Source organism: Mesorhizobium sp. WSM4808, from assembly GCF_055811675.1.
On sequence record NZ_JBVVQX010000016.1, the window covers coordinates 1 to 54,166 of the forward strand.

Here is a 54,166-nt window from a genome sequence, read left to right on the forward strand (position 1 = left end):
CGCCCCGCCCGCCCGAAAGGCCGATGCCGCCGATCACGGCGACCAGCACGATGTCGTAGAGCAGCGTCGAATTGACGACGCGGGTGTTGATCGAATGCAGGCTCGCCGCCGTCAGCAGGCCGGCGACCAGTGCGACGAAAGCGGAAAGCACATAGCGCAGCACCAGCATCGGCCGCACCGGAATCCCGATGTTGCGGGCGGCAACCGGATTGTCGCCGGCGAAGTAGATGTAGCGGCCCCATTTGGTGTAGCGCAGGAACAGGAAGAAGAGGAAGGCGAGGCCGGCAAAGACGAACACCTCGACCGGAATATCGAGGAAGCGCAGGCCGCCGAGCAGCTCGACCCAATGGCCCTGCGGCACCGGCACCGCATCCTGCGTGATCAGCTGCGAGCGCACATAGCCGAAGACGAAGGAGCCTGTCGCCAGCGTCACGAAGATCGCGGGCACATCGGCATAGGCGACGAGAAAGCCGTTGAGCAGGCCGATGGCCAGCACACCGGCCAGCACATAGGCGAAGGCCAGCCCGTCCGGCGTTCCCGAATTCAGAAGTTGCAGATACCAGGCGACAGACATCGCCATGATCGCCACGGCGGAGAGGTCGATGCCGCGTCCGATGATGACGACGGCCATGCCGAGCGCAAGGATGCCCAGCACCGACACGGAGCGGACGATGGCGACGAGATTGTTGGGATCGATGAAACCCGGCAGGCCTATGGCCGCTGTAACGAACAGCACCACCGCTATGGCAAAGACAATGCCTTCCTGATTCAGGCTCCTGAAATTCGGCCAGCCGATCGTGTTCATGTCTGCGTTTGCCCCGATGGCAGCGCTGCCATCCCTGGGAAAGAACGCTAATCGGCCCAACGCCGGTTCGTCAAATGAATCCGCGCTCGGAACCCCGGCCGGCAGCGATATTTACCAAATGGACGCGTCGATTGCCGAAGCTGGCGCAATGCTCGGAAAACTCTGCACTTTTGGCAATTGCTTGCGCCATAGCCGCCACTCGCGAAAAGGCTGCACCAAGGCGAAAGGACAAGACGGAATTTATCTCCGCATCAGGCGGAAAAATCGATCTCAATTTCCCGGCGAGTGGCCGGAAACCTCCGCGCCCGCACCTGGCGGCAGCACGAGAAAACGCAACGCCGCCACCAGCCCGATGGCGCCGATCGCCAGGAAGGCTACTCGAAAATCCACAAGATCGAGGGCCGGCCGGTCCCTGGCGATCTGCGACAAATTGAGGATCGCCGCCGCCACCGCGACGCCGAACAACATCGCCACCTGCTGCAGCATCGAGGACAGCGTCGCCGCCGAGCTTCGTTGCGCCGCATCGATGTCGGCGAAGGCCAGTGTGTTGAGCGCGGTGAACTGCATCGAGCGCGACAGGCCGGCGATCAGCATCAGCGCCACCACCAGCACCTGTGGCGTCTGCGGCGAGATCGCAGCACATGCCATGATCGCCGCCGAAGCGATCAGGCCGTTGACGACCAGCACCGACCGGAAGCCGAAACGGCGCAGCGTTGGTGTCGTCACCGTCTTCATGCCGAGATTGCCGAGGAAATAGGCCAGGATCATCAAGCCGGCATCGACGGACGAGAGGCCAAAGCCGACCTGGAACAGCAGCGGCAACAGGAATGGCGTGGCGTTGATCGCCACCCGGAAAATGGTGCCGGCGGCGAGCGTCGAGATGGCGAAGGTCAGCACCTTGAACGAGGAGAGATCGAGCAGCGGATGCGGCGCGCGCCTGAGATGCCGCACCGCCAGCCAGCCGATGACGATGCCGGCTACGACCAGCAGCACCGTCGGAAGAACGCCGTCCTCCGGGTGCGCGATGCGTTCAAGGCCATAGAGAAGCAAGGCAAGCCCCGCCGATGTCAGGAAAAAACCCGGCCAGTCGAGCGGCTTGGGGTCGGCTTCGCGATCGCCCGGAATGAAGCGGGCGACCAGCACCAACCCGACCACGCCAAGCGGGATGTTGATGAAGAAATTCCAGTGCCAGGACAGATAGGTGGTGATGAAGCCGCCGAGCACCGGCCCGATCACCGGCGCAAACAGCGCCGGCCAGGTGATCAGTGCCGTGGCGTTCAGCAGCTCCGACTTCGACGCATTACGCAGTACCAGGATGCGCCCGACCGGCGTCATCAGCGCGCTGCCGAGCCCTTGCACGACACGTGCGGCGACGAACTGGGTCAGGTTTTGCGAGACGCCGCAGGCAAGCGAGGCCAGGGTGAACAGGACGATCGCCAGCAGGAAGATGTTACGTGCGCCGAACCGGTCGGCGAGCCAGCCCGACAGCGGCACGAATACGGCCATGGTCAGCATGTAGACCGTGATGCCGATGCTGATCGCCACCGCCGACACGCCGAAGGAAGCCCCCATCTGCGGCAGCGAGGTCGAGATGATCGTCGAATCCAGAAACTGCATGAAGAAAGCGATGGCGACAATCAGCGCCACGCGCCGCGCATTGGTGGCCGTTTCGGATAAGGTTGCGGTCTCGGGAACGGCTGTCATGACGGAACCGGTTTGAACAGCATCTCACCGGCGGCGTCCAGAGACCTCGCAACAAACTTTCGTGTCCCGCCTTGGCCTGCTATGGGATGAACGGGGTGGTCGAGGAAAGTGTCCGCGTAACATGAAGCCCATCTACATCGACTACCTCAATGCCCTCGACATCGACGCCCTTGCCATGACCGATGGCGAAATCATTGCCGCCGTCGAGGCTGGCCTGGTGGCGCAAGGCAAGGGCCAGACGGTGGTCGAACCGCGCGTCCATCTTGAGCCGGACCCGTCCTTCCACGGCCATTTCAACGTCTTGCGCGGCTACGTCGCGCCGCTCGACACGGCCGGCGTCAAGATCGTCGGCGACTATGTCGACAATTACCTGCATGGCCTGCCTTCCGAATTCGGCATCCTCAACCTGTTCGACCCGCGCACCGGCGCGCCGCGCGCCATCCTCGACGCCACCGTCATCACCGACATGCGCACAGGCGCCGTCACCGCCATCGGCGCCAGGCATCTGGCGCGAAAGAATTCCAAAGTGCTGGCCCATATCGGCGCGCGCGGCACCGCCTACTGGAATGTCCGCCTGCTCGACTATCTCTTCGATTTCGACGAGATCCGCGTCCATTCGCGCCGCCCGGAAAGCCGCGACGGTTTTGCCGCCAGACTGTCCGCCGATCTCGGCAAGACGGTGACGGCGGTCGCCGACTGGAAAAGCTGCATCGAGGGCGCCGACATTGTCGTCGAGGCCTCGCGGTTGCCGGAGCCGCAGCCATTGCTCAAGACCGAATGGATCAAGCCCGGCGCGTTGGTCGTGCCCTACGGCACGATGAGCGCGGTGGAACTGTCGTTGACCGATATTATGCAGAAGATCGTCGTCGACGATTGGGGCCAGTGCAAGGGCGGCAAGTTCGGCTCGCTGCGCGCCCATGTCGAGACCGGGCGGCTGAGCGAGAAGACGCTGCATGCCGAGCTTGGCCAGATCGCCGCCGGTCTGAAAGCCGGGCGCGAAAGCGACGCCGAAACGATCCTGTTCTGGCATCGCGGCCTGTCGCTGTCCGACATTGCGCTGGGTAAGGCGATGCTGGCCAAGGCCCCAGTGCAAGGCATCGGCCAGCGGCTGCGCTTCGCATGAGCGCGCTCGTCCTCACCGGAACCGGTGTCGGTATTGACGATGTCGCTGCGGTCGCCCGCGATGGGCGCAAGGTGGAGATTGGACCCGATGTCATCGGCAGGCTGGAAAAGGCACGAAAAGTGCTCGACCAAGCCGCCGCATCCGGCCAGAAGATCTATGGCCTGAACACCGGGCTCGGCGCCAATCTCGGCACCGCGGTCGACGGCGACGCCGGCGCCTTCCAGCGCCAGTTGCTTGAAGGACGCAGCGGCGCCGTCGGCGAGGTGCTGCCGGTCGAAGCCGTGCGGGCAACCATGGCCGCCCGCGCCGCGATGCTCTCGGTCGGCGGCTCCGGCCTGTCGCCTTCCGTCTTCGTCGCTTTGGTCGACGCGCTCAATGCCGGCGTCCATCCCGTCATGCCGTCGCTCGGCTCGATCGGCGCCGGCGACCTGGTGTTGATGACGGCACTCGCCCGCATGCTCACCGGCGAAGGCGAAGCCGACTATCAGGGCCGTCGCATGCCGGCAGCCAAGGCGCTGATGATGGCGCGCCTCGCCCCCATCAGCCTGGCGCCCAAGGACGGCCTGTCGCTGATCAACGCCTCGGCGGTATCCGCCGGCAGCGGCGCGCTTGCGGTGACGGATGCGCTGTCCGCCCTTGCCCAGCAGCAGCAGGCCGGCGCGCTGACCATGGAAGGTTTTGGCGCCAACCGCACCATCCTCGATCCGCGCCTGCATATGGCGCGTCCGGCGGCAGGCCAGCAGCAAGCAGCCAAGGTGCTGCACGATCTGCTCGTCCGCGACGAGGCGCCGGCGCCGACCACCTTGCAGGACCCGCTGTCGATCCGCTGCATGCCGTCGATCCATGGCGCGCTGATCGAGGCGGTCGGCCAGGCGAGACAGGCTGTCGAGATCGAACTGAACGCCGCCGCCGACAATCCGCTGGTGCTGGGCGATGATGAGCTGGTGCTGTCGACCGGCAATTTCCACACAGCCTCGCTGGCGCTCGCCTTCGAGACGCTCGGCCTGGCGATCGCCCAATGTGCCGCGGCCAGTGCAGCCCGCTTCATCCAGCTCACCGGTTCGGGCCGCAATGGCGTGCCGAAATATCTGTCGCCGGTCGGCGGCGCCTCGGCCGGCCTCGTACCGCTGCAGAAGACGGTGACGTCGATCCTGGCCGCCATCCGCCACAAGGCCAATCCGGTGATGCTCGACTTCCTGGCCGTGTCGGAAGGAGTCGAGGATCACGCCACGCAGACGCCTCTGGCGGTGGCAAAATGCGCCGGGATGATTGCGCTGTGGCGCCGCCTGATCGCCTTCGAATTGATGGCCGCCGCACAGGCCATCGACCTGCGCGACGGCTTCACATTGGCGCCACGCACCGCCGCAATTCACACGGCGATACGCTCGCTCGTCCCCATGCTGAAAGAGGACCGGCCGCTCGGTATCGACGCCGAGACGCTTTACGCCGCGCTCGCCGGCGGCAGTTGGCCGGCCTGACGTGGCTTCTCAGAAGACGATGGTCTTGTGGCCGTTGAGCATGACGCGGGCTTCGAGATGCAGCTTGACCGCGCGCGCCAGCACCCAGCTTTCGATGTCGCGCCCGACTGCAACGAAATCCTCGGCGCTCATCGCGTGGGTGACGCGTTCGGTCTCCTGGTCGATGATCGGGCCCTCGTCGAGGTCGGAGGTGACGTAATGCGCCGTCGCACCGATCAGCTTGACGCCGCGGTCGAAGGCCTGGTGATAAGGCTTGGCGCCCTTGAAGCTCGGCAGGAAGGAATGGTGGATGTTGATCGCCCGTCCGAACAGCCGGTCCGACAGGCCTTTCGAGAAGACCTGCATGTAGCGCGCCAGGATGACCAGTTCGGCCCCTGTCCGCTGCACCAGGTCCAGCAGCTTCTGTTCCTGTTCGGCCTTGTTCTCCCTGGTGGTCGGCCAATGGTGATAGGGAATGCCTTCCAACTCGGCGAAGCGGCGGGCATCCTCGTGGTTGGAGACGACGGCGGCAACCTCCGCGTTCAGCCAGCCGACCCTGATCTGGTACAGCAGATGGAGAAGCGCATGGTCGAACTTGGAGACCATGACGATGATCTTCGGGCGGCGCCCCTGATCGACGAGCGCGGTCTTCATGCCGAAGCGGTCGACGCTTGATTTCAAGGCCCGCTCCAGGCTGTCCCTGGTCGAGCCTGGCGGGCTGATGAAGGCGATCCGCATGAAAAAGCGATTGGTCTGCCGGTCCCAGAACTGGCTGCTTTCGGCGATGTTGGCGCCGGTCGCGGCAAGCTCCGCCGTGACGGCGGCGACGATCCCCGGCCGGTCCTCGCAGGAAAGCGTAAGAATATGAACCGGCGCGGCGTCGTCCGTCGCATTATTGTCTTGAGATTTCACGCCCTGTCGACCCTTTTCATGAACAGGCTGAGCTCAGCCGGATCCATATGCACCACATGCTTGTCTTCGGGATAGGCGAGACTGTTGACATCGGTAACATACTCCGAGAACGCGGCGATGCGCTCGGCCTGCAAACGATCATATTCGGCGGCGAAATTGCGATAGACCTTGGAATGGCGAGGCATGTGGCCCCGGTTCTGGCCGAGGATGTCGTCGGCGAACAGATATTGCGCATCGCAACCGGTGCCCGCCCCCATCGACAGCATGATCAGCGATGTGCGTTCCGAGATCGCCTTGGCGACCTCGACCGGCACCACTTCGATCTCGGCGCCGATGGCGCCGGCGGCCTCCAGCTGCTTGACCGCCGCGAAGATATCCATGGCGGTGTCGGCGGTCTTGCCGACGGCTTTGAAGCCGCCGGTCCAGGTTGCGCGGGAAGGAATGAGGCCGACATGGCCGATCACCGGGATATTGTCGTCCGCCATCCGCTTGATGGTGGCGTAGCCGGCGCTGCAATAGACCGCGTCGGCGCCGGCCTTGTAGAGCCGGAAAGCCCAGCGCACGAAATCGTCCGCCGTTCCGATCTCGTAGAAATTGTCTCCCGGCATGGTGAACAGGCTGGGGGCGGCGTCCCGGTATTGCGGGTTGAGCACCAGTTCGGGCGGCACCGAGACGATGTCGACCCCTGCGCGCTCCGCGGCCTCTGCCTCGTCCATCGTCAGCACGCGCAACATGGTCAGCTGGCGCTTGCCTTTCATGGCGCGCAAATCCGCCACCGTCGGTCTTTTTCGGCTCATCAACAGGGTTCCCTCAGTTGCATTCGGCGGCAGGTCAGCCGATCTGGATCATCACTTTGCCAGCCTCGACCTTCACTGGATAGGTGGCGAGATTGACGCACACCGGTGCGCCTCGGGCCACACCCGTCTTGTAGTTGAAGCGGCCATTGTGCTTGGGGCATTCGATGATGTCGTCCATCACCAGCCCATCGGCCAGATGCGCCTTCTCATGCGTGCAGTACCCGTCGGTTGCGAAGTACTCGTCATCGGGACTGCGATAGATGGCGAAGGTACGGCCGCCATGATCGAAGCGGATGACATCCTCTTCCTCGACATCGTCGACGCCGCACGCTTCAACCCAGTCGGCCATCTCTCGTCTCCTGCAACTCTATTCCGCCGCCGCCGGAACGGTCAGCGCATGGAACTCGTCCCGGTATGGCTTGGCCGTCGGCGGCAATTCACGCTTGAGAAAATAGTCCTCGTACTGAAGCTGCTTCAGCAGCACCGGCCAGACCTCGCGATAGGCATGCCACATCGAAGGGTTCGGCTCGGGCAGATCGTGCTTGATTAATTCATGCAGCCTCGGCAGCGCGTGATACGGCACCATCGGGAACATGTGGTGTTCGACATGATAGTTCATGTTCCAGTAGATGAAGCGGCTGATCGGGTTCATGTAGACGGTGCGCGTGTTCAGCCGGTGGTCGGTGACATTATCGGCCAGGCCAATATGCTGCAGCAGGCCGGTCAGCACCATGTGCCAGCTGCCGTAGAGGCGCGGCAGACCGATCAGCACCAGCGGCAGGAACGACCACAGATAGAGCGCCAGCACGATCGCCGCGGCATAGATGGCGACATGCCAGCGCGCGGCTGTGACCACCTTGTGAAGTTCCATCTCGGGGATAAAGCTTTTCTCGTCGGGCGAGATGCTGCCGAACGCATTGCGCACCAGCGTCGGCAGCGAATAGCGGAAATCGAGAATGCCGGTGAAGGCGAGTGCGGCGCGTAGCAGGTCCGGCGGACGCATCACCGCGATCTCGGCGTCGCGGCCGACGATGATCGTGTCGGTGTGATGGCGGGCATGGCTCCAGCGCCAGGTCACCGGGTTGCGCATCAGCATGAAGCTGGCGATCTGGTAGACGGCATCGTTCATCCAGCGCGTGCGGAAGGCGGTGCCGTGGCCGCACTCGTGCCAGCGCGAGTCGCTGGACGAGCCGTAGAGCACGCCATAGACGAGCAAGAACGGCACCACCCACCACGTGCCCCAGAACCAGACGATCCCGGCGGCAGAGCCCAATATGGCAACGATCCAGATGATCGTGTCGCGGATCGCCGGCCCGTCCGAGCGTTGCATCAGCTCTTTCATCGCCTTGCGCGGCACATCGGTGTGATACCACTCGGCCGAGGCCAGACCAGTCTCGATCGCGATGCGCGTGCTTTCCCCGACCAGGCTGTAGTCACGCTTTTTCTCCATCACATCGACCTCCGATTTCCGGCCCGCCAGCCGGAGCATTCGTTTCGCATCATGCCCTGTCCGCCAATCCCGGAAAATTGCCCGACGGCACAGGATAATCCTGTTGCGGCTGCCTGGCGATCGACGCGATCTTTGCTTCGGCCGCGGCGATCGCGCCGGCGCCGTCGAGCACCCGGAACACCGCGTCGTAAGAACGGCCTTCGCCATGCTCCAGCCAAATCATCTCGCCTCGCTCGCGCGCCGCGAGATTGCCCAAGACATGGTGTGTCGAGGGCTCTATGCCCAGCGCATACTGCCCTGCCTGGAAATTCTGCCATTGGTAGGCGCAAGGCAGCTGATCCTTGCGCGTGATCACTTCCAGGCCAAGCCCTATGCCGTCATTGACCACCGCCACCGGCACCTCGCCATTGGCGTCGGCCGCCATCTCATGCTGCCAGACCTGCTCGCTGAAGCCCAGTCGCGGCGCCGGCACGGTGCGGTAGCCGACCTTCTGCGCCTCGTAGCGTTCGCCTGCATGGCCAGCCCAGACGACGTCGCGGATCGGCGCCAGATAACGCGAACCCTCGTCGAGCAAGGGGTGGCTGACATTGACGTGGTAAAAATACATGTGCGGCGTGCGATTGAAGCCATGGTTGACGACGCGGTCCGACAGCCGGATCTCGTTGCCGCCGACATTGGCCTCGATACGCCGGATCAGATGCAAATCCTCGCCGAACACCGCCGATTGCTGAACGATGCCTTCGGCCCAAAGCACGCAGCGGTCGCCATCCCAGGCCTCGCCATAACCGGTCAACCGCGCTGGAATGGTGCCGACGCGACCATGCAGCGAATGGATCACGGTCTTCTTGCCCGGGTAGTTGTAGCTATCGGCAGGCACCTCTTCGCGGCCCAATATGTGGTCGAGGCCGCAGGTGACAAGCAGGCCTGAAAACGAGCGCGCCCAGGCGAGCCCGCCTTCCCCCTCATAATCGTGCAGGCCGGGATGGCGAAAACCGCTCGGCGAATGCCAGCCGATCGCCTGGCCCTTGAAGTCGCAGTCGGCGATGTCGAGCGCCCGGTCAACCAGGGTCGTGAAGCGCAGCCCCGTGCCGGTACGGAACTCCAGCATGCGGATGCCGCGTTCCACTCCGTCGCCAAGCGTCATCAGCCGCACGCCGGCAAATTGCGACAGCATGCCCGAACGTTCCGACACCTGCCGGCGCGAAAGCGTCTTGCCGTAGAGTTCTACCATGTGACGGCCAACTTCTTCACTTCGCTCTCGTCTCTTTCAGCAGGGCCGACATGTCGGCGCCGGTGATGATGCTCTCCACGGTCAGGAGATCGGTATCGGCAACCGTCTGCTCGGCGACGATCTCGCCGCGGCGCATGACGATGATGCGGTCGGCGACCTGGAACACGTGGTGGATGTTGTGGGTGATCAAAAGCACGGAATGACCGGCGTCGCGCACCTCCTTGACGAAGCGCAGCACGCCATGGGTTTCCTCGACACCGAGATTGTTGGTCGGCTCGTCGAGGATGATGACCTTGGCGGAGAACTGCATGGCGCGAGAAATCGCAATCGACTGCCGCTCGCCACCCGACAGCGTCGAGACCAGCGCATCGGCGTCGAGTTTTTTCGAGATGCCGACGCGCTTCAACAGCGCCGACGCCGCATCGCGCAATTTGGCGAAATCGAGCGGCGCGAACACGCCCAGCCATTTCAGCTTGACCGGTTCGCGCCCAAGGAAAAGATTGCGCGCAATGCTGAGATCCGGCGCCAGAGACGTATCCTGGTGGATGGTCTCGATGCCGAGGTCCATCGCATCGCGCGTCGAGCGGATCGAGACCTTATCGCCGCGCACATAGATGTCGCCACGGTCGATCGGAAACACACCGGAAATCGCCTTGATCAGCGTCGATTTGCCGGCGCCATTGTCGCCGAGCAAGGCCACCACCTCGCCCTCCTTGAGGGCAAAGGACGCATTCTTCAGCGCCCGAACGCTGCCGAAGGATTTTTGCAGATTCTGCAGCCGGAGAACTTCCATGATCAGCCCCTTGCAGCGTTCTTCTGCAGCAAAGCGTGCAGGATGAGCATGGCGAGGATGATGAGGCCGACGAAGATGTTGTAGGCGAGGCCCGGCACGCCGATCAGCACGATGCCGTTGCGGATCGCGCGCAGCATCAGCGCGCCGACGATGGTGCCGAGGATCGTGCCGCGCCCGCCGGTCAGCGCCGTGCCGCCGACCACCACCATGGCGATCACTTCGAGCTCATAGCCGGTGCCGGCCACCGGTGAGGCGGCCGAGATGCGGAAGGCGCTGATCATGCCGGCCAGTCCCGCAAGGACCGAAGTCAGGATGAACAGCCACACCTTGACGGCGTCCGCCGGCACGCCGCGCGCCACCGCCGCGTTCCGGTTGGAGCCGATGGCGCTGATCCAGTTGCCGAGCTTGGCATAGCGCAGCACGTAGATCGCCAGCAGCGAGAGACCGATGAACCACCACAGCGAGGTGTAGAACCGGAACGACCCGACATTGAAGCTGCCGGCCAGCAGCGTGACGAAAAAGCCTGGCTGGTCCCAGGATTTCAGCGGAAAGCCCTGCGTGATGTAGAGCGCCGCCCCGCGCACCACGAGCAGCATGGACAGCGTGACCAGGAAGGACGAAATGCCGATCTTGGTGACGATCAGCCCGTTGATGGCGCCGATGGCGATGCACAGCAGAAGCCCGGCCAGAAGCGCGATGCCGATATCGACGCCTCCGTTCTGCACCAGTAGCATGACGACGACCGGCGCCAGCCCGAACACGGCACCAACCGACAGGTCGAATTCGCCCGCCGTCAGAAGCAGCGTCATGCCGAGCGCGATAATGCCGAGCTCGGGGAGGAACGCCATCATGTTGGAGATGTTGAGCGGCGACAGGAAATTGGCATCGGCGATGGCGAACACCGCGAGCAGGACAATGAGGATGATGAGCGAGGAGAATTGCGGCGAGCGCATAAGGCTCGAGCTGCGTTTTCCGACAGGCATTTCGTCTTCTGCGGCGATCATCATGACTGCTTGAACCATGCTTTGAAATGGTACCCGCGGCCTGCGCCGCGGGCACCGGTTTTCACTTCGTGTCGTAGAGTTTCAGGATCGGTTCGACGCTCGAGGCGTCGTAGAGGCTGAAAGTATGGATGTCGTAGCCGATCGGTTCGCCCGACGCGGCGAGCCCGAGCAGCGCCACCGGCATGAAGCCTTGCGCAGACGGGAACTGCCAGGCGGCCGCGTTGACGAAGCCGGACTTCACGGCTTCCGCGGTTTCCTTCGAATTGCCCCAGCCGACGACCGGGATCTTGCCGGCCGGCACACCGGCGCCGTCGAACACCCGCTTGACGCTGGCCGCGACGGAATCGCCGAGCGCGATGATCGCCGGCGGATTGTTGGCCACCATATAGTCGGTCATCTTGGCAATGATGCCGGCCGGGTCGGTGCCGCAATCGACCACATCATATTTGATCCCCAACGGATCGAAGACGCTGGCGATGCCTTCGGTCTCCAGCTGCTGATAGCTGGCGCCAGGCACTTCCACCGGCAGGAACACCTTGTCGCCCTGCTTCACCATCTTGTGGTCGACAAGATACTTGGCCCAGATGACCCCCGCCTCCTTGAGATCGGCGCCGACATAGGCCTGCCGTCCGGTCGCCGGATCGTCTGTGTTGAAGAACACGATCGGGATCCCGGCCGCCTTGGCAGCCTTCACTTCCTCGGTCCACAGGCCCGGCTGGGCCGAGGTGGTGGCGATGCCGTCGGGCTTGGCCGCAAGCGCGGAATTGAAGGCCTCCTTCTGCGCCGCCATGTCGCCGCCGCTGAAGGAAATCTTGCAGGTAACCTTGAGTTGGTCGCAGGCTTTGGTTGCGCCGGCATTCCAGTCCAGCCAGAACGCATCCGACGGGCCGCCATGCGACAGCAGGTAGAACGTCTTCTGGCCATCCTGCGCCATTACCGGCGAGGCGAATGCGATGCCCGCGAAAACAGTCGCGGCCGCTGCCAGTTTCAATCCGAATTTCAACACTGCAATTCCTCCCTTGTTGTTGCTTCCAAGCCGGATGCACCGCCGGGAAAGGGCGGCGCACAGCTGGTCAGAGACCGTTGGCGCGGAACTTGTCGTCGAGAAATTTCTTGGCCCTCGGCACGTCGTCTTCCGAAAGGTGTTCGATGATCACCGGGATGTTCGGGTTCTTCTGCGACAGGCGCTGCAGATAGAGGTCGTAGTTCAGCGAGCCGGTGCCCGGCGCGTTGAGGACCATCTCGCCAACGCCGCGGAAGGTGTGCGAGGCCAGCGCGTCGTCATCGCCGATGTCCGCATGCTTCTCGCTCTTGTCGTCGCCGGCTCGTGCGACATCCTTGGCATGCGCGATCTTGACCTTGTCGGCCAGCGTGTCGAACACCTGGTTCAGCACCTTGTCCATCTGGTCGATGTTGTGGCTTTCGAAGTAGTTGGTCGGATCCATCAGCAGGCCGAGGCCCGGATGGTCGACCTGCGCGAACATCCTCACCGTTTCCTCGACCGAGCCGACGACATTGTTGACGTAGGTTTCGAGCAGGAACATTGAGCCGTGGTCATAGGCTTCCTGCGCCAGTTCGGAGATCACCTTGCGGCACATCTCAAAACCCTCTTCGGACTTGTTCTTGGGATCGCTCATCCACTCGCTCTCGGTGTTGTAGGTACCGGTCTCCGAGATCACGTAAGGACTGCCGAGCTGGCGGGCGTTGCGGATGATTTCCTTCAGCCGATCGACATTCGCCTTGCGGTGCGCGAGGTCGGGATGAATGACATTGGTGTAGCCCGAGATGCAGCAGATCGGCAGGTCGTGGGCACGGAACGTGTCGCGAACCTTCTTGGCCTTATCCTTGGTGATCTGGCCGGCCGACAGGTCGATATCCTTGAAATGAAGGTCGAGCTGCACGGTGTTGAAACCGTGGCCACGGATCTTCTTCGCCGTCTCTTCGAGGCCGTACGGGAAATAGCCCGTGAAAATACCTGCCTGCATCATGGTGTGAATTCCTCCCTGTAAGCGATTCAGTTGTCTGGTGTTTCAGTTGCGGTGATCAGGTAGCGATTTCGGAAAGCTTGACCGTGCGGCCCTCGTCGATCGAGCGATAACCCGCCTCGACCAGCGCCATGGTCTTGACGTTGTCGGCGACCGACAGCGCCGGCGGTGTGCCGGTCTTCACCGCGTGCTGGAGCTGCTCCATCACCCCGATAAAGGCATGCGGGAACCACATCGTGTCCCAGCTCGGACTGACCCACTCGCCTCCGGTCGTCTCGGTCGAGGCATAGGTCAGCGTCGAGGCAGCGCCCGTCGGCCAGCCAATGGTGCCCTTCGCGACCCCCTTGCTGCCGTCGACGCGCCAGTTGATGTGCTGGTCGTCCTTGTAGCCATCCTGACGCGGACCGGACCAGACATCCTCCAGCGACACGGCAAGCACACCGGACGGGAAGCGCAGCGTCGACACGGTGATGCCGTCGGAATGGTCGAATGTCGTGCGCGGATCCTTGCGTGTCAGCGTGGTGATCTCGTCGGGATCGCCGAACAGAAAGCGCAGCACGTCGAGATGATGCACACTCATATTGGCGAGCGTCAGCCGGTCATAGTCCTCGAGGAAGCTCTGCCAGTGCGGGATGGCGTGCATGTCGATCTGCGCGAAGACGATGTCGCCCAGCGCGCCGCTGTCGATGATCTGCTTCAAAACGCGCATCGACTGGTCGTAGCGCATGTTCTGGTTGACCGAGAGGATCTTGCCGGCCTTGGCCGCCTCGTCACGCAGCTTGACCGCTTCCTCGACCGACAAGGCCAACGGCTTCTGCGCCAGGATCGCCTTGATGTGCTTCTGCTTCAGCGCGTGACGGATCAGCGCCGGCTGCAGGTCGGGCGGGAAAGCAAGGTCGATGATCTCGACATTTTCGTCCTCGATTAGTTTTTCCGGTGTGTCGTGGACGGTCGGAATGCCCCAGCGCGTCGCCACCTTCTCGGCGCTGGCCTTGGTGCGCGAGGCGATTGCCACCACCGGGAACCCAGCTTCCTTGTAGGCGGCGAGATGGCACTCGGCCATGATCATGCCTGCGCCGACGCAGCCGATCTTGTATTCCTTCGTGCGGACCTTCACGTCCGGCTCGAAGCCTTTGCTTCCCATCTCTTCCTCCCGAAACTCTTTCCTTGCGGCGGCCGTCATCGTGCCAACGCTCCGCCGCTCTGTTCGAAATAATGCACTCTGGCCGGCTCGCAGGATATCGCCACCATGGCATCCGGCCGGATGTCGGGCTGGCCGCGCAGCAATGCCTTCAGCCGCGCCTGCCCGGCAGCGAGCGTCACCACGGTATAGCCGCCAAGCGGCTCGACCTCGAACACTCGCGCCGGGCGGCCCGGGCCCCCATCCGCCCACGGTCTAACCTTGATGTCCTCCGGCCTCAGCCCGATCTCCACGGCGTCGGCGGGCGCTGTCTTGTCGTCGATGCGAATCGTGCCTTCAGCCGCTTCGACACCGCCCTCGCCGCGCGCCGATCTGAGGATGTTCATCATCGGCGAACCAAGCAGCCTTGCCACATAGGTGCTGGCCGGGCGGTCGTAAATCTCTGCCGGCGTACCGATCTGCCTGATCTTGCCGTCCTCCAGGATAGCGATGCGGTCGGCGACCGACATCGCCTCTTCCTGGTCATGCGTGACGTAGATCAGCGTCTTGCCGAGTTCGCGCTGGATGCGCTTCAGCTCGACGCGCGTTTCCTCGCGCAGCCTGGCGTCTAGCGCCGAGATCGGATCGTCCATCAGATAGGCATTGGGATCGCGCACCAGAGCCCGCGCGATCGCCACGCGCTGCCGCTCCCCGCCCGAAAGCTGTCCCGGCGGCTTGTGCAGGATATGGCCGATATGCAGCTTCGCCGCGACGTCGGTGACCCGCCGCTTGATCTCGGTCTCCGCGACCCGGCGTTCGACCAGGGGAAAGCGGACATTTTCGAGCGCGCTCATATGCGGGAACAGCGCCAGGTTCTGGAACACCATCGCCACGTTGCGCTCGGCCGGCGACATCGCGTTGACCGGCCTGCCTCCGATCAGGATTTCGCCGGTGTCAGGTGTCTCCAGCCCGAGCACCAGGCGCAGGATCGTCGACTTGCCCGACAGCGGCGGACCGAAGAAGCAGAAGAACTCATTGTCGTTAACGGTGAACGAGGCGTCATCGACGGCGAGTGTATTGCCGTAGCGTTTGGTCACATTACGGAAGACGATATCGGCCATGGCTCAGGTCGCTCCACGGATCAGTGACAGGTAGCGAACGCCGGCGCCGCCCCTCATCCGCCTGCCGGCACCTTCTCCCCGTATAGGGACGGGGAGAAGGGAGAAGCTCCAACGATGACGCCCCCCTCTCCCCGTCTCTACACGGGGAGAGGGTAAGGGTGAGGGGCGGCGCCAACTTGCGAAAATTTGCCGGACCAACATCTCAGCCTCCCACCCTCATGGCGCGGCCGGTAGCGGCGTCGAAGACGCGCACCGACGACGTAGTGGGGGCGATGACAGCGGTGTCGCCGATAGCCAGTCCGACATCATTGTCGAACACCGTTTTCACAGCCGCCTCGCCCTGGCCGAGATGAACGATGGTGCGCGCACCGATCCGTTCGACAAAGGTCACCGGCATTGCGAGCCCCTGCCCATTCTGCACCAACGTCGCCTGTTCAGGCCGGAATCCGTAAAGCACCTCGCCGCGCGCACCGCGCATGGCCATCGCGAGTTCGCCCGGCAGCGGCGGCGTGACGCCCAGCGGTCCGAGATCGACGACCAGTCCGCGGTCGCTCTCCGCTGGCCTGCCCTTGAGCAGATTCATGCCCGGCGCACCGATAAAGCGGGCGACGAAGACATTGGCCGGATCGTTGTAGACCTCGAGCGGCGTGCCGACCTGCTGCAGCACGCCATGATCCATGACCGCGATGCGGTCGGCCATGGTCATCGCCTCGAGCTGATCGTGGGTGACATACACCATGGTCTGGCGGAACTGCCGCTGCAGCTGCTTCAGTTCGGTGCGCATGACGGCCCGGAAAGCGGCGTCGACATTGGACAGCGGCTCGTCGAGCAGGAAGATCGCCGGCTCCATGATCGCCGAGCGGCCGATCGCCACCCGTTGCAATATATTGACCGACAGCCTGTCGGCCTTGCGGTCGAGCAGCGGCGAAAGCTGCAGCATCTCGGCGATGGCGCCGACGCGGCGATCGATCTCGGCTTTGGCAGCCCCCCGCATTTTTGGTCCATAGGCAAGGTTCTGGCGCACCGTCATATGCGTGAAGATGGCGTAGTTCTGGAAGACGAAGCCGACGCCGCGCCGGCCCATCGGCACGCCGGCCATGTCACGCTCGCCAAACAGGATCTTGCCGCCGGTCGGCTCTTCCATGCCGGCGATCATGTTCATCGTCGTCGACTTGCCGCAGCCCGACGGGCCGAGCAGCGCCATGAACTCGCCATCGGCAATTGCCAAATCCATGGTCTTCAGCGCGGTGAAGTCGCCGAATTTCTTGACCAGGTTTTGCAAGTGGATCGCGCTCATGCCGCTACCTCGCGTGCCCGCGCCATGCGCTTCATGGCAAACACCGCGACGATCGACAGCACGACCAAAATGGCCAGCGCGATCGCCGCCACATAGCCCCAGATCAAATCCTGCGTGGTGAGCTTGTAGATGTAGACCGAGATGGTTTCGGTGGCGACGCCGGGGCCACCTCCGGTCATGATGTAGAGCGTGTCGAAGATCTTGAAGTTCTCGATTACCCGGATCGCCAGCGCGATGATGATGATCGTCTTCATCTTCGGCAGCACGATGGTGACGAAGCGCTGCCACGGATTGGCGCCGAGCAGCGTCGCCGCCTTGATCTGGTCCTCCGGCACGCCGACCAGGCCGGCAAGCAGGATAAGGAACATCAGCGGCGTCCATTGCCAGATGTCGGCGACCATCACCGCAATCAGCGCCAGAGTCGGATCCGACAGCCAGGCGATGGTGACGGGAGATCCGGTGAGCGCCGACAAGATGTCGTTCACCGGCCCTCCCGACTGGAACAGCATGAAGAACATGTAGCCGGCCACCGCCGGCACCACCATCATCGGCATCAGCAGGATCGAATAGAAGGCGCGCTTGCCCGGGAAATCGTCGGCAAACAGCGTCGCCAGCGCTAGCCCAAGCAGGAATTCCGCCGGCACGCAGACGATCATGACAATGACCGTACGCTTCAGCGCGCTCCAGAAGCGCGCGTCGGCGGCGAGATCGGTGTAGTTGGCAAAGCTGTTCCACATCGACCAGGCGTTCCACCAGCCGGTGCCCGACAGGGGCGACCAGTCGGTGACGCTGATGTAGAGCTGCATCAACAGCGGGAAGGCCGAGATGAACAGCACCAGGATCTGCGCAGGCAGCGTCAGCCGGAAACCCAGCCTTGCGCCCTCATCGCGCGAAACCGGCTTTGCTCCGACGGCTTTCATCTCATCCTTGGACGTCATGGCAGTCACCGCGCTCATTGCTTGAGCGCCCCGAACGTCAACCCGCGCACCAGATGGCGTTGGATGGCGATGCCCATGATGACCGGCGGCACGGCCGCGATCAGGCCAAGCGCCGCCTTGGCGCCATAGAGCTGCCCGGTCATCGAGGAGGATAGCGAGGCCATGTAGACCGGGATCGTCACCCATTCGCGCGTCGTCAGAAGCAGCGCGATCAGATAGTCCGACCAGTTGAGGATGAAGACGAAGAGCGCGGCACTTGCGAGCGGCGCGCGCATCATCGGCAGCGTGATGCGGGTGAAGACGCGCAGCCGCGAACAGCCTTCGACAAGCGCTGCCTCCTCGATCTCGCGCGGCATGTCGTCGAAGAAGGTCTTCATCAGCCAGAAGGCGAACGGCAAGGTGACGATGCCGTAGATCAGCGCCAGGCCCCACCAGCTGTCGGTGAAGTTGAGGAAAGCCCACATGATCATCACCGGGATCATGACCGCCATCGGCGGAAAGATCCTGAGTTGGATCAGCGCCAGCGGCAGGTTCTGGCCGGAGCCGAAACGCGACAGCCCATAAGCCGCGGCTGTGCCCGCCGACATGGCGATCACCGTGCCGAAAACCGCCGACAGCAGCGATGCGAGGATCGGCTTCAGCGCGTTACGGTCGAGCGCGACGATCAAATTGTTGGTCGACTCGCCGAAGACGAAACGGAAATTGCTGAGCGTCGGGTTCTTCGGCCACCAGGTCAGTTCGGCGCCGGTCGCCGACCATTCGGCGATCGGCTTGAACGCCATCGACACCATCCACAGGATCGGCACCAGCGTCACCGCCATGGCCGCGAAGATCGCGGCATAGCGGAATATCAGGAAAGGAACGGAACGCTTCATCTGGCGGCTTTGCTGGTGGCGTTGTGGGCGGAGGGGAGAAGTAGGCTCCTCCCCTCCTTCGATATGATCCAGGGAGAAGGATCAGACGATTGGATCGAGAACTGTCGGCCAGGCCTCCTTGTTGGTCTTGATGGCTTCGAGCAGTTTGTCCTCGCCGGTGCGCCGGGCGATCTTTTTCCACTCTGCCTCGGTGTCGGCCATCGCCTGCTCCGATGTCTTGGCCTTGGTCAGCGCCGCCATCAGGTTCTCGTCGAGCGCATTGTGGAAGGCTGTCGCGCCGGGATAGTTGATGGTCGGCACGGTGCGGGCGACCGTCTCGCGCACGACGTCCATGTGGTAGGCATGATAGGTCTGGCGCACCAGCGGATCGGAGAAGTCCGAAAGCCGGAACGGGTCCAGATAACCGCCGGGGTTGGCACTCATCCAGGCATAGATGCGGGCCGAGCCCAGCCATTGCAGCAGGAGGTAGGCGACCTCCTGGTTCTTCGACTGCGACGAGACCATGCCGGTCAGCGAGAACCACAGCACGGAACGGCTGATCAGCTTGCCGCCGATCTCGCGGCCGGGCGGCAGCATCGAGCCGATCTTGCCGGTGACGGCTGAATCCTTGTTGCCGGCATTGTCGAGGAATTTCGGCAGGTTGGAGAAGGCGCAGGTCATCGCCGCACCACCCTTGGCGAAGTTGCCATATTGCTCCGGCCAGCCCCAGGAGATCGCATCCGGCGAATGATGCGCGAGCGAAGCAACATATTCGTTGGTGGCGGCGATGCCTTGCTCGGAATTGATCATCGGCTTGCCGTCATCGCCAAACAGGAACTGGTTGGGCGAAGCCATCGAGACATAGCGCTGGTACCAGTTCGTGTAGCCCCAGCCCTGGTTGCGCAGGTCGGTCGAGCCGAACAGGCCCTTGTCCGGTCGCTGGAAGAAGGCGGCGATGTCGCCATGCTGCTTCCAGGTCTTCGGCGGCGCCAGATCGTAGCCGTATTTGTCCTTGAAGGCCTTCTTCTCGGCTTCGTCGCCGAACAGGTCGGTGCGGTAGACCCAGGTCTGGAAGTCGCCGTCCAGCGACACGCCATAGTTCGAGCCGCGGTATTTGTTGAGCAGCGACACGCCCTTGGCGCCGTTGACATAGCCGCTGACGGGATCGTCCCATTCAGGCTTATGCTGCGCGACAAAGTCGTCGAGCTTGGCGATGCCGCCGGTTTCGGCGAGGTCGCCGAGGCGGTTCCATTCGGTCGAGTAGATGTCGTAGGCCCCACCCTTGGTGGAGATGTCCTGCATCGTCTTGGTGAATTCCTGGCCGTTCGGCAGACCGACGATTTCGATCGCGATGCCGGTTTCCTTTTCCCACAGCTCCTTGATCGACGGCGCACCGGCCGGGAACGGCTGCGTGAGCTGGCCGATCGAGCCGTCGGACAGGCCGAGCACGATCTTGGTCGGCGCCTTGCCGGCGCCCTTCAGCGCCTTCGCCGCCTCGATGGCGCGGCCTTCCGGCGTATCGGCGCCATACTGGTAGCGCTCGGCCCCTTCGAAGCCCGTCGGGCCGCCGATCATGCCTGGCGCCAGCGCGTCGGCCGCATAGGCACGGCCGGGACGAATGAATTGGGGTGCGATACCAGCAGCGGCCATCATGACGGCCGCCTTTCCTCCAGATGCCAGCAGCCGGCGCCGCGAGATGCGGATCAAGTCAGACATTGAAACTCCTCCCTCAGGGCCACGTTTCCTCCACGACCCTTATGAGGGATATTGACGACAGCATGGCAAGGCTGTCAACATCATAAATAATCAAAACACATCATAACATCGCAATAGGGCAAGGAAATGCACAAAAACGGGATCCATCCGTCAAGCCGGATGCCTCAATTTGAGGGCACCCGACCCTTCCCGGCCCTGCGCACCCCTGCCGGACCATTTGATTTAGCCCGGCGGCTTGCACATCGGCCAAGGGCGGATACATCATTTCCCATCAGAATCGCCGATGACGCGGAAGCCGTCACCAGCCGATCCGACGCATGCAGGAGATGAAAGACGGTGCGTTCCACCCTGACTGACATAGCCCGGGAGGCCGGCGTCTCGGCCGCCACCGTCGACCGCGTGCTCAACAACCGGCCCGGCGTACGGGCGCGCACGCGGGAAATCGTGCTCGAAATGGCGCAGCGCCTCGGCTACATCGCCGAAGGCCCGAACGGCACGCCGCCACGGCCCTCGCCCGGCGAGGTCATCCGGCTCGACTTCGCCCTGCCGGCCGGCACCAATTCCTTCATCAAGATGCTGCACCGCCACATCGAGGCACAGGCTCTGGCGCGGCCCGACCTCGATGTTCGTATCGCCACCATAGAGGGCTTCAATCCTGACCGGCTCGCTCGCCTGCTGCAGGATCTGCGCGGACAGACGCAAGGCGTCGGCGTCATCGCACTCGACCATCCGACGGTGCGCGAAGCGATCCGCTCCCTGTCGGCCAACGACATCAAGGTGGTGACCATCGCTTCCGACATCCTGCATGTGCCCAGGGTCGCGTATATCGGCATCGACAACCGCGCCGCCGGGCGGCTGGCCGGCTATCTGCTCAACCGCTTCATGGGATCGGGGCGTCCGGGCAAGGTGGCGCTGTTCGCCGGCTCGCTGTCCTATCGCGGCCACGAAGAACGCGAGATGGGGTTCCGCCACGTGCTGACCGAGGAATCACCCAATCTGCAGATCGTCGAGATGCGCGAAATGCTCGACGATCGCGAGAAGGCCTATTCGGAGGCATCAGCCCTGCTGGAGCGGCACCCCGACCTTGCCGCGATCTACAATGTCGGCGCCGGCAACACCGGTATCGCCCGCGCGCTCAAGGAGCGCGGCCGCGCCCAATCCATGGTCTTCCTCGGTCACGAAGTGACGGACGGCACCAAGGACCTTCTGCTCGACGGCACGCTCGACGCGGTCATCGACCAGAACCCGCGCGTCGAGGCCCGCGAAGCGCTCAACACCCTGATCCATGCGGTCCGGGGATTGCCCTATGAACTGCACCAGCCAAGGCTGCAGGTGATCTTCAAGGAGAACATCCCGGAGATTTGACGAACCAGACGAACGGGGCGGCGCGGCAAAGCGCCCGCCCCGCTCGATGCTTCTAGTCTATTGGACGGCAGCGACTTCAGCCGCGGCGCCATCGACAAAGCTCTTGTCGACCCATTTGCCATAGTCGATCGAGCCCTTCAGGAGCCCGGCGCTGGCCATGAATTTCTCCTCGCCTTGCAAGGCGGCGATCGCGTCGTCCGTGAGTTTCGGATCCTGATGGAACACCCCGTCGGCGTAGGTCTTGCGGACGGATTTTTCCGACGACTTGGTGGCCTCGACAAAGGTCTTGATCGTCTGGTCTGGATGGGCATCGGCCCAACGCGAAATCTCGATATCGACCTTCAGCAGCCGCTTGACCAGATCGGGATATTTCGCCGCGAAGGCGCCGTTGACCGAGATGACGTTGGGCACGTTCCATTCCGGATGAGTGCTGGTGTCGAACAGGACGCGCGCCTCGCCGGCGTCGACCAGCTTGGCCGCCGTCGAATCGGTCTCGACAATGGCGTCGATATCGCCGCGCAGCAACGCCGGGCCGGATGCCTCGAACGGCAGGTTCAGACCTTCGACGTCATTGATGGTCAGGCCGACGCTGTTCAGTGCCTTGCTGAAGTTCGAATGCCGCACCGTGCCGGTGAGATAGGCGACCTTCTTGCCCCTGAGATCCTGCAGCGTCTTCAACGGCGAGTCGGTCTTGACGACGATGTAGGAACCGCCGGCCTTCACATAACTCGACAGGCCGATCAGCTTGACGTCGGCGCCGGACGCAGCAACCCGCAGCGCCGGATTGTTGCCGGTATAGGTGAACTCGATCGCGCCGGTGGCCAGCGCGGTCGTCGCCTCCGAACCCCCATTGAAAGTCACCAGTTCGACCTTGATGCCGTCCTTGGCGAACTCCTTCTCCCACCAGCCGTCCTTCTGGGCGAGGATGAATTTGAGATGCCCCGGCGCGGTACTGCCGATGCGGATAATTTCAGGCTTGTCCTGCGCGAAGGCAGGCATGCCGCCAAGGCCGATGACGACGGCAATAGCGCCCTTCAGCAGCAGCCGGCGAAGGGCGTCGAATGGAATGTTGGGCATGGGAAAAATCCTTCCTGATTGGAATGAATGGGTGGCTCAGATGAGCGAGGTCTCGGACTGGCCTTTCCAGGCCGTTGCCCAGCGCTCGAACCAGACGAGCAGGTAATTGACGGTCAGGCCGATGACGGTCAGCGTCAGGATGCCGGCGTACATGTCGGCCGTTTCCATCATCAGCTGCGAGTTCTGGATGAGGAAACCGAGGCCGGATTTGGCCGCCAGCATCTCGGCGCCGATGACCGCGAACAGCGAGGATTTCACCGCCAGCCGGGCGCCGGCGACGATCGAGGGAATGCTGGCCGGCAGGATGACTTTGCGGAACAGATCGAAGTCGGACGTACCCATCGAGCGCGCCGCCTTGATCAGCAGCGGATCCACCGACTTGACGCCGCTGATCGTGTTGACGAGGAGAAAGAAAACCGAGGAGTAGAAGGTGATCGCGACCTTCGATTCCTCACCGATGCCGAGCAACAGGATGAACACCGGCAGCAGTGCGAATTGCGATGTGTTTCGCAGCGTCTGCACCAGGAGGTCGGAAACCTTCTCGAACAGCGAATAGCGCCCCATCAACAGACCGAGGGGGATGGCCACCACCACGCCGAGTGCGAAGCCGATCGCTGCGCGCTGCAGGCTGATGCCGATATGCTCGATCAGCACGCCCGAGGCGAGCAGGGCCCACCAGGCGACCAGGACCTCGCTCAGCGGCGGAAAGAAGATCCGGTTCAGCCAGCCGAGTCGGGGCGCGATCTCCCACAGCAGGAAGAACAGGCCGAGCAGCGGCACGCCATAGAGGAACGTGCCGTGGCTTGCTTTCTTGCTCCGGATCTTGGCGCTGGCCTTGATGGCCGGGACCCTGGCGGCGGCTACCGTTTCGCCAGCGCCGGCAAACAGGTGGAGCGCTCCCGCGGAGCCAAACTTCTCGGTCAGATAGGCCATTGGTCCAGCTCCTCAGTGACTGAAGGCTGGCGACAGGGTCCAGTCCTTCTGCGCCTTGTTGACCTCGTCGCGCAGCACGTCCCAGACGCGGGCGCGATATAGATTGAATTCGGCGCTGGCGCGACGCGGTCGGCGAGGAAGATCGCCTCGTCGATCGAGTGGGTGACAAAAATCACCGTGGTGTTGATCTTGCCCCAGATCCGCAGCAGCTCGCCTTGCAGAAGCTCGCGCGTCTGCTGGTCGAGCGCCGCGAACGGCTCGTCCATCAGCAGCACTTCCGGGTTGCTGGCCAGCGCACGCGCGATCGCCACACGCTGCTGCATGCCGCCGGACAGCTGGTTGGGAAAACGGTCCTCGAAACCGGCAAGGCCGAACAGCGCCAACAGATGGCGGGCTGTGGCGGTACGCTCGGCCTTGGCCACGCCGCGCACTTCCAGCGCATATTCGATGTTGGCGAGCGCCGTGCGCCAGGGAAACAGCGCATATTGCTGGAAGACATAGCCGGTCTTTGGATCGGGCCTGGTGATGCGCCTGCCGTCGAGCTGGACGTTGCCGCCGGTCGCCTGCGTCAGCCCGCCAATGATATCGAGCAGCACCGACTTGCCCGAGCCGCTCGGGCCGACCAGCGTGATGAACTCGCCCTTGCGGATGGAAAGATCGACGCCGTCGAGCACGGTGACGCGGTCGGTCGCCTCGCCATCCACGGTGACGAACTGCCCCGGCTTGAGCTGGAAGGTCTTGCTGATGTCGCTGACGACGATCCGGTCCATGTTCGGGCGATCCATATCTGTCTCCGATCGGTTCACTGCGCCACGCGGATGCGGTGCGTCGGGTCGAATTCCGAGCCGCCCGCCTTGCCGCGCTTCCAGCCAAGCGCGCGGGCATAGGAGCCGAACAGCTGGCGGGCGTCGGCCTGAGCTTCCGTGATGCCGGTCGGCCCTTCGGCGAACTCGGCCACATAAAGCGCGTCGGTCGGGCAATAGATCTCGCAAAGAAAGCAGGTCTGGCAGTCCTCCTGGCGAGCGATCACCGGCACGCCATTGTCGGTCGCGTCGAAGACGTTGGCCGGGCACACCTTGACGCAGATGTCGCATTCGACGCAGCGCGTGGCCGAGACGATCTCGATCATGACGCCAGCTCCGCCAGCCGCTCAGGCGCACCTGCGATGCGGAACGCATCCACACCGGTGATGACCAGCCGGTGCGCGAAGGCCGGGCTCTTGCCCGGCAGATCGGTGCGGCGGTGCATGCCGCGGCTCTCGGTGCGGTGCAGCGCGGCGGCCACGGACCAACGCCCAGCAGCGGCGATCGAAGCTGCCTCTCGGGTACGGACCCGGTCCAGCCCCTCGCCTTGCAGATGGCTGCGCACGTCGCGCCAGACACTCTCCAGCCGCTCGCCGCTTTTCTCCAGGGCCTCGCCAGTGCGGAAGAAATTCTTGTCGAGCGGCGTGACTTCGCTACGCACCGCCTCGATAACTTCGCCCGCCGAGATGTCGGCCCTCGCCGATGATGCAGGACGCAAGCCGGCCTGGCCGAGCGATTGCACTGCGCTGCGGAACGCCTTGCCGGTGCGGCGCTGGGCATGGGTCGAGGCGCCCTTGCCGGCCCACCAGCCGCTGGCCAGCGCCCAGGACGAATTGAAGGCGCCGCCGCCTGATACCGCACCGGTCATCATCTCGCGGCTGGCAGCGTCGCCGGCAACATAGAGGCCGGGCACGCCGGTGGCGCAATCGTCGGAGACGATGTCGATGCCGCCGGTGCCGCGCACCGTGCCTTCGGCGCGCAAGGTGATACGGAACAGTTCGCTGAACGGGTCGATGCCGGCGCGGTCATAGGGCACGAAGCAGTTCGGCTGACCCTGGCGCAGCCAGCCTTGCAGCGCCGGCTCGGCTTGATCGAGCCGCGCATAGACCGGGCCGTCGATCAGCGCACGCGCCACTTCCTCCTCGCGGTCGCCGATGCCGTTGCGCAACGGCTCGCCGGTCGGCCCGAGGATCGGCGAACCATCCTCGCGATGGAACGATGCCCAGCGGACGGCAGGCCCTTGTTCAATGAGGAGCCATAGGGCGCCAGCGTGTACTTGCCGGTGAACTCCATGCCCGACAGGCTGGCGCCGGCTTCCGCCGCCATCAGATAGCCGTCGCCGGTCAGCCCGGTCGCGCCGAGGATGCGCTCGCGGAAAGCGCAGCCGCCCGTCGCCAGCACCACCGCGTTGGCGTCGACGCGCCAGTCCTGGCCGATCTGCCGGGCGACACCGGCGGCGCCAACGATGGCATCGCCGTCGGACAGAAGTTCGAGCGCCGGGTGATGGTCGAGCACGGTGACGCCGGCCAACAGCACCCGGCGGCGCATGAAGCGCATGTAGTCCGGCCCGCGCAGATTGGCGATGTAGAGCCGGCCGTCATCCTCGCTCGGAAAGGGATAGCCCCATTCGGACAGCCTGAGCAGATTGCGGTAGGCGGTATCGACGCAGCGCAGCATCCAGCGCGGGTCGGCGAGTTCGCCGGTGCGCTGCCAACGCCGCTCAACGACGGCATGCCTGTTGTCGCCCGGCGGCACGCACCAGGTGCCGGTGTTGGAGGGCGCGGTGGCGCCACTGGTGCCAAGATAACCTTTGTCGGCCAGCACCACCTTGGCGCCGCTCTCGGCCGCAGCGACAGCCGCCCAGGCCGCTGACGGACCTCCGCCCAGCACCAGCACGTCGGCCTGGAGCAGCAAGCTGTCAGAAACGGATTTTGCGGCTTGGGCATGGATACCTGGCGAATGCGTCGAGGACGGCGCTAGGCCGCGCGGGCCGCGCTGGAAGACCAGACCGGCTCGTTGCCGGCGCTCCACTTGATGTTGCAGCCGATCGACGGCACCTGGCTGGCAGTGGGCCTGCCGCCCTCCAGCACCGTGTCGACCGCTGCCCGCAGATCGGCACCGGTCACCGGCTTGCCATTACCCGGCCGCGCATCGTCGAACTGGCCGTGATAGGCGAGCCGCCGGTCGGCATCGAACAGGAAGAAGTCGGGTGTGCAGGCGGCGCCATAGGCCTTGGCCGTCTGCTGCGACGCATCCTTGAGATAGGGGAAGGAATAGCCGAATTTTTCGGCCTCTTCGCCGATGCGGGCCAGCGTCTCCTCCGGATGCGCCTCATGGTCATTGGCGTTGATCGCCACCACTTGCAGCCCCTTGCCGGCATAATCCCTGGCGAAAACGGCAAGCTGCTCACGGATCAGCACGACGAACGGGCAGCGGTTGGAAATAAAGGCGACGAGCAAGGCCGGCTTGGCGTCGAAATCGGCGAGGCGGTGCAGCACGCCTTGCGCGTCGGGCAACAGGAAATCGGCCGCCCTGGTGCCGAGGTCGATCGGATTGGACTCTGTCTTCGGCATCGATGCGCGCTCCCTTTGTGCAGCCGGTTTTCACAGGCCAAGTGCGAGCGCCTCGAACGTTCGCAGTTAGTCTATGAATTAGTATAATTATAGGCTGGAGAGCACATTCACGGTCAACCGAGCGGCTTAGAATATCGTGCCAATGTTTCAGGCCGAGCCGCCAAGTTTGTTCGGGCGGAAGCCGATCCGGAGAAATCCGGACGGACAGGATTTATCAAGCGCAACGGGTTCGACGACGAATTGGTACTGCCCAGCCGAAACGCCTTGCGATTTTCGCGACGTCATTCCCCTTCCGGATAGAGCGCCTTCGCCAGGTCGCGGATCGCATCTGATGTGCGCGGGCCGAAGTCGATCATGTAGGCGCCGTCGAGCACCACCAGCGCCTTGTTGGCCGCCGCCGGCGTTGCCGCCAGCGCGCGGTTGCCGAACACCTGCTCGGGCGTCGGGCCACCCTTGCCGTCGCTCATCATCAGGATGACATCAGGCGCCATCTCGATCAGCTTTTCCTCCGATGCCGCCTTGTAGCCCTGCACGACATCCATCGGGTTGAGGCCGCCGGCGTAGCGGATGATGGCGTCGGCCGAGGTGCCGGCGCCGGCTGCGCTCAGCTTCACAAGGCCATGGAAGAACACCACCTTCTTGCGCCGCTCCGGCGGGATATTTGCTGCCAGATCGGCTGCCGTCTGAAAGGCGGTGAGCACCTCGGTGGAAACCACCTTGCCCTTGTCCTCGAGCCCAAGGCTGGCGGCGATCAGGGTGATCTTGCGCTCGATGCCTTGCGGGGTGTTGTCCTGCGGGACGAAGACGATCGGGATCGCCAGTGATTTCAGCACCTCGACCGCCTCCGGCGGCCCGCTGTCCTCGGCCGCCAGGATCAGATCGGGACGCAAGCTCGCCAACCCCTCGACCGAAAGCTGGCGGCGGTAGCCGACATTAGGCTTCCCGGCCACGGATGGCGGATATTTGCTGCCGCGATCGACGGCGATGATCCGCTCGCCGGCGCCGAGCGCGTGGACGATCTCGGTAACGTCGGAGCCCAGCGTCAGGATCCTCGTTGCCGGTCCCGGCGCGACGGTTCGTCCCAGCGCGTCGACAACGCCCTCGGCGGCCAGCGCCTTGAAACCGCAGGAAGGCGCCAGCACCGACAGCGCCAGAAGCAGCATCGCCGCGATCCTGCCTGGTTGCAACCAGCCGATCCTCTTGCCCTCGCCCACACTTCCGACCATGCCGCTGCTCCGTGCCAGATGCTTCTCGATGACGGTCGGCTATAAAATTAAAGTTGACTCATGTCATCATGTTTTAATATGTGACCCCTGCCCCGACCCGCCTGGTCGAGGGATTTTCAATCATGCCAGCCAAGGCTTTTCAGCCACCGCCAGCAGTTTTGCTTTTGCTTAGGGGCTGCATGACAACGACAACAAACACGACCTTGATGGCGAGCACCGCGCTCGCCTTCGTGCTCGGCCTCTGCGCCGTGCCTTTTGCCAACGCGCAGGAACAGGACCAGGAGAAAAAGGCCGCCGCCAAGGCCGGCCGCCTGGCGCCGGCCAATCCCGCGCAGAACCAGCCGGCGACCATGCTCGACGTGATCACCATCTCGGCGACGATGATCAAGACGGCGGTGATCGAATCGATGGCCGCCATCAGCGCCATCGATCAGGACGAACTCGACCGCATCCAGCCCGACACAGCCGCCGACATCTTCCGCACAACGCCGGGCGTCGCTGCCTCGATGAATGGCGACGATCCCGCAACCGCCATCAACATCCGCGGCCTGGAGCAATATGGCCGCGTCGTCGTCACCCTCGACGGCGCCCGCCAGGACTATTGGCGCGTCGGTCATGGCTCTGGCTCGTTCTATGTCGAACCCGATCTGATCAAGGAAGCCACCGTCATTCGCGGCCCGGTGTCGAATGCCTATGGCTCGGGCGGCATCGGCGGCGTCGTCTCCTTCGAGACCAAGGATGCCGGCGATTTCCTCAAGAAGGACGAGCGCTGGGCGCTGAGCGAGAAGCTTGGCTATGAGGACAATGGCGACGGCTTCACCACCAGCACCACCGGCGCCTACCGCTTCAGCGACGATGCTGACATCATCGGCAACCTCATCTACCGCGACCGTGACAGCTACACCGACGGCAATGGCGACACCGTGCCATGGACCGGCGAGCGGGTGACCAGCGGCTATCTGAAGACGACGCTGCGCCCGGCCGATGGCCACGAGCTGAAGCTCGGCGCCATCCTGCAGCGCTACAACGACCAGATCACCGGATCGAGCGGCTCGACCTCGCCAACGCTGAGCCGCTACGACACCAACACCACCAACCAGACCTACACCGCTGCCTACACCTGGAAGCCCGACGACAACGAGTTGATCGACTTCAGCGCCAATGCCTACCACAACCGCACCCGCGCCGAGCAGACGCAGGTCGCGCCCGCCTCAGGGGTCGGCAATTTCCGTTTTTATGATGTCGCCACCTCGGGCGTCAACGCGAAGAATTCCTCGCGCTTCGACGCCTGGGGGCTGGCCCACACGCTGACCTACGGTCTCGACTACTATTATCTCGAGGCCTCCTCGGAAGCGGCGCATTTCGGCGCCGGCGAGCAGCAGGGTTATGGCAGCTTCCTGCAATGGCAAGGTGACTACAAGGAGTGGCTGCAGGTGATCGCGGCCATGCGCTATGATGGCTACCAGCTTGATGGCGAAACGCGCATCCCGTCGCCGCAGGAAGCCTCGATCTCTGGCGACCGCTGGTCGCCACGCCTCACCGTTGGCGTCACGCCGTTTGACGGCTTTCAGCTCTATGGCACCTACTCCGAAGGCTACCGGGCGCCTGGCCTGCAGGATGTCTTCCGTGGCGGCGGCGCGCATGGCGGCGGCGACACCTATCGGCCCAATCTCCTGCTACAGCCCGAAACGGCGAAGAACTGGGAGGCCGGCATCAATGTCAAATATGACGATTTGCTGACGGCGGGCGACCGGTTGCGCGCCAAGCTCAACGTCTTCCACACCGACGTCGAGGACTATATCGACGTCGATCTGACGGTCCTTCCGCGCACGGCCATCAACATCGGCGACGCGCGCCTGAAGGGCGTCGAGGCCGAGATGGTCTATGATTACAACTGGGGCTTCGTGAACCTCGCCGGGGCGCTGATCAACGCCAAGGTCGTCAGCGGCGTCTATTCCGGCCAGGCGCTGAACAACACGCCGCTCGACCGCTTCTCGGCCACAATCGGCTTTCGCATGCTGGAGGACCAGCTCACGGTCGGCGCGCAATATCTCAGCGCCGGCAAGATCACCCGCACCAGCCGCACCAATCCCAACGCCGTGCCGATTGTCGACGACGCCTTCGATCTGGTCAATGTCTTCGCCAACTGGCGCGTCAACGACAACCTCAAGCTCGATTTCGGCGTCGATAACATCTTCAACACCGCCTACACCGACCCGCAAAGCGCATGGTCGACCTCGGCGGCAACCGAACAGGGCAAGGGTCGCACCTTCAAGGTGGCCCTCACCGGCAGGATCGGAGGCTGACAATGAGCGAAGCATCGGTGCGTGAACTGGCCTGTGAGGCACAGCTCAACCTGCGACATCTGCCTGATTACATGGACAGCATCAGCGACAGACTGCAGAGCTTCGAGGCCGATGCCTCGCATCATGGACAGCGCATCGATTTCCGCTTCGCCTTCGGCGACGCCTCCATCGACATGGAGCGGCTGGTGATGCGGGCCAAAGCCGCCGACCGCGACGGGCTCGCCCGTATCAAGGACCTGCTGGCCACAGCCGTACAGGTCTACGCCAAGGAGGAAAACCCCGAGATCGTCTGGACCGGCGATCTCTCAGGCGAAACCAGCCTCGCCCAGTTCCGCGAGATGGTGGTGACGGATATTCGCGACCTCACCCCGCACATGCGCCGCATCCGGCTGGCCGGCGAGAATCTCTCGCGTTTCACCAAATTCGGCGGCATGCACATCCGCATGCTGTTTCCGACCAGGGAGGTGCCCGATCCGCTGTGGCCAGTGCTGGGCGGCAATGGCCTGCCGGCTTGGCCCGCCGACGACCGGCGCCCGGTGGCGCGCGTCTACACCATCCGCACGCTCGACGTGGAAACGGGCCTCATCGACGTCGACTTCCTGATCCATCCGGGTGACAGCGTCGGCTCCGCCTGGGCCATGCAGGCAGCGCCCGGCATGAAGGTCGGCATCATGGGACCGGTCGGCCGTCCGGTACGGCAGGCAGAATGGTACGTCATGGGCGCCGACGAAACCGGCCTGCCGGCGCTGGCGCGGCTGCTGGAGACGCTGCCGGCCGAGACAAAGGGCGTCGCCTTTGTCGAGATCGCCAATAATGGCGAAAGGCAAGCGATCGCCAATGCCACGGGCATCGAGTTGCATTGGCTGACAAGGAACGGCATGCCGGCGGGCGAGGACAAACTGCTGGCCGAGGCTGTCCGCTCGGTAGCGTGGCCGCAGGACGGTTCGGCCTTCGGCTGGTTCGCGGCGGAAGCCGCTGCCGCCAAGATCGTGCGCGAATATTGGCGCGACACGCTGGGCCTTGGTCGCGATCAAACGCTGGCGGCTGCCTATTGGCGGCGTGGTGCTGCCGGATTGATGGCTGGTTGAGGTCTGAAGCGCGGTTGATGGCAGCGTGAAGTGAGAGGCGTCGGCGGTGCCCCTCATCTGCCTGCCGGCATCTTCTCCCCGTAAACGGGGCGAAGGACACTGTCGCCGATGATTTCGCCAATCACCAACGTCACAAAAAACAGCGCCGGCGTTGCAACAAGCCCCTTCGCCCCGTTTACGGGGAGAAGATGGCGGCAGCCAGATGAGGGGCGGCGCTGAGTTCGGTTAGCAAGCGCTCGTCCCTAGACTTTGCGAATGACCGCCTCGCCATCCTCGCCAACACCAATCATGATCTTGTCGCCGGAAGCTATGCCGGCAATATCGCACACCACCAGCGGCATGCGGATGTCATAGAGAAATTCGGCAACGATGGCGCCAACCGCCAGGATCGGGTCCGGCCGCTCCAGAAGAATGCCGGCGGGTGCCGTGCCTCTGCGGATCGCCTCGGCCAGGACCGAAGACGAGGATGACGAGCCGCGCCCGCTCGGCATGACCAAAATCCTGCCGGCGACATTTTGGCCGAGGCCAGGATGCGAATGGTCGATGATATGACCCGTCTCGGCATCGATGCCGCCCCAGAAGCTCAGCGGTTGCGAATACACCAGCGCCTGGCCCCTGGCTTCGCCGGCCAACTGGAAGATGCCGGTTCGTTCCACCGGCCGCGTCATGAGGCGCTCCGCACGACATGCCCGACGGCAGCGGAGCGGATGCAATCCTCCATCTCGGCGAAGGCGACGGACACGCCGATATTGCCCGGCGCGTAATGCGCCCATTTTCCGGAATTGGTCATCACCACGCCGTCGAGGCGTTCCAGGATCGATGTGACATAGGTGCAGGTATCGGCGACCGGGATCAGACCGAACGCCTCCATGCCCACCAGCGCGCCCTCCTCCTGCAGTCGCGTCAGGGTCGCACGGCCCGTGTTGACATAGATCGGGATGCGCCTTTCGGGTGCTGCCTCGCGCAGCAACGGCAACAGTCGCATCCATTCCTCATGCGAAAAATGCGGCGTGCCGAGCGACACGGCCGCTAGCGGCGCGCCATCCGGCACGCTCGATAGCTTGGCCAGCGCATGGCCGATATCGGCGCGGGTGATGCGGATCGTCTCGTCAGGCGCATGACCCTGGAACGCCTCATCGAGCGTCATCGCTTCCGGCGTGATGCCGACCGCATGGAACAGCGCCACAGCACCCGTCGTTGCAGCCGCCGCACCCAGCGCCTTCAGCTGGTCCTCGTCACGCGGCCGCGGCAGACCGGCAATCACCGGAACGCGGTCGCCACTCGCTTGCCCTATGATTAGCCCGACGCCGACGAAAAGGCTGTCACTCAGCTCGCCGTCTGGAACATCCAGTTCGAACAGGATCCGGCCGCGCCGGTTCTCGCTCAGATGCAGGCCCCAGGCCGGCGCGCGGCCGGTCATGGCGCAGCACAGATCGATGAAATCGCCATAGCGGTTGGTGCGCGCGCCGATCACCGAATTGGCAAAGACGATGGCGTTGGACTCACCCCAGGCGATCGGCTGGCCAAAGCTTGGCCGAAAGCGCGTCTGGTAGGGCGCGCAGGTGAAGGTCGCCTGGCAGCCGAGTTCCAGATGCGCCTTCATCAGCCGCCGCGCCGGCACCTCTTCCGCTAGGGGCATCTTGACCATGCCGGGATGGATGAGATCGAACGAACCGACATTCAGCGTCGTCGGCACCTGAACGCGGCCACCGCCTTCGACCAGCCGCTCGACGAAATCGAGACCGGCCTTGCCGTGGTAGAGACAGCCATCGATATGGGCGCCGGTAATGTCGAGCAGGCTGCCCGCACCGACCGCATTGGAAAACCCTGCCAGGATTTTCATGGCAGCGGCGGCGGACGAGCCCTGCTCGCCATCGAGCATGGCTCGGTCCTGTGCGGTCAGTTCAAGCGTCATCAGTACTCCAGCCACTTACGCGATCGTATGGCGGGGCAGCGCCCCCCTCTGCCCCTGCCGGGCATCTCCCCCACGAGGGGGGAGATCGGCAGCTTGAGCCTTATCGCATTTTTTTTGCAACGTCGGCGATTTGCGAAACCGGCCATCAAAGCCAATCTCCCCACTCGTGGGGGAGATGTCCGGCAGGACAGAGGGGGCGCCACGGAACGCCAACCATCCCATCCGTCCACAGTCCTACTTAACCCGCCGCGATCAACACCGTACTCTCCGGCGACCAGCGCAGAACGACGTCCTGACCTTCCGCCAGCCTGTCGACACCCGTGTTCTGTACAATCACCTTCAACGTCTGGCCGCCACGCTCGACGAAATAGGTGCTGTTGTTGCCGGCGAAGATGCGCTTGGAAACCTGCCCCTTGAGCATGTTGGCGGTGCCATTCGGTGCTCCGGCATCCGTGGCGATGCGGATGCGTTCGGGGCGCACGGCACAGCTCGCCTTGGCGCCGGCGGCAAGCTTGGCACCCGCGCCGGCGGCAATCGCCGTGCCGTCCGGCAGCCGGATGCCATCGCCCGTCGTATCGCCGCGAAAGATGTTGGCATCGCCGAGGAAGGTGGCGGCGAACTCGCTCTTTGGCCGATCATAAATTTCCTCGGGCGGCCCTTCCTGCACCAGCCTTCCGTCGCGCAATATGCCGATGCGGTCGCTCATCGTCAGCGCTTCTTCCTGGTCGTGCGTGACGAAGATCGTGGTGATGCCGATCTCGCGCTGGATGCGCTTGAGCTCAATCTGCATGTCGACGCGCAGCGCCTTGTCGAGCGCACCCAATGGCTCGTCGAGCAGCAGCACGCGCGGCTTGGTGACGATGGCGCGGGCGAGAGCCACACGCTGCCGCTGCCCGCCGGAGAGCTGGTGCGGCCGGCGCCCACCAAGCTTGCCAAGCTGCACCAGATCGAGCGCGCGTTGCACCTCGGCAGCGATGATCGCCCTGGCCTCGCCGCGCACCGACAGGCCGAAGGCGACATTGTCGGCGACGCTCATATTGGGAAACAGCGCATAGTTCTGGAACACCATGCCGATACGACGCTTCTCGACGGGCACCCGCTCGACGCTCTCGCCGCCGATGGTGATGCGACCCGAGTCAGGAAAATCGAAACCGGCGATCTGCCGCAGCAACGTGGTCTTGCCGCTGCCCGACGGCCCGAGCAGCGCGTAGAAGCCGCCATCGGCGAAGTCGATGGAGACGTTGTCCAGCGCCTTGTGCGCGCCAAAGCTGCGCGAGACATCGGATACCTGCACGCCGGCCATTATTTCTCTCCGCCGAATTTGAAGAACCGCGCCGTCAGCAGCATCAGCGCCATCGACACGACAATGATGATGGTCGAGACCGCGTTGATCTCGGGCGTGAAACCCTTGCGGATCGCGGCGTAGATTTCGACCGGCAGCGTCGTCTGGCCCGGCGTCGCCAGGAAATAGGACACCACGAACTGGTCGAACGAAACGGCAAACGCGAACAGCCCGCCGGCGATGACGCCGGGCATGATCCAGGGCAGCGTGACGCGGCGCGTCACCTGCCACTGGTTGGCGCCTAGTGAGCGCGCCGCCTCTTCCAGCTCCGGCGCGAAGGTCTGCAGCCGGGCCGAGACGACGACGATGACATAGGGCAGCGCCAATGCGACATGGCCGAGCAGGATCGCATGCAGGCCACGGCCGATACCGACGCCGAAGAAGAAAATCAGCATTGCCGTGCCGGTGATCAGCCACGGTATGGCGATCGGCGGAAACAAAAGCGCCTGCAGGAACTTCTTGCCACGAAATTCGTAGCGATAGAGCGCCAGCGACGCCGCCGAGCCGAGCACGACGCAAATGATCGTGGTGATGACCGCGATCTCGACGCTGTTCCAGGTCGCTGCGATCAGTTGGTCGTTCTGCCACAGCGAAGCATACCATTCAGTCGTCCATTCGAACGGCAATTGGTAGAAGGGAGAAACGTTGAACGACATCAGCGCCATGATGATGATCGGCAGATAAAGAAAGGCAAGCAGCAGCCAGATGTAGAGGCGGCCGAGTCCTTCGAGGATGCGGGTCGTCGTCATCACGCGGCCCTCCGCAGCACTGGCGACGCCACCGCCAGGATGACCAGCACTACCGCCAGCAGGATGAAGGAGAGTGCGGCACCGAGCGGCCAGTTGAACACGGCGACGAACTGGTCCTCGATGACCGTTCCGTAGAAGGTGCCGGTGCGGCCGCCCAGGATGCGCGGTTCCATGAACGAGCCGACGACCGGCACGAAGATCAGCGCCGCACCCGCGACCAATCCGGGCATCGACAGCGGGATGATCACCCGCTTCAGCACCTGCAACCGCGATGCGCCAAGCGAGCGCCCGGCCTCGATCAGCGAGTCGTCGATGGCCTGTAGCGTGAGATAACAGGTCAGCACCATGTAAGGCACATAGGAATGCACCAGCCCGATGATGACGGCCGGATAGGAATACATGAGGTCGATGTTGATCTTGAACGGCAGCACGGCATTAAGCGCGGTGTCGAGGATGCCGCCTTCGCGCAAAACCATCGCCCAGGAAAAGATGCGCACCAACCCGTTCGACCAGAACGGCAGGATGACGAGCAGGAAGATCGCCTCGCGGCTGCGCCCCTTCAGCACCTTGGCGAGCACATAGGCCGCGGGATAGCCGATGACGACGCACCACAGCGTCACTTCGAGGCCAAGGCGCAGCGAGGCCAGCAGCAGCGTCAGATAGAGGCTCTGTGAGAAGAAGGCGGCATAGTTGCCAAGCGTGAACGCCCACGGCTTTCCCGACAGCGGCAGCTCGGTCATGAACGAGAAGAAGACCATAGCGGATAGCGGCAGGAAGATCGCCACCGTCAGCCAGAGATAGGCCGGTGCCAGCAGCGGCAATGCCGATCTCAGCCCGCTTCGCGACGCAGTCGCAGCTGCCATGGTACCCTCCTCCCAGGATTGGAAGAACCAGCCGACGCGAACCGCCGGCTGGCCTAGCTGTGATCTTACTTCACGTCGACCTTAAGCTGCTGCCAGAGCGCCAGATAGGCTTCGCGCTGGGCATCGGTGATCGGCGCCTGGAACTGGATGCGCTTGGCCACTTCGGGATCACCCATGACCTTGCGGTTGAAGGCATCCTCGGGCAGCGCTTCCACCGCCTTGGTGTTGGCGGAGACGGGAGCACCGACCTTGGTGACCCATTCGACGTAGAATTTCGGGTCGATCATGTAGTTGATGAAGGCCTCGGCGCCGGCGACGTTCTTGGCGCCGACCGGAATGGAAAACGCGTCGAGCCAGGCGACGGCGCCTTCCTGCGGCACCACCAGCGAGACCGGCAGCTTGAAATGCGTCTTGGCGCGATCGGCCGAGCCGCTCCAATAGGTGCCGATGTCGATCTGGTTGGAGGCGACCATCTGGTTCCAGTCGTTTTCCGAGCTCCAGAAGGTCTTGATCTGCGGCATCAGCGAGGTCAGCTTCGTCTTGACCGCATCCATATCCTTGATGTCGTTGATGTTCTGGCCAGTGGCGATGGCGCCGAACTGCACCGCTTCGACGGCATCGTCGCGAATGACGACGCGGCCCTTGTGGGCGGCATCCCACATTTCGGCGATGCTCGTCGGTGGCTTGTCGAAGGACTTTTCGTTGATGGCGAGTGCGGTTAGACCCCATACCCACGGCACGCCATAGACCTTGCCGTCATGGACGAGCATCGGCGATCCCGCCTTGTCCTTGCTGATGTCGGCATAGTTCGGCAGCTTGGAAACGTCGATCGGCTGGATCAGTTTCCCGGCCATCGCCTGGTCGTTGAAGGCGGCGTTGATCATGACCACGTCATAGAGGCCGGGATTGGTCCGGATCTTGGTCAGCATTTCCTGTTCGGAATTGAAGAAGTCGTTGACGACCTTGTTGCCGGTCGCCTTTTCGAAAGCCTCGACGGCCCACGGTTCGTCGGCGCCGTAACCCTTCCAGTTGAGCACATGCACTTCGTCGGCCTTGGCGGCGAACGCAAGTGCGGAGGTAAAGACGGCGGTCGCCGTCAGCAGAGCAGTCAAATCAGGCATGCGCATGGTTGGTTCCTCTCTGTGGGTTTGCCCGGTTCCCGGGCTTGTCAGGCTTTTCCAGCTGTTATGCATTGGCCTTCTGTGTCCGGCCTGCTCCCGATGGGTCGGCGGCATGGCTCAGGAATGTCTGGATTTCGCGATTCGTCGGCGCCGACGAGCCGCCATGGCGGGTGACCGAAACAGCAGCAGCAGCATTGGCATAGCGCGCTGCCTCGAAGGGCGAGATTCCGTGCGCCAGCGCGCTGACGAAAGCGCCGATATGGGTGTCGCCGGCGCCATTGGTGTCGACGGCGTTGACCTTGAAGCCGGCAATGGTCTGGGCTGAGCCATCGGCCAGCCTGATATGGCAACCCTTCGCGTCGGCGCGGATGACCACGCCCGCAGCGCGTGGGCAATGGTCGACCAGAAGTCGTGCAGCGACAGCCTCGACATTGCCCGAACCGGCGATCTCAGCCGCCTCCGTCGTGTTGCAGCTCAGCCATGTGGTGCGGGCGAGCACCCGCGACAGGATGGAGCGTGGAATGTCCGAGATGACCGGCGTCGGATCGAAGACGAAAGGGGTTTCGTCCGGCAGTGCCTCGATCCAGTCCGTGAGCGCATCGCGGCTCTTGGGATAGCTTAGCGTATAGCCGGAGGTGAACACCCAATCACCCGGTGCCACCGCGACCGGCGCCATCATTTCGAGGCTGAGTATGCTCTCCGCACCTGGCCATGACACGAAGGTGCGTTCGGCGTCGCTGGAGATCATGGCGACGCAATTGCCGCTGTCCATCAAGGGCGATGGCGGCGTCAGTGTCGCGATGTTCTCGGCCATGAAGGCGGCGCGCAGGAAGTCGCCATTCGGCCCACTGCCGAGTTGGCCGCCGAACACCACCTGCATGCCGGTGCGGCTGGCCGCCACCATCATGTTGAAGCCGCCGCCGGCGACCTGGGCGAAGCTCGATGCCGTCTTTTCCATGCCGGGCGCCGGCAAAGCGTCGATGCGGTAGACATAATCGACCACGGCACTGCCTATATGGACCAGACGGCCGCTCACGCCGCCGCGTCCTTGCTGGAGCCGGCTTTCGCCGCCCTTGCCGCGACAAGGTCGGCGGCGAGCGCGCCAACCTCTGACAAGTCGATGCCGACAAGCCGGAGGATGTGCTCTTGCGGCAATCGGGAAAAGCCGGTGCAGGCGCCGGCCATGCCGGCAGCGATGGCGCCGATCGTATCGGTGTCGCCGCCGAGATTGGCGCTGATGATGGCTGCTTGCCAGGGGTCGCCACGGGCGACTTCCAGCACGGCGAAGGCAGCCGGAACGGATTCCTGACTGGCGACGCCGGTGCCGACCAGATCGGTGATCAGCCGGATCGCATCCCTGATCGCCTTGCCACGCACGATGTCCTGCGCCCAGACGATACGCGCGGCGATGTCGCCGCCGGTGACCCAATGTCCGAGCGTCGCCCCTCGCCTCGCCGCCGCGACCGCGCTGGCCGAAGCATCGCGCCAACCGCCGCCGGCGACGCCGCGGCTGACGGCCGCTGCGACGGCTGCGGCCGAGGCTATGGCGATCGAGGTGTTGTGCGTCGCCCGGCAAGTCTCCGCCACCTTGCCGACGAACGTCTCCAACGGTTCAAGCGGCATCATGATGCCGACAGGCGCGATACGCATGGCCGCGCCATTGGTGTCGCCGCTGCGTCCCGCTTCCTCGGCCGGTACGCCATTGTTGATGGCATCGATGGCACGCTTGGTCGACGGCCCCAAAAGATCATAGCTGCCGCGCGCCTTGACCTCGCGCTCCCAGTCGAGCAGCGCATTGACCCAGCGCGCGTGGTCGAAACGGTCGCCGGATTCGACCAGGATGCGGCCGAGCAGCAGCGCCTGTTCGGTATCGTCGGTGATGGTTCCGGCGGCCAGGCCCTTCGACACCGGATGATCGGCGAAAGGCTCGATGAAATCCTCTACATGGCCGTAGAGTTCGGCAATGCGAGCCGGCGACAAAAGCTGCGTCGGCATGCCGAGCGCGTCTCCCAGCGCTCCGCCGACAAGCGCGCCCATGGCGCGATCGATGGCCTTGCTGGTTGCATCCGGCATCGCTCAGAACCTCATATGCAGCGCAAAATGTGCCGGGTTGAGCAGGCTGGTGACATACTCGATCGGCCGGTCGTCAGCCGCACGCGTCAACCGGCGGCCGCGCAGGAAGGGCGTGCCTTGTGGGCAACCGAGGATGGCCGCATCCTCGGCATTGAGCATCTCGATCTCGACCCATTCCTCGCCATGGTCGGGAATGAGGCCGGCGGCGCGCAGCGTCTGGTGCAGCGAGCCCTCGCGCAGTCCGCGCAACGGTACGTCCTCAAGCTCGGAGGACAGTGGCAGCCGGCTGCGCTCGATGGAGATCGCATGGCCGTCGCTGGCGTTGGTGCGCACCCGGTCAACCGCAATGAAGAACGGGCTTTCGATACCAAGCAGCGAAGCCAGATCGGGGTCTTCGATGACCTCCAGCCGCAGCGTCCGCGTCTCGGCATTGGCGCCGGCATCGGCCAGCGCGCGCGACCAGCCGATGGAGTCATCGACCGGCTTGCCGTCGAAGGTGACGAACGAGCCAATACCAACCCTGGTCGTGATCAGCCCCCGGCTGGACAATTCCTCGAGGCCCTTGCGGACCGTATTGCGACTGACGGAGAAGCGCTGGACAAGTTCATTCTCGCTTTGCAGGCGGTCGCCGAAGCCGAGAACACCGGAGCGGATTTCATGTTCGAGAACGGTGGCGATCTGCTCGGGTTTGCCCGTACCGGGAGACAGTTGAACCGCGCGCCGCTTCATATAGTACCTGTTCAGTGAACCTGTATAATCCTGTTCAATATAGAGACCGGGATGCTATGTCAACGGGTACTGAAGACTGCCCAAAAGGCAGCGAATATGCGGAATACCGTGCAAGGCGCGCCGAGAGGCAGGTCAATATGGCCCCCGAAAAGCCGGTCGGCGATCGCCAAAAAAGAGGCATACATCAAGGGGATGGAGCCAGACCCTGATTCAATTTCACCGGAGCAGGCTACGGGATCGACACCTCACGCGGTTCGACGAGGATGTCCGCCTCGATCGCGGCGTTAATGAACGCCGCCCTTGCCGCCGAGACTTCTTTCTTTCCCTCGAGCACGGCCAGACAGACCTTGCGGGCAACCATATGCTTTTGCCCGGTCGCAACCGGCCAGCGGTTCAGCAGGATGTCTGCAGCCTGAGCGACCCGCTCCACGTTGAAGATCGAGTTTCGCGATCGGCCGAGTGCAATCCTGACCGGCTCATCGAAACGCTGATCTTGCACGATGCCACTCCCCAAAGTCGGCATTCATCGATTCGCGGCCTTCAACCCCGAGCAATGTGATAGGTTCCGCGCTAAAGGTGCAAGATGTCCGATTCCAGTGGCCAGAAAAATCCCAGGCTGATCGTCGTGGTCGCCTTCGATCGCGGTGAGGATGGCGAGTTGTTCCCCGCCTTTGGACCCGCCGACCAGCAAAGCGAAGACCGCGCTATACGCACCGCCAAGGCTCTGGCGGCAAAGCATGCCGGCGTCATCGCCTGGAGCCGTGAGGCCGATCCGACGCTAGGCGAATACGGCCCGCCTAACACGCTCTTCGTCAGCGGCGACGTACCTGACATGGAGTAATCTGGCGTCAGGATCTGGCTGCGCTCAATGCCGCAGCCAGAACGGAGACTTCTCAGAAAACACCCGCCTTTCCTTGAAGCTTGATGCAAGCCGGTTCCTCGCCCATCAAGCAAAAGCCCGCCACGGTGAACCGGAGCGGGCCTTGGAGGAGGATAAGGGGTGGGACCCTCTCCTCTTGTTTCCACGGGGGGGGTGTGGACCGCAATGACCATACGAAAGTTTTGCAGAGTGCAGGATCACAAGCCGGCTTGCCTGCATCACAATCCCGTGCGCGCCGACATTGGGGGCGCTCACGAGATTGCGATCTGTCGGCGACAACCGGGCGGGCCTGGCTAGATGCGCCCGAGCACGACAAGCACGATGACGATGAGCAGCACGAGCCCGAGGCCGCCGCCGCCATAGTAGCCGGCGCCATAAAAAGGACCTCCGCCGAGGCCGCTGAAGCCGCCAAGCAGGGCAAGGATAAGAATGATGATCAGTATGGTTCCAAGGCTCATGGCTTTCAGCTCCCGTTAGCGTTGACGCATTGGGTCGAACATCGCGGCCGCGATGTTCGAGGACGAGAACGTTCCCAAGGCTCTACCGTTCCGTGCGATCGTGGCAACGGAAACGGCCATCCAACGTGATGGAAGCCAGAACTTTGATACCGGCACGCCAATGAACGCGGAAAGCCCGCCAGTGTGGCGGGCCTTCCGACCAGCCGGAGGCCAGGAACATGCGGCCGGGCCTCAGGGCCGGTTCGGCACCTCCAGTCCCGGCACCTCCAGCATCAGCGGCGCGCGATCAGGAGGCAGAGTTGCCGGAGGTCGCGGTCGTAAGCGCCTTCGCTGCCGAGCACGTCGACGCAGCGCTTCTTCATTCGCGCCACGTTGCTATCCGACATCTGGGCCACGACACCCGGCAGGCTCGGCCTGCTGGGGTTTGACGGATTGGACGGATTGCTCGGGTTCGACGGATTGGACGGATTGATGCCGCCCCCAATACCCACGCCGACACCGACGCCGACGCCGCTCGTCCCGCCCACATTGGCGCCGAGGCCGGCAGCAATGCCGCCAAATCCTCCAACATTGGCGCCCGCGCCGGCATTGATGCCATTGCTGCCGCCGACCGAAGCGCCGAGACCAGCATTGACACCGCTCGAGCCGCCGACATTGGCACCGGCCCCGGCCTTTACACCACCGCTGCCGCCCACCGAGGCGCCCACTCCGGCGCTGATGCCGCCACTGCCGCCAACGGAAGCCCCGACGCCGGCATTGACGCCGCCGCTACCACCCACCGAGGCACCAACGCCAAGGCCGATTCCCGCAGCATTGGCGGGCAGGGAAAGGGCTAAGATTACCGCACTACCCGCCAACATGTTGGCGACTGTCTTGATGGTGTGAGCCATAACACTCTCCTGTTGTCGTTGCGCTAAAGCAATTGGCGAGAGGCCGATTGCAAGATCAACTACGCGAGGTGGTGAATTTCAGTTTCAGAGAGAGAATACTCAACCTGAAGCGTGGTATACATCAACAAAATTTCTGAAATAAAATTATAATAAAGTTGGAGTAATTTCTCTTTACACTAACAGCGCGTAAGGCCATTGATGATCGGACGTTACTCTGCTCGTCTTTACTGCGAGGCCGTACACCGCACCGGACAGCGCATGAGCCTCTCGCAAGATCAGCAAGACCGCCACGATGATTGCAAGTGGCCAGAGTCTGTCGGCGGATGCGGGAGCGAGAGAGTGCAAGCGTGATTGCAGGCCGAACGATTCTGCGCTGGCCGGCTTGTCAGACGATCCCGTAGAACAGCCTGTAGTGGACGCGCTTCATATAGTCCCGGTATTCCGGCGTCGCGGCTAACAGCGCCTCTTCGCGCAGGATGCGATGAACCTGGAAGAAGGTGATCGCGGCGTAGACAGCAAGATTGTAGAAGGAAAAGGCCGACAGCAGGAACAGGACATGACCGGCAAGGTATCCGGCATAGATCGGGTGCCGCACCAGGCGGTAGGCACCGTCGGTCATCACGCCGCGATTGCCCGGCAGAATGGCGAAAGAACGCCCTAGCGATATCTTCCCCCAGATCACGAACCCCAACGCCAGGACTTGCAGCGGCGCGGCGGCATAGATCGGGATGATGGCCACGCCCGGTTCCAGGTCGATGAAGCCGACACCGAAGCTGGCGACCACCGAAACAACCACCGTCAGCGGGTTCCAGTCGCGTACCTGTGGTCGCCGCGACAGAAGCAGCCAGGTAAAGGTCAGGATCTCTGAAATTGCCACCAGCGCCACATTGATGCGGGTCGGGTCGAGCATCAGGTGATATACGCCGCGGTAGACGAACATGCCCGCGAAGGCCAGCGCGCAGATCCGAAAGAAACCTTCGCGCAAATCCACCAGGATTTCGCGCGTTCGGGCTGCGGACAAAATCCTGCCGTCACTGATGTGCGAAAGCGCCTCGCTTTTTGATATGAGCAATGCAAACACCCCAATGATCCCTCAGGGCGACCTTTGCACGCAACCATTGCCGGGCAGTTAATCAACAAGATCAGATCGGCATTAAACTGGCTGTCGGGGAGCCAGGGCGCCACTCCCAGACGACCTGCTCCACGCGGTCGCCCAGAAAGACTGGCGACCCATCTCATTTGGTTTTGCCAGACTAGCTCAGATAGTCGTTGCGGAAATAGCTCCCGAAATCCGGGCGTTGAGCAACCAGCTTGCCGTCGGCATCACGCAAAATGCCGGACGCGAAGAGATAGCCGCCGATCGCTCCCATCTTGGCCGGATCCATCGTCCCGATGGCGCCGCTTTGGCTGCGCAGATAATGGCCGTCGATCAGCGCCTTCAGTGAGGCGTGGATCAGCGCCGGATTGGTCAACGCATCCTTGTTGGCCGCGATCAGCAGGGCTGCCGCATCTTCGGGGTGATCGACCGCGAACTGGTAGCCGCGCCGCGTCGCCTGGACAAAGGCGGCCGCAGGCTTGGGGTTTGCCTGGAGATAGGCTTCGCTCGAAGAGATCAGTGTCGTGTGCTCGTCAGGCACGCCGTAATCGGCATAGACGAAGCTGCGTTGTTTGACGCCCCTGAGCTCGGCGTCGACACCCTCCCAGGTCGAGACTTCGAGCGTGAAATCGACCGAACCGTTGGCCAGCGCCTCATAGGCTGAGGTGCCGAGCGTCACCGTCTCGAAATTGCCCTTGCCGCCATCATGGCGGATGATGGTCGATATCAGGGCGTTTTCCCAGGCGCTGCCGAAGCCGCCATAGGTCAGGCCGTCGAGGTTTCTCGGGCTTACGATCTCGCTGCGGGCCGCATTGAAGACCACGCGGCCGGTTTCCGATTGCACCACCGCATAGACGCCCTTCAGGTCCGCTCCGGCGGTTCTCTGGGTGAACAGGCTGATGGTGCCGTTGATGCCGAAATCGGCGACGCGATTTGCAACCAGCGTGCCCGCACCGGTATCGCTGTAAGGCAGGATGTCGACCTCGAGCCCGGCCTCGCGATAGAAGCCCTTGTCGCGGGCGACGAACAGTCCGATGTGGTTGGTGTTGACAGTCCAGTCGAGGGCAACGGTGACCTTTTGTGCCGATTGTGCTTGGGCTCGCCCCGATCCGGCAACGAGCGGAAGGCCTGTGGCAAGGGTCAGCAACAACGCCTGCCGGCGCGTCAAGTCAGTCATGATCGTGTCCTTTGGATGGGGTGGCGTTGAGGATGATGTCGAGAATCTCGGCCTCGAGCGTACTTGCCTGGCGCGCGGCATCGCCGCCAAGGCTGCGCGGGCGCGGCAGCGGCACCTTGATTTCACGCACGATGCGGGCCGGGCGCGCCGACAGCACATAGATGCGGTCGGACAGGAACACGGCTTCGCGCACGTCATGGGTGATCAGGAGCGCCGTCCAGCGATGATGCCGCCACATCTGTTCCAGCCAGCGCTGCATGGCCGTGCGGGTCAGCGCGTCGAGAGCGCCGAACGGCTCGTCGAGCAAAAGCATGTCGCGTTGCTGCACCACCGTGCGCAGCAAGGCCGCGCGCTGGCGCATACCGCCGGACAGTTGCGCTGGAAAATGCCGCTCGAAGCCGGCAAGCCCGAATTCGGCAAACAACGGCGCAACGCGCGCCCGCGCCGCCTGTCTCCTCATGCCTTGCACTTCGAGCCCGAGCGTCGCGTTTTCGAGGATGCGCCGCCACGGCATCAGCGCGTCACGCTGCGGCATGAAGGCGAAATGCCTGCCGTGGTCGTCGAGCGGCGCGCCGTCGAACAACATCTCGCCCTCGCCATGCTCGGCGCCGGTCAGGAGCTGGAAGAGTGTCGATTTGCCGGCGCCCGAGGGTCCAAGGATCGAGACGAATTCACCAGCGCCGACGCTAAGCGAAATATCGGCCAGCACGTCGAGCCCACCGAACGCCTTGCGCACATGCCGCAGCTCGAGCCGGTTCATCGCCAGGCCCCCTTCCCGGCGGTTTCCTTGCCGGCCCGCTCCCAGGGCATCGCGAGGCGCTGCAGCAGTACAGTCAACCCGAACAGGACAAGTGTCAGCGCGGCACTCACTCCGACGGCGGCAAGAACCAGGTCAGGACGGAAATTGTTCTTGGCGTTGAGCATGTAGATGCCCAGCCCCTTCGCGGCCCCCGCATATTCGGCGAAGATCGCGCCGACCACGGCGTAGGTGATGGAGATCCTCAAACCAGCGAAGAAATAGGGCAGCGCCGAAGGCAGCCGTGCCAGCACGAAGATGCGCCAGCGCCCTGCCCCCATGGCGCGCAGCATTTGCCCGATCTCGGCCTCGGTCGACTCATAACCCTCGACCAACGCAACCAGCATCGGAAAGAAGGTAACCAGCGCCACCAGCATGATCTTGGGCGCCAGCCCGAAGCCGAACCAGAGCACCACCAGCGGCGCGATCGCCACCAGCGGCAAGGTCTGGCTGACGATTAAGACAGGAAACATCGCACGCCGCAGCGGCTGGAAGAAGTCGACCAGCGTTGACAGCACGAAGGCAGCGCTGAGCGAACAGGCAAAGCCGAGCAGCGTGGCGCCGATGGTCGGAATGGCGTTGTCGGCCAGCGCCTGGCGATTGAGCAGCGCTTGCTCGAAAACGCGCGACGGCGCCGGCAGTGTCGTCGGCCTGATGCCGGAATAGGTGGCATAAAGCTCCCACGCCAGCAGGAGCAAACCGACCGAGATCATGGCCGGCATTGCCTTGACAAGAAGGCTCGCGATCGGGCGCGAAGCGACTGATGATGTGGCCACGGGAGATAACCTTTGACGGCAGCGCGAAAGCGCGGCTGGCTCAGACAGCCGACGGGCTGTTGGCCGAGACCGTGACGTCGAGGGTTACGTGGCCGGCGCCTGGTCCGAAGCGGCAGAAGGCCTCGTCCAGCGCCGAAAAGATCGCACCGGCATCACCGCGCAGTTTCGTGCAGAAATGCTTGGAACGCTCATAGACGCCGGACTGCTTGAGAAAATCGATGCAGCCGTAGATCTCGTCCATGTGGTCGTCGGTGCCCATCACATAGAGCGAGAACTGCGCCGCCGCCGGCTGGCCGGTGGCAGCAGCATTGCGCACCGCCGCGATGGCCGCATCCTTGCGCGGGCCGAGTGGCCCAACAGGCCCGCCAAGTGCATCGGAGCGGCAGATCGGATCATCCGGCTCGCCAGGGCACCCGCGCGAGATGGTGGCCGACAACACGCAATGTTTGCCGCTGCGTGCCGCCGCCACGAAGAGGTCGCGCATGGCGGGAAACAGCACTTCGGGCGGCCCGACCAGCAAGGTCGAGATGTCGTCGGTCTCGATCCTGAGCTTGTCGCGCCAGGGATCGAGCGCACCGAGCGCGCCAAGAATGACACCGACGAAATCGTCGGTCATGGGGTATAGGGAAATCTGTGCGCCTGAAAACATCGCCCGCCTCGCTCCGCTGGTATTACCCAGATCAGCTTCTAGGGTCTGTGGGCTTGCCGCCCCCGTCTCAGCCCCGACCGTACGGAGCACCCCTGTGGATGTGCGCCTTAAAGCATCATTCGAGTTCAAGGGAAAGCCGTTTTTTCAGAGCACTGCGCCAAAAGCATTGCGCCAGTCACGGTGCGCCTGTGCGGAATTTTGTCGGGAACCTTCGCCGCTGCGACCGGTTGTCCCCACAGTCGCAACGCGATCACTTTCGTAGAAAACAAGCGACGACTTCACAGAAATGGAGACAAACCATGTTCATGAAAATCCTCGCAGCTTCGGTTCTCACCATTGGTCTGGCCACGTCAGCCATGGCGCAAAGCGCCGGCAGCAACAACGCAAATGGAAGCGGCAGCGGCAAATCGGTGACGGTTGAGCCGAACACGCCGGCTTCACCGAATACGGTCGAGCCGGACACTGTCGACCCGGGCACGACCAACAGCACGACTGGCACGGTAGGAGATATGAATTCAAACGCGGATCAGAATTGCCCGGCAAGTCCGCAGGGGGCGCAGGCAGATGCCAACGGCACCTCCCCGGGCACCACCTCGCCGACAGTCAACGACAACAATTGCGGCAAGTAATCTGCACGCGATCGAACCAAAGCCGCGGAGCACAACCTCCGCGGCTTTGTTCTACCACGACGCGGGGATCGGGGTTTGGTACAACCTTGAACTCTACGAAACCGCCGTCTCGCGAACCGGCAGCTTCCAGCCTGGCCTGACGAAGTGGCAGGTGTATCCGTTGGGATATTTCTCCAGATAGTCCTGATGCTCGGGCTCGGCTTCCCAGAACGGACCAACGGGTGCGACTTCGGTGATGACCTTGCCCGGCCACAGGCCCGAGGCATCGACATCGGCGATGGTGTCCTCGGCGACGCGCTTCTGTTCGTCGCTGGTGTAATAGATCGCCGAGCGATAACTCGTCCCGACATCGTTGCCCTGGCGGTTGCGGGTCGTCGGATCGTGGATCTGGAAAAAGCGTTCCAGCAGCGTGCGATAGCTTATGATGGCCGGATCGAAATTGATCTCGATGGCTTCGGCGTGGGTGCCGTGGTTGCGGTAGGTGGCGTTGGGCACGTCGCCGCCGCTGTAGCCGACACGGGTGGAGATGACGCCGGGATAGCGCCGTATCAAATCCTGCATGCCCCAGAAACAGCCGCCGGCAAGGACTGCACGTTCGGTCGAAGTCGCCATGTCACGTCTCCTCAAAAGCAATTCCAGGAAAAGTGTGTGGCGGTTTTCCGTCTGGAATTGCGTGAAAGCAAGTGGTCTCGCCATAAATGGGCATTGTCACCTGCTTCGTCCAGCGGACGCGGTGGATCTACCTCAATTGCTCGGTTGGGCGAGGCTGTCGATCAAACCCAGTAGCTTCATGCCAGGCGGAATGGCGGCAAAGCTGATCGCCACCGGTGGTGCCCTGAGCGACCAGTCGAAAAGAACGGTCTTGACCGGGATGTTTCCCAGCCACGCCAGCAGCCGAGGTGGCACGCCGCTCCCGGGCCAGACCAGAAGCATGCCGTGATCGCGCAGCCGCTGGCTGGTGATCCAGGGGGCGAGCCGCATGTCGAGGTCTGTGAAGATCGACGGCTTGTCATAGGCGTTGAGGCCCGCCAGCAACGCGATGCGGGTATCGCCGCCGACGATGTCGAGCCGACCGGGCACCGCCGCGTGCCAGACCGCCTCGGCTTCGTCCGAAATCTGCCGCGCTGGCCAGCAGACGGCATCCATGCGCCCGCGCAAATTGCAACTCGTCCAGCGGATGCCCGCATAGGCACCGGACATGCCGAGGATGCAGGCGAACGCGCAGATCGCCAGCCGTCGCAGTTCGACGGCGCCAAGCCGATGACCCAGCAAGGCGATCGCCACAACGCCGACCAGATTGTACATCGGCGCGCCCCACGCCTCGCCGGCGCCGGTAAACAGCGAGGCCACCATGACAAGCACCGCCGGACCAAGCCCCATCCACACGAGATAGGCCAGCGCGCCGCGCTCAATGGGCTGTTCCGGCGCGGGCGAACGCCGCAACAGCCCCGATATCGACAGCACCAGCAATAAGCCGCAGAGCCCCGCCATTTGGACACCGATATAGTAAAGGCGGGCGCGGTGGACCAACACCCATTCATCGCGGCCGGCGACATAGGTCAGCGGCAGGAAATCGATGCGGTAGAGCTGGATGGCCAGTGGCGCGGCGACGGCGAGGAAAACCGCGAGCCCAAGCCAGGGCCAGGGCGTGGCGAGCCGATTGCGTGCCCGCGTGTCCGACAACAGCCAGATCGCCCCGAAGAGCAACAGCAGCCCGGTGGAAAACTTGGCATAGAGCCCGACGCCCGACACCAGTCCGAGCGCCAGCCACCAGCCCGGCCCACCGCTACGGCCCGCACGCCACAGCAGCCAGCAGATTGCGGCCCAGAAGGGCATCTGCGCGTAATCATGATTGAACTGCGGTGTCGGCCAGCCGAAGAAATACAATGACGGCATCAAAAGCACGGCGGCCAGCGCGCGGGTTCTCCCGAGCATGTCGCGGGCCAGCAGGTAGACGAAGACGAAGGTCGCCGAGACGACAAGCTGGGCGAGCAGATATTGCGGCCAGCGGAACGATCCGGTCAGAAGATGGCTGATCTCGAGCAGCCAGCCGGGGAGCTGCGGATGCTTGTAGGTCAAAAGCACCCATTCGCGGCCCCACATGAAACTCTCGACGACGTCGCCGGGCGGGGCGGCATCGACAAGCGCCGGCATCACGGTCCAGCACAGGATCTGCGTCAGGCATAAAAGCGCCAGGCCGGCTTCTGGATAGCGCGTCAGCCCCGGCCAGATCGACGACTGCCACCAGTCGCCTGGAACAGAACTGCCGACCGGCAGCCAACCGTTCATGGTTTCGTCGATTCGCGTCATGCGGTGGATAAATCACACCGGACGGTTTTACGAACAGCCCAGAACTTGAAGCTTACGAAAATGTATACTTGGCCGACCATGGCAAAACCAAGATTGAGGCAGAGTTTCGCGCCACCATGCCGCCTCTCCCGTCATCACATGCCAGCAAGACAACAATGGAACACGCCATCCCGCAGCACCCTGAACATGCCGGGCATGGCGCCTTGGGCGTGATCGCGGCAGGCGTCGCCTACGCCTGACCGGTTACCGTCCCCAAAAAGCATCCAGGATTTGAAAAATGCGCCACCACCACGCCGTCATTCACTACCGTGCGCTCGATTTCTGGATGGCCCGTGCGGCCGTTCTCGTCATCATCTGCCTGCAGCTTCTGGTCATCAACAATCTCTCATTCGGGCCGCGCTGGGTGGCGCCCGCGCTGGAGGCGGCCCTGCTGCTGCCCTTGTCGGTGGCCACCGCCTGGACGCAGGCCGCCACCCGAAAGGCGGTCGAGGACCACGAGTGGCATGCGATCGGCCAGTTTCGGGTCATGATCCGCAGAACAGCCCTGACCATGACCGCCATCATCAGCATCATCAATTGCGGTTCGCTGGTCCTGCTGGTGCGTGCCTTGCTGGAGGGCCATGCCGGCAGTAGCGGTACGACGCTGCTGATCGACGCGCTCAACATCTGGGTCACCAACGTCATCGTTTTTGCCTTGTGGTTCTGGAGCACCGACCGCGGCGGTCCGCCGACCTGCGGCCTCGTCAAGCTCGCACAGGCCGATTTCCTGTTCGCGCAGATGACGTTGAACGACCGTGAGCTTCGAGATTGGCTGCCCGGCTTCGTCGATTATTTCTTCCTCGCCTTCACCAATGCGACCGCATTTTCGCCGACCGATACCTTGCCACTCTCCCAGCGGGCCAAGCTGCTGATGATGGCCGAGGCCATGATCTCGCTGCTGACCGTCGCGCTGGTCGCGGCACGCGCGGTCAACATTCTGGCTTGATTAGGCCAAAACGCAAAAATGGCCCGCCCGGCGAACCGGAACGGGCTATTTTGGGTTGTCTTCGATGGTTCGATGCCGCGGGAAACGTGCCTCGGCAATTCCGCCAAGCAATCGCCGCCGCACCAGCTATTCGTCCCGCGCGCGGCTGACTCTCCGCACCACGAACTCGAACAGGACGTCCGAAATCCACATGGCGCAGACGCCGATCAGGAAGGCGGCCGCCAGCGTGGTGGTGTCGTCGGCGGGAGCGGGCATCGGCAGGCCGGCGATCCTGGCGTAGGAAACCGCCGGCAGCGTCAGATAGGCCGCCGCAAGCGCGCCGCAGATCGGCGAGGCCACCATTTCGCGCAGCTTGTAGCGATGCCGCGACAGCGCGCGCAGAACGCCGCCGGCGAGGCCCGCCGCCACGACCGGTCCCTTGATGCCGAGCAGGTCGAAAAGATCGTTCATCATGGCCTCCAGCCGCAAAGCTTCTGGCCCTTTTCGTTGTGAGCCAGGATCGCCGCCACCGACGCGTCGGAAAGGGTCGCCGCCTCCGCCCTTGTCGGCCGGAGGGGATGCCCGGCCGCGCAGAACGACCCGCCTGATGTGGTGCAGCCGGCCAGCAGCAGCGAGAGCGCTATGATTTTGACCATCTGGCCAGCCTCCCTCTGTTGTCTTCCGGCGTCCGGCCGGCGACGGCATCGTCGATCTTCTGGGCTTCGGTGCGCGCCGCGGCGTCGGCGGCATCCTGCCTGGCCTTCTGGCTGGCCTTGCCCTTGGCATAGGCCGTCCAGACACCGGCAAGCGCGGCGCCAATTGCCAGAAGATACGGCCAGGCCTGGCCGAGCAGCGCGAGGGCGAGTGTTCCCATCTCATGTCTCCTTGGCCGGCGGCGCGACCATGCCGCGCGGGCCGTCACGGACTGCGTTGATGATGATCTTGGCCAGGGCGCTGACGCCGCTGATCTGAAGCGCGGTGCGGTCGCTCACCCCGAGCAGCGTCCAGTCGAAGCCGGCGAGTGCGCCGCCGCAGATGATGGCGATCAGCGTGTTGAGGAGATTGTGCAGCGCATTGGTGTTGAACCATGTCATTGAAACAGGCTCCCGAACAAATCGGCGACCCGATGCCGGAAGGCCGCGAGCGCTCCGGCCATGAGAACGAGGATGCCGGCCGCGGCAGCCGCCTTGCCGCCGGGCGCCGGCTGCACGCGCCGAACCGACGGCGCCCCATTGGCCGATGTTTCGCCGCTGGGCGGCGCCGGCGCGGTCACCGGTGCCGCGGGGCGCTGCGCCGACATCAGCAGGGCCTGAACCCGCACCGACCTGACCCGATCGGACCAGCCGCGCCCGAATGTTGCCCATGTCGGCAACCGCTTGAGGAACGCCAGCCGCGCATCGCAAAGCGCATCGATGGTCACACCGGCCGGCTTTGCCTTGGCCGCCGCGACGGTGACCGGTCCGATCCGCCCGTCCTGCGCAACGCCGACGGCCGCCTGCAAATATTTGGCCGCCCGGCCAGGCCCGCTATTGACGGCGAAATCGAACACAGCGTGGTCGACGCCATCGGGCAATTCGGCGCCGAGCACAGCGTCCCAGTAGAAGCGGCGATAGACGGAGGCGACCTGCGCGTCGCTGATCGCACGCAGATCCGCCTTCGTCGCGTCGGCCTTCACATAGCGACGGAAGCTGGCAAGCGTCACGCCCTTCATGGTGGCGCCGCCGGGGTCAGCCGGATTGTCCGACCAGCCGCCTTCCGATTTGAGAACAAGCGCAAGCGCCCGCGCGAAGTTGCGGTCCATGGTGGTTTTCCTTCTTCGGATGATTTGGCTATGGTCGGCGCCGGGGAGCGGGCTGATGGATGATGAGCGACGCAAGGACCTAGTGATACTCGCCGCGCCGTGGGCTAAGCACAGCGCTAAGTTTCGTGCGAACGCAGCGGCGAAGGCTGGCGAAATCAGAACCCACGACGGCGGGCTCTTGCTTGTCTACGACGGCGGGTGGGAAGTCATTCGACCCGGCGACAGCAACGCGGAACTGGCTGACAACCCGAGCGCCCGCCGTCCCTGCCGGCTTACGGGACGGGGAACCTCCCATTGCTCTCAGGCTGTCTGGTTTGTCTGGTTTGTCTGGAACAGGTACGACCCTCTGAGGGTGCATACCCATGCCGAGCGGCGCAGCCTACATAAGGTTGGTGACATAGACGACATCGGCCTCCGTATCCCAGGCAAGCTCGACCGCGGCCGAAGGATGGTCCCAGCCGAAATCGAGCGCGCCCAGCCTTGGCCAGTAGCGCGGCAGCCGGAACGGCTCGCAGGCGATCAGCGCCTCGGCCACCGGAAAAATGCGGCCCGAACCCAGCACCGGAATGCCGCGGGCGCGGGCCTCGCGCTCGTGCGCCGGATAGGCGGCGACGATCGCCGCGCGCTCCTGCGGCGTGTAGTGCGCGGCATCGTCGATGGTCATGAAGGTGACGTGTCGGGACATGGGGGAATTCCTGAATCAGCATGGGAGATGCCGGCTGTATCGTATTGTTCGGACGCTGTTTTTCGGATCAGGCGCGACTGTTCTTACCTTCTCCCCTTGTGGGAGAAGGTGGATCGGCGCGCAGCGCCGAGACGGATGAGGGGTGTTCCAGCGAAGTGAAACGTTGGCGTTCCCTGGAACACCCCTCATCCGTCGCCTTCGGCGACACCTTTTCCCACAAGGGGAGAAGGCAAGTCAGGCGCATCACCCCTTCGCCATCCCCTCAATCTCTCCCGCCGACAAAAACAACAGCACCACGTCCGACATCCCAAGCAGCGGCGTGAACGTCACGATGGTGATGCCGCCCGTCGCGTTGGTGCGGGTCAGGCCCTCGGAATAGATGTCGAGCGGCGGTTCCTCGTCGAACCAGACGCCGTGTAAAGTCTCGCCCTGCCATTTCTCGCGGCCCTTCTCGAAACTCTTGAACGACAGCACCGATTCATCGGCCTGCACGTCGCCACCGCCACCCCAGCGCACCACGACGCTGTCGAGCGCGCCCGGTGCGCCGCGGCCCATGAAGGTCTGCACAATAGCGTCGGCCGGGAT

56 protein-coding genes, 3 pseudogenes and 1 riboswitch (1 of these 60 cut by a window edge) are annotated in these 54,166 nt (G+C 63.6%); of the genes and pseudogenes, 9 read left to right on the top strand and 50 right to left on the bottom strand.

Translation table 11 applies throughout. The annotated features are described in order from the left end of the window. Both AC0L2U_RS25435 and AC0L2U_RS25440 read right to left on the bottom strand, forming a co-directional pair. Positions 1 to 805 (bottom strand): ABC transporter permease (locus AC0L2U_RS25435; protein WP_292634573.1); only part of this gene is annotated, 805 nt, incomplete at its 3' end. A 270-nt stretch (positions 806 to 1,075) separates the two neighbouring features. Further along, entirely contained in the window at positions 1,076 to 2,509 is a 1,434-nt protein-coding gene (locus tag AC0L2U_RS25440; RefSeq protein WP_292136751.1) for a DHA2 family efflux MFS transporter permease subunit, read from the bottom strand. 121 nt (positions 2,510 to 2,630) lie between these two features. Here AC0L2U_RS25440 and AC0L2U_RS25445 point away from each other — a divergent pair, with 121 nt between their 5' ends. Together AC0L2U_RS25445 and AC0L2U_RS25450 are read left to right on the top strand one after the other, a co-directional pair. Beyond that, positions 2,631 to 3,632 (top strand): ornithine cyclodeaminase family protein, encoded by a 1,002-nt coding sequence (locus AC0L2U_RS25445; protein ID WP_473602814.1) that lies wholly within the window; start codon positions 2,631 to 2,633, stop codon positions 3,630 to 3,632. Further along, the gene (locus tag AC0L2U_RS25450; RefSeq protein ID WP_292136757.1) at positions 3,629 to 5,110 is read left to right on the top strand and encodes an HAL/PAL/TAL family ammonia-lyase; all 1,482 of its coding nucleotides are present in this window, start codon (positions 3,629 to 3,631) and stop codon (positions 5,108 to 5,110) included. The genes AC0L2U_RS25445 and AC0L2U_RS25450 overlap by 4 nt, the downstream gene beginning before the upstream one ends. Positions 5,111 to 5,119: 9 nt before the next feature. On the opposite strand, the gene purU is transcribed toward AC0L2U_RS25450, so the two are convergent. The 15 genes from purU to AC0L2U_RS25525 form a co-directional block, all read right to left on the bottom strand. Continuing rightward, entirely contained in the window at positions 5,120 to 6,001 is an 882-nt protein-coding gene (gene purU / locus AC0L2U_RS25455; RefSeq protein WP_128364683.1) for a formyltetrahydrofolate deformylase, read from the bottom strand. Beyond that, positions 5,998 to 6,798 carry a 3-methyl-2-oxobutanoate hydroxymethyltransferase gene (locus tag AC0L2U_RS25460; protein WP_128364684.1) on the bottom strand — a complete coding sequence of 267 codons (801 nt, stop codon included), beginning with the start codon at positions 6,796 to 6,798 and terminating at the stop codon, positions 5,998 to 6,000. The genes purU and AC0L2U_RS25460 overlap by 4 nt, the downstream gene beginning before the upstream one ends. Before the next feature lie 34 nt (positions 6,799 to 6,832). After that, positions 6,833 to 7,147 carry a MocE family 2Fe-2S type ferredoxin gene (locus AC0L2U_RS25465; RefSeq protein ID WP_013530832.1) on the bottom strand — a complete coding sequence of 105 codons (315 nt, stop codon included), beginning with the start codon at positions 7,145 to 7,147 and terminating at the stop codon, positions 6,833 to 6,835. Between the two features lie 18 nt (positions 7,148 to 7,165). Next, on the bottom strand, positions 7,166 to 8,248 hold the full coding sequence (locus tag AC0L2U_RS25470; protein WP_245486817.1) for a fatty acid desaturase family protein: 1,083 nt from the start codon (positions 8,246 to 8,248) through the stop codon (positions 7,166 to 7,168). Between the two features lie 49 nt (positions 8,249 to 8,297). Beyond that, entirely contained in the window at positions 8,298 to 9,479 is a 1,182-nt protein-coding gene (locus AC0L2U_RS25475; protein WP_292681334.1) for an aldose 1-epimerase family protein, read from the bottom strand. A gap of 16 nt (positions 9,480 to 9,495) precedes the next feature. Next, a complete protein-coding gene (locus AC0L2U_RS25480) occupies positions 9,496 to 10,278 on the bottom strand; it encodes an ATP-binding cassette domain-containing protein (RefSeq protein ID WP_473602858.1) in 783 nt (260 codons plus the stop codon). Beyond that, positions 10,275 to 11,276 (bottom strand): ABC transporter permease, encoded by a 1,002-nt coding sequence (locus tag AC0L2U_RS25485; RefSeq protein ID WP_473602815.1) that lies wholly within the window; start codon positions 11,274 to 11,276, stop codon positions 10,275 to 10,277. The genes AC0L2U_RS25480 and AC0L2U_RS25485 overlap by 4 nt, the downstream gene beginning before the upstream one ends. Positions 11,277 to 11,337: 61 nt before the next feature. After that, positions 11,338 to 12,282, bottom strand: coding sequence for a sugar ABC transporter substrate-binding protein (locus tag AC0L2U_RS25490; RefSeq protein WP_127382086.1), 945 nt, complete (start codon positions 12,280 to 12,282; stop codon positions 11,338 to 11,340). Positions 12,283 to 12,349: 67 nt separating this feature from the next. Next, positions 12,350 to 13,264 carry a sugar phosphate isomerase/epimerase family protein gene (locus AC0L2U_RS25495; RefSeq protein WP_127317901.1) on the bottom strand — a complete coding sequence of 305 codons (915 nt, stop codon included), beginning with the start codon at positions 13,262 to 13,264 and terminating at the stop codon, positions 12,350 to 12,352. Between the two features lie 55 nt (positions 13,265 to 13,319). Further along, positions 13,320 to 14,405 (bottom strand): Gfo/Idh/MocA family protein, encoded by a 1,086-nt coding sequence (locus AC0L2U_RS25500; RefSeq protein ID WP_127317899.1) that lies wholly within the window; start codon positions 14,403 to 14,405, stop codon positions 13,320 to 13,322. A 35-nt stretch (positions 14,406 to 14,440) separates the two neighbouring features. Beyond that, entirely contained in the window at positions 14,441 to 15,502 is a 1,062-nt protein-coding gene (locus tag AC0L2U_RS25505) for an ABC transporter ATP-binding protein (protein ID WP_127267577.1), read from the bottom strand. A 202-nt stretch (positions 15,503 to 15,704) separates the two neighbouring features. Beyond that, positions 15,705 to 16,799 (bottom strand): ABC transporter ATP-binding protein, encoded by a 1,095-nt coding sequence (locus AC0L2U_RS25510; protein WP_127809914.1) that lies wholly within the window; start codon positions 16,797 to 16,799, stop codon positions 15,705 to 15,707. Then, positions 16,796 to 17,755: a carbohydrate ABC transporter permease gene (locus AC0L2U_RS25515; RefSeq protein WP_127331046.1), complete on the bottom strand. Its 960-nt coding sequence runs from the start codon at positions 17,753 to 17,755 to the stop codon at positions 16,796 to 16,798. Before AC0L2U_RS25515 ends, AC0L2U_RS25510 begins: the two co-directional genes overlap by 4 nt. Continuing rightward, on the bottom strand, positions 17,752 to 18,612 hold the full coding sequence (locus tag AC0L2U_RS25520; RefSeq protein WP_127269508.1) for a carbohydrate ABC transporter permease: 861 nt from the start codon (positions 18,610 to 18,612) through the stop codon (positions 17,752 to 17,754). Before AC0L2U_RS25520 ends, AC0L2U_RS25515 begins: the two co-directional genes overlap by 4 nt. Positions 18,613 to 18,693: 81 nt before the next feature. Continuing rightward, positions 18,694 to 20,307, bottom strand: a complete 1,614-nt coding sequence (locus AC0L2U_RS25525; RefSeq protein ID WP_127331050.1) for an extracellular solute-binding protein — start codon at positions 20,305 to 20,307, stop codon at positions 18,694 to 18,696. A 336-nt stretch (positions 20,308 to 20,643) separates the two neighbouring features. Here AC0L2U_RS25525 and AC0L2U_RS25530 point away from each other — a divergent pair, with 336 nt between their 5' ends. Next, the gene (locus AC0L2U_RS25530) at positions 20,644 to 21,672 is read left to right on the top strand and encodes a LacI family DNA-binding transcriptional regulator (protein WP_127396597.1); all 1,029 of its coding nucleotides are present in this window, start codon (positions 20,644 to 20,646) and stop codon (positions 21,670 to 21,672) included. 57 nt (positions 21,673 to 21,729) lie between these two features. Here AC0L2U_RS25530 and AC0L2U_RS25535 read toward each other — a convergent pair whose 3' ends face one another. The 7 genes and pseudogenes from AC0L2U_RS25535 to AC0L2U_RS25565 all read right to left on the bottom strand — a co-directional run bounded on the left by AC0L2U_RS25535 (position 21,730) and on the right by AC0L2U_RS25565 (position 28,284). After that, complete coding sequence (locus AC0L2U_RS25535; protein ID WP_128289801.1) at positions 21,730 to 22,749, bottom strand: aliphatic sulfonate ABC transporter substrate-binding protein; 1,020 nt, start codon at positions 22,747 to 22,749, stop codon at positions 21,730 to 21,732. A gap of 36 nt (positions 22,750 to 22,785) precedes the next feature. Then, positions 22,786 to 23,682 (bottom strand): ABC transporter permease, encoded by an 897-nt coding sequence (locus AC0L2U_RS25540; protein ID WP_127270901.1) that lies wholly within the window; start codon positions 23,680 to 23,682, stop codon positions 22,786 to 22,788. Between the two features lie 12 nt (positions 23,683 to 23,694). Continuing rightward, positions 23,695 to 24,452, bottom strand: a pseudogene (locus tag AC0L2U_RS25545) (ABC transporter ATP-binding protein). A 32-nt stretch (positions 24,453 to 24,484) separates the two neighbouring features. Further along, the gene (locus AC0L2U_RS25550; RefSeq protein ID WP_127255510.1) at positions 24,485 to 24,811 is read right to left on the bottom strand and encodes a 4Fe-4S dicluster domain-containing protein; all 327 of its coding nucleotides are present in this window, start codon (positions 24,809 to 24,811) and stop codon (positions 24,485 to 24,487) included. Then, positions 24,808 to 26,435: pseudogene (locus AC0L2U_RS25555) on the bottom strand (FAD-binding protein). The gene AC0L2U_RS25550 and the pseudogene AC0L2U_RS25555 overlap by 4 nt, the downstream one beginning before the upstream one ends. A 26-nt stretch (positions 26,436 to 26,461) precedes the next feature. After that, positions 26,462 to 27,058, bottom strand: a complete 597-nt coding sequence (locus AC0L2U_RS25560; RefSeq protein ID WP_127809910.1) for a thioredoxin family protein — start codon at positions 27,056 to 27,058, stop codon at positions 26,462 to 26,464. 281 nt (positions 27,059 to 27,339) lie between these two features. Next, the gene (locus AC0L2U_RS25565; protein WP_473602816.1) at positions 27,340 to 28,284 is read right to left on the bottom strand and encodes a heme/hemin ABC transporter substrate-binding protein; all 945 of its coding nucleotides are present in this window, start codon (positions 28,282 to 28,284) and stop codon (positions 27,340 to 27,342) included. 179 nt (positions 28,285 to 28,463) lie between these two features. Here AC0L2U_RS25565 and AC0L2U_RS25570 point away from each other — a divergent pair, with 179 nt between their 5' ends. Both AC0L2U_RS25570 and AC0L2U_RS25575 read left to right on the top strand, forming a co-directional pair. Then, positions 28,464 to 30,590 (top strand): TonB-dependent hemoglobin/transferrin/lactoferrin family receptor, encoded by a 2,127-nt coding sequence (locus AC0L2U_RS25570; RefSeq protein WP_473602817.1) that lies wholly within the window; start codon positions 28,464 to 28,466, stop codon positions 30,588 to 30,590. Positions 30,591 to 30,592: 2 nt separating this feature from the next. Further along, the gene (locus tag AC0L2U_RS25575) at positions 30,593 to 31,678 is read left to right on the top strand and encodes an SIP domain-containing protein (protein WP_473602818.1); all 1,086 of its coding nucleotides are present in this window, start codon (positions 30,593 to 30,595) and stop codon (positions 31,676 to 31,678) included. Positions 31,679 to 31,920: 242 nt separating this feature from the next. Here AC0L2U_RS25575 and AC0L2U_RS25580 read toward each other — a convergent pair whose 3' ends face one another. The 10 genes from AC0L2U_RS25580 to AC0L2U_RS25625 form a co-directional block, all read right to left on the bottom strand. Further along, the gene (locus AC0L2U_RS25580; RefSeq protein WP_473602820.1) at positions 31,921 to 32,346 is read right to left on the bottom strand and encodes an aconitase X swivel domain-containing protein; all 426 of its coding nucleotides are present in this window, start codon (positions 32,344 to 32,346) and stop codon (positions 31,921 to 31,923) included. Beyond that, positions 32,343 to 33,593, bottom strand: coding sequence for an aconitase X (locus AC0L2U_RS25585; protein ID WP_473602821.1), 1,251 nt, complete (start codon positions 33,591 to 33,593; stop codon positions 32,343 to 32,345). The genes AC0L2U_RS25580 and AC0L2U_RS25585 overlap by 4 nt, the downstream gene beginning before the upstream one ends. A 238-nt stretch (positions 33,594 to 33,831) precedes the next feature. Continuing rightward, positions 33,832 to 34,896, bottom strand: coding sequence for an ABC transporter ATP-binding protein (locus tag AC0L2U_RS25590; RefSeq protein WP_128309945.1), 1,065 nt, complete (start codon positions 34,894 to 34,896; stop codon positions 33,832 to 33,834). Then, positions 34,896 to 35,684 carry an ABC transporter permease gene (locus AC0L2U_RS25595; RefSeq protein ID WP_127270907.1) on the bottom strand — a complete coding sequence of 263 codons (789 nt, stop codon included), beginning with the start codon at positions 35,682 to 35,684 and terminating at the stop codon, positions 34,896 to 34,898. Before AC0L2U_RS25595 ends, AC0L2U_RS25590 begins: the two co-directional genes overlap by 1 nt. Next, on the bottom strand, positions 35,684 to 36,547 hold the full coding sequence (locus AC0L2U_RS25600; RefSeq protein ID WP_127317861.1) for an ABC transporter permease: 864 nt from the start codon (positions 36,545 to 36,547) through the stop codon (positions 35,684 to 35,686). The genes AC0L2U_RS25595 and AC0L2U_RS25600 overlap by 1 nt, the downstream gene beginning before the upstream one ends. Before the next feature lie 65 nt (positions 36,548 to 36,612). After that, positions 36,613 to 37,674, bottom strand: coding sequence for an ABC transporter substrate-binding protein (locus tag AC0L2U_RS25605; protein WP_127273265.1), 1,062 nt, complete (start codon positions 37,672 to 37,674; stop codon positions 36,613 to 36,615). 58 nt (positions 37,675 to 37,732) lie between these two features. Continuing rightward, positions 37,733 to 38,704: a PfkB family carbohydrate kinase gene (locus tag AC0L2U_RS25610; RefSeq protein ID WP_473602822.1), complete on the bottom strand. Its 972-nt coding sequence runs from the start codon at positions 38,702 to 38,704 to the stop codon at positions 37,733 to 37,735. After that, positions 38,701 to 39,741: an ADP-ribosylglycohydrolase family protein gene (locus AC0L2U_RS25615; RefSeq protein WP_128289098.1), complete on the bottom strand. Its 1,041-nt coding sequence runs from the start codon at positions 39,739 to 39,741 to the stop codon at positions 38,701 to 38,703. The genes AC0L2U_RS25610 and AC0L2U_RS25615 overlap by 4 nt, the downstream gene beginning before the upstream one ends. A 3-nt stretch (positions 39,742 to 39,744) precedes the next feature. Further along, on the bottom strand, positions 39,745 to 40,470 hold the full coding sequence (locus tag AC0L2U_RS25620; RefSeq protein ID WP_127398229.1) for a GntR family transcriptional regulator: 726 nt from the start codon (positions 40,468 to 40,470) through the stop codon (positions 39,745 to 39,747). A gap of 229 nt (positions 40,471 to 40,699) precedes the next feature. Further along, on the bottom strand, positions 40,700 to 40,993 hold the full coding sequence (locus tag AC0L2U_RS25625) for a DUF982 domain-containing protein (protein WP_245482812.1): 294 nt from the start codon (positions 40,991 to 40,993) through the stop codon (positions 40,700 to 40,702). A gap of 60 nt (positions 40,994 to 41,053) precedes the next feature. Here AC0L2U_RS25625 and AC0L2U_RS25630 point away from each other — a divergent pair, with 60 nt between their 5' ends. Further along, complete coding sequence (locus AC0L2U_RS25630; protein ID WP_127268781.1) at positions 41,054 to 41,311, top strand: hypothetical protein; 258 nt, start codon at positions 41,054 to 41,056, stop codon at positions 41,309 to 41,311. Between the two features lie 332 nt (positions 41,312 to 41,643). Here AC0L2U_RS25630 and AC0L2U_RS25635 read toward each other — a convergent pair whose 3' ends face one another. From AC0L2U_RS25635 to AC0L2U_RS25665, 7 genes are all read right to left on the bottom strand, one after another. Then, on the bottom strand, positions 41,644 to 41,808 hold the full coding sequence (locus AC0L2U_RS25635) for a DUF3309 family protein (protein ID WP_127268780.1): 165 nt from the start codon (positions 41,806 to 41,808) through the stop codon (positions 41,644 to 41,646). A 272-nt stretch (positions 41,809 to 42,080) separates the two neighbouring features. Continuing rightward, entirely contained in the window at positions 42,081 to 42,698 is a 618-nt protein-coding gene (locus AC0L2U_RS25640) for a hypothetical protein (protein WP_128289099.1), read from the bottom strand. Positions 42,699 to 43,083: 385 nt separating this feature from the next. Next, positions 43,084 to 43,779, bottom strand: a complete 696-nt coding sequence (locus tag AC0L2U_RS25645; RefSeq protein WP_127809898.1) for a methyltransferase family protein — start codon at positions 43,777 to 43,779, stop codon at positions 43,084 to 43,086. 172 nt (positions 43,780 to 43,951) lie between these two features. Beyond that, positions 43,952 to 44,971, bottom strand: coding sequence for an ABC transporter substrate-binding protein (locus AC0L2U_RS25650; protein WP_127809897.1), 1,020 nt, complete (start codon positions 44,969 to 44,971; stop codon positions 43,952 to 43,954). Continuing rightward, entirely contained in the window at positions 44,964 to 45,731 is a 768-nt protein-coding gene (locus tag AC0L2U_RS25655) for an ABC transporter ATP-binding protein (RefSeq protein WP_127398783.1), read from the bottom strand. Before AC0L2U_RS25655 ends, AC0L2U_RS25650 begins: the two co-directional genes overlap by 8 nt. After that, positions 45,728 to 46,480 (bottom strand): ABC transporter permease, encoded by a 753-nt coding sequence (locus AC0L2U_RS25660; RefSeq protein ID WP_127398784.1) that lies wholly within the window; start codon positions 46,478 to 46,480, stop codon positions 45,728 to 45,730. Before AC0L2U_RS25660 ends, AC0L2U_RS25655 begins: the two co-directional genes overlap by 4 nt. A gap of 103 nt (positions 46,481 to 46,583) precedes the next feature. Next, complete coding sequence (locus tag AC0L2U_RS25665) at positions 46,584 to 47,192, bottom strand: YkoF family thiamine/hydroxymethylpyrimidine-binding protein (protein WP_127382253.1); 609 nt, start codon at positions 47,190 to 47,192, stop codon at positions 46,584 to 46,586. Next, positions 47,183 to 47,296: riboswitch (TPP riboswitch) on the bottom strand. (Overlaps the previous gene by 10 nt.) Positions 47,297 to 47,491: 195 nt before the next feature. Between AC0L2U_RS25665 and AC0L2U_RS25670 the strand changes: the two genes are divergently transcribed. Continuing rightward, the gene (locus AC0L2U_RS25670; protein WP_127398906.1) at positions 47,492 to 47,821 is read left to right on the top strand and encodes a RodZ family helix-turn-helix domain-containing protein; all 330 of its coding nucleotides are present in this window, start codon (positions 47,492 to 47,494) and stop codon (positions 47,819 to 47,821) included. 93 nt (positions 47,822 to 47,914) lie between these two features. On the opposite strand, the gene msrA is transcribed toward AC0L2U_RS25670, so the two are convergent. After that, complete coding sequence (gene msrA, locus AC0L2U_RS25675) at positions 47,915 to 48,433, bottom strand: peptide-methionine (S)-S-oxide reductase MsrA (RefSeq protein WP_127272383.1); 519 nt, start codon at positions 48,431 to 48,433, stop codon at positions 47,915 to 47,917. A gap of 132 nt (positions 48,434 to 48,565) precedes the next feature. Then, on the bottom strand, positions 48,566 to 50,131 hold the full coding sequence (locus AC0L2U_RS25680; protein WP_245481711.1) for an ArnT family glycosyltransferase: 1,566 nt from the start codon (positions 50,129 to 50,131) through the stop codon (positions 48,566 to 48,568). A 68-nt stretch (positions 50,132 to 50,199) separates the two neighbouring features. On the opposite strand from AC0L2U_RS25680, the gene AC0L2U_RS25685 reads away from it, so the two are divergent. Further along, positions 50,200 to 50,370, top strand: coding sequence for a hypothetical protein (locus AC0L2U_RS25685; protein ID WP_164762750.1), 171 nt, complete (start codon positions 50,200 to 50,202; stop codon positions 50,368 to 50,370). 38 nt (positions 50,371 to 50,408) lie between these two features. Then, positions 50,409 to 51,116, top strand: coding sequence for a hypothetical protein (locus AC0L2U_RS25690; RefSeq protein WP_473602823.1), 708 nt, complete (start codon positions 50,409 to 50,411; stop codon positions 51,114 to 51,116). 126 nt (positions 51,117 to 51,242) lie between these two features. On the opposite strand, the gene AC0L2U_RS25695 is transcribed toward AC0L2U_RS25690, so the two are convergent. The 7 genes and pseudogenes from AC0L2U_RS25695 to AC0L2U_RS25725 form a co-directional block, all read right to left on the bottom strand. Beyond that, entirely contained in the window at positions 51,243 to 51,566 is a 324-nt protein-coding gene (locus AC0L2U_RS25695; protein ID WP_127399487.1) for a hypothetical protein, read from the bottom strand. Further along, positions 51,566 to 51,751: a hypothetical protein gene (locus AC0L2U_RS25700; protein WP_127271123.1), complete on the bottom strand. Its 186-nt coding sequence runs from the start codon at positions 51,749 to 51,751 to the stop codon at positions 51,566 to 51,568. The genes AC0L2U_RS25695 and AC0L2U_RS25700 overlap by 1 nt, the downstream gene beginning before the upstream one ends. After that, on the bottom strand, positions 51,736 to 51,969 hold the full coding sequence (locus tag AC0L2U_RS25705; RefSeq protein WP_127809895.1) for a hypothetical protein: 234 nt from the start codon (positions 51,967 to 51,969) through the stop codon (positions 51,736 to 51,738). Before AC0L2U_RS25705 ends, AC0L2U_RS25700 begins: the two co-directional genes overlap by 16 nt. Before the next feature lies 1 nt (position 51,970). Further along, a complete protein-coding gene (locus AC0L2U_RS25710) occupies positions 51,971 to 52,189 on the bottom strand; it encodes a hypothetical protein (protein WP_473602824.1) in 219 nt (72 codons plus the stop codon). Continuing rightward, positions 52,186 to 52,896 carry a glycoside hydrolase family 108 protein gene (locus AC0L2U_RS25715; RefSeq protein ID WP_128289100.1) on the bottom strand — a complete coding sequence of 237 codons (711 nt, stop codon included), beginning with the start codon at positions 52,894 to 52,896 and terminating at the stop codon, positions 52,186 to 52,188. Before AC0L2U_RS25715 ends, AC0L2U_RS25710 begins: the two co-directional genes overlap by 4 nt. Positions 52,897 to 53,281: 385 nt before the next feature. Then, positions 53,282 to 53,575: pseudogene (locus tag AC0L2U_RS25720) on the bottom strand (terminase large subunit domain-containing protein); the annotation flags it as partial. A 249-nt stretch (positions 53,576 to 53,824) separates the two neighbouring features. Continuing rightward, positions 53,825 to 54,166, bottom strand: the 3' portion of a protein-coding gene (locus AC0L2U_RS25725) for a terminase large subunit domain-containing protein (RefSeq protein WP_473602859.1). 324 nt of this gene lie beyond the right edge of the window; only the last 342 of its 666 coding nucleotides appear in the window; the start codon falls outside the window, past its right edge; its stop codon occupies positions 53,825 to 53,827.

What these genes read in the sequence shown, in the direction of transcription:
- AC0L2U_RS25440 (WP_292136751.1), bottom strand. Translation starts at nt 2,509, where the DNA reads ATGACAGCCGTTCCCGAGACCGCAACCTTATCCGAAACGGCCACCAAT.
- AC0L2U_RS25445 (WP_473602814.1), top strand. Translation starts at nt 2,631, where the DNA reads ATGAAGCCCATCTACATCGACTACCTCAATGCCCTCGACATCGACGCC.
- AC0L2U_RS25450 (WP_292136757.1), top strand. Translation starts at nt 3,629, where the DNA reads ATGAGCGCGCTCGTCCTCACCGGAACCGGTGTCGGTATTGACGATGTC.
- AC0L2U_RS25460 (WP_128364684.1), bottom strand. Translation starts at nt 6,798, where the DNA reads ATGAGCCGAAAAAGACCGACGGTGGCGGATTTGCGCGCCATGAAAGGC.
- AC0L2U_RS25465 (WP_013530832.1), bottom strand. Translation starts at nt 7,147, where the DNA reads ATGGCCGACTGGGTTGAAGCGTGCGGCGTCGACGATGTCGAGGAAGAG.
- AC0L2U_RS25470 (WP_245486817.1), bottom strand. Translation starts at nt 8,248, where the DNA reads ATGGAGAAAAAGCGTGACTACAGCCTGGTCGGGGAAAGCACGCGCATC.
- AC0L2U_RS25475 (WP_292681334.1), bottom strand. Translation starts at nt 9,479, where the DNA reads ATGGTAGAACTCTACGGCAAGACGCTTTCGCGCCGGCAGGTGTCGGAA.
- AC0L2U_RS25485 (WP_473602815.1), bottom strand. Translation starts at nt 11,276, where the DNA reads ATGATCGCCGCAGAAGACGAAATGCCTGTCGGAAAACGCAGCTCGAGC.
- AC0L2U_RS25495 (WP_127317901.1), bottom strand. Translation starts at nt 13,264, where the DNA reads ATGATGCAGGCAGGTATTTTCACGGGCTATTTCCCGTACGGCCTCGAA.
- AC0L2U_RS25500 (WP_127317899.1), bottom strand. Translation starts at nt 14,405, where the DNA reads ATGGGAAGCAAAGGCTTCGAGCCGGACGTGAAGGTCCGCACGAAGGAA.
- AC0L2U_RS25505 (WP_127267577.1), bottom strand. Translation starts at nt 15,502, where the DNA reads ATGGCCGATATCGTCTTCCGTAATGTGACCAAACGCTACGGCAATACA.
- AC0L2U_RS25510 (WP_127809914.1), bottom strand. Translation starts at nt 16,799, where the DNA reads ATGAGCGCGATCCACTTGCAAAACCTGGTCAAGAAATTCGGCGACTTC.
- AC0L2U_RS25515 (WP_127331046.1), bottom strand. Translation starts at nt 17,755, where the DNA reads ATGAGCGCGGTGACTGCCATGACGTCCAAGGATGAGATGAAAGCCGTC.
- AC0L2U_RS25520 (WP_127269508.1), bottom strand. Translation starts at nt 18,612, where the DNA reads ATGAAGCGTTCCGTTCCTTTCCTGATATTCCGCTATGCCGCGATCTTC.
- AC0L2U_RS25525 (WP_127331050.1), bottom strand. Translation starts at nt 20,307, where the DNA reads ATGTCTGACTTGATCCGCATCTCGCGGCGCCGGCTGCTGGCATCTGGA.
- AC0L2U_RS25535 (WP_128289801.1), bottom strand. Translation starts at nt 22,749, where the DNA reads ATGCCCAACATTCCATTCGACGCCCTTCGCCGGCTGCTGCTGAAGGGC.
- AC0L2U_RS25540 (WP_127270901.1), bottom strand. Translation starts at nt 23,682, where the DNA reads ATGGCCTATCTGACCGAGAAGTTTGGCTCCGCGGGAGCGCTCCACCTG.
- AC0L2U_RS25550 (WP_127255510.1), bottom strand. Translation starts at nt 24,811, where the DNA reads ATGATCGAGATCGTCTCGGCCACGCGCTGCGTCGAATGCGACATCTGC.
- AC0L2U_RS25560 (WP_127809910.1), bottom strand. Translation starts at nt 27,058, where the DNA reads ATGCCGAAGACAGAGTCCAATCCGATCGACCTCGGCACCAGGGCGGCC.
- AC0L2U_RS25565 (WP_473602816.1), bottom strand. Translation starts at nt 28,284, where the DNA reads ATGGTCGGAAGTGTGGGCGAGGGCAAGAGGATCGGCTGGTTGCAACCA.
- AC0L2U_RS25570 (WP_473602817.1), top strand. Translation starts at nt 28,464, where the DNA reads ATGACAACGACAACAAACACGACCTTGATGGCGAGCACCGCGCTCGCC.
- AC0L2U_RS25575 (WP_473602818.1), top strand. Translation starts at nt 30,593, where the DNA reads ATGAGCGAAGCATCGGTGCGTGAACTGGCCTGTGAGGCACAGCTCAAC.
- AC0L2U_RS25580 (WP_473602820.1), bottom strand. Translation starts at nt 32,346, where the DNA reads ATGACGCGGCCGGTGGAACGAACCGGCATCTTCCAGTTGGCCGGCGAA.
- AC0L2U_RS25585 (WP_473602821.1), bottom strand. Translation starts at nt 33,593, where the DNA reads ATGACGCTTGAACTGACCGCACAGGACCGAGCCATGCTCGATGGCGAG.
- AC0L2U_RS25590 (WP_128309945.1), bottom strand. Translation starts at nt 34,896, where the DNA reads ATGGCCGGCGTGCAGGTATCCGATGTCTCGCGCAGCTTTGGCGCGCAC.
- AC0L2U_RS25595 (WP_127270907.1), bottom strand. Translation starts at nt 35,684, where the DNA reads ATGACGACGACCCGCATCCTCGAAGGACTCGGCCGCCTCTACATCTGG.
- AC0L2U_RS25600 (WP_127317861.1), bottom strand. Translation starts at nt 36,547, where the DNA reads ATGGCAGCTGCGACTGCGTCGCGAAGCGGGCTGAGATCGGCATTGCCG.
- AC0L2U_RS25605 (WP_127273265.1), bottom strand. Translation starts at nt 37,674, where the DNA reads ATGCGCATGCCTGATTTGACTGCTCTGCTGACGGCGACCGCCGTCTTT.
- AC0L2U_RS25615 (WP_128289098.1), bottom strand. Translation starts at nt 39,741, where the DNA reads ATGCCGGATGCAACCAGCAAGGCCATCGATCGCGCCATGGGCGCGCTT.
- AC0L2U_RS25620 (WP_127398229.1), bottom strand. Translation starts at nt 40,470, where the DNA reads ATGAAGCGGCGCGCGGTTCAACTGTCTCCCGGTACGGGCAAACCCGAG.
- AC0L2U_RS25625 (WP_245482812.1), bottom strand. Translation starts at nt 40,993, where the DNA reads ATGCCGACTTTGGGGAGTGGCATCGTGCAAGATCAGCGTTTCGATGAG.
- AC0L2U_RS25630 (WP_127268781.1), top strand. Translation starts at nt 41,054, where the DNA reads ATGTCCGATTCCAGTGGCCAGAAAAATCCCAGGCTGATCGTCGTGGTC.
- AC0L2U_RS25635 (WP_127268780.1), bottom strand. Translation starts at nt 41,808, where the DNA reads ATGAGCCTTGGAACCATACTGATCATCATTCTTATCCTTGCCCTGCTT.
- AC0L2U_RS25640 (WP_128289099.1), bottom strand. Translation starts at nt 42,698, where the DNA reads ATGGCTCACACCATCAAGACAGTCGCCAACATGTTGGCGGGTAGTGCG.
- AC0L2U_RS25650 (WP_127809897.1), bottom strand. Translation starts at nt 44,971, where the DNA reads ATGACTGACTTGACGCGCCGGCAGGCGTTGTTGCTGACCCTTGCCACA.
- AC0L2U_RS25655 (WP_127398783.1), bottom strand. Translation starts at nt 45,731, where the DNA reads ATGAACCGGCTCGAGCTGCGGCATGTGCGCAAGGCGTTCGGTGGGCTC.
- AC0L2U_RS25660 (WP_127398784.1), bottom strand. Translation starts at nt 46,480, where the DNA reads ATGATCTCGGTCGGTTTGCTCCTGCTGGCGTGGGAGCTTTATGCCACC.
- AC0L2U_RS25665 (WP_127382253.1), bottom strand. Translation starts at nt 47,192, where the DNA reads ATGTTTTCAGGCGCACAGATTTCCCTATACCCCATGACCGACGATTTC.
- AC0L2U_RS25670 (WP_127398906.1), top strand. Translation starts at nt 47,492, where the DNA reads ATGTTCATGAAAATCCTCGCAGCTTCGGTTCTCACCATTGGTCTGGCC.
- msrA (WP_127272383.1), bottom strand. Translation starts at nt 48,433, where the DNA reads ATGGCGACTTCGACCGAACGTGCAGTCCTTGCCGGCGGCTGTTTCTGG.
- AC0L2U_RS25680 (WP_245481711.1), bottom strand. Translation starts at nt 50,131, where the DNA reads ATGACGCGAATCGACGAAACCATGAACGGTTGGCTGCCGGTCGGCAGT.
- AC0L2U_RS25690 (WP_473602823.1), top strand. Translation starts at nt 50,409, where the DNA reads ATGCGCCACCACCACGCCGTCATTCACTACCGTGCGCTCGATTTCTGG.
- AC0L2U_RS25695 (WP_127399487.1), bottom strand. Translation starts at nt 51,566, where the DNA reads ATGAACGATCTTTTCGACCTGCTCGGCATCAAGGGACCGGTCGTGGCG.
- AC0L2U_RS25700 (WP_127271123.1), bottom strand. Translation starts at nt 51,751, where the DNA reads ATGGTCAAAATCATAGCGCTCTCGCTGCTGCTGGCCGGCTGCACCACA.
- AC0L2U_RS25705 (WP_127809895.1), bottom strand. Translation starts at nt 51,969, where the DNA reads ATGGGAACACTCGCCCTCGCGCTGCTCGGCCAGGCCTGGCCGTATCTT.
- AC0L2U_RS25710 (WP_473602824.1), bottom strand. Translation starts at nt 52,189, where the DNA reads ATGACATGGTTCAACACCAATGCGCTGCACAATCTCCTCAACACGCTG.
- AC0L2U_RS25715 (WP_128289100.1), bottom strand. Translation starts at nt 52,896, where the DNA reads ATGGACCGCAACTTCGCGCGGGCGCTTGCGCTTGTTCTCAAATCGGAA.